We start from the raw sequence: 57,671 nt of genomic DNA on the forward strand, positions 1-57,671 counted from the left end.
GTGCTGCTGTTCCCGGAAGATCCCGCCGAGGCGTTCGAGTTCGCGGCCGCGGCTTTCGATCTCGCCGAGCGGCTCCAGACCACCATCTTCCTGATGCTCGACCTCGACATCGGCATGAACCACCGGCTCTGCCGTCCGCTGAAATGGGACGATGCCAGGCAATATGACCGCGGCAAGGTGATGACCGCGGCGATGCTGGATGAAGGCCGCGATTTCGGCCGCTATCTCGACGTCGACGGCGACGGCATCCCGTACCGAACCTATCCCGGCACGCATCCGACCAAGGGCTCCTTTTTTACCCGCGGCACGTCGCGTGACCGCTATGCGCGTTACTCCGAAGAAGGCTCGGTCTACGCCGACAACATGCAGCGGCTGATGCGCAAGTTCGAGACCGCGCAGGATCTGGTACCGCGACCGCTCCAGGCCAATGCGGAACGGCCGACCAAATACGGCGTAATCTATTTCGGCTCGACCACGCCGGCGATGGACGAGGCGATCGGATTGCTTGAGGCACGAGGCCATCAGCTCGATCGCCTGCGCATCCGCGCCTTCCCGTTCCACTCCAGCGTGGCGAGCTTCCTCGCCGAGCACGATTTCGTCTACGTGGTCGAGCAGAACCGCGACAGCCAGCTGCGCCAGCTCATCGTCAACGAGAACGGCATCGACCCGGTACGGCTGGTGCCGATCGTGCACTACGACGGCTCGCCGATCACCGCCCGCTTCATCGCAAAAGCCATTGGCGACCACCAGGATCACCTCAAGGTGACCCCGCTCCGCAAGGCCGTGTCATGACCTACGCTTTACTCTTTCCTTCGTCATGCCCGGGCATAGCCGTCCGAAGGACGGCGTCGCTTCCGCTCGCCTATGCCCGGGCATCCACGCCTTCCTTCCTTGCCGCCAAGACGTGGATGGCCGGGTCAAGCCCGGCCATGACGCGGCTGGGATTGCAGGTGCTCGCATGACCTACATTGCAAAGCCGAAATTCCACCATCCGGGCCTCAAGAAGAACGAGCTCGGCTACACCCATCGCGACTACGAGGGCAAGATCTCGACGCTGTGCGCCGGCTGCGGCCACGACTCGATCACGGCCTCGATCATCGAGGCCTGCTATGAGCTCTCGATCGAGCCGCACCGGGTCGCCAAGATCTCGGGCATCGGCTGCTCGTCGAAGACGCCGGACTATTTCCTCGGCAATTCGCACGGCTTCAACTCCGTGCACGGCCGCATGCCCAGCGTGCTGACCGGCGCCAATCTCGCCAATCGCGACCTGATCTATCTCGGTGTCTCCGGGGACGGCGATTCCGCCTCGATCGGCTTCGGCCAGTTCGCGCATTCGATCCGGCGCGGCGTCAACATGACCTATATCGTCGAGAACAACGGCGTCTACGGCCTGACCAAGGGCCAGTTCTCGGCCACCGCCGACCGCGGCTCGAAGTCCAAGAAGGGCGTCACCAACACCGACAACGCCATCGACCTCGTCGCCATCGCGCTGCAGCTAGGGGCGACTTTCGTCGCGCGCTCGTTCTCCGGCGACAAGACCCAGCTCGTGCCGCTGATCGCGGCCGCGATCCGCCACAAGGGCGCATCGTTCATCGACGTCATCAGCCCCTGCATCGCCTTCAACAACCACGCCGGCTCGACCAAGAGCTTCGACTATGTCCGCGAGCACAATGACGCGGTGAACCGGCTCGACGTGCTGGTCGGCCGCGATCCGATTGCGGTGGACTACGCACCGGGCACGGTGCAAATGGTCGAACAACATGACGGCAGCAGGATCGCGCTGCGCAAGATCGACGCCGACTACGATCCGCACGACCGGCTCGGCGCCCAGACCTTCCTGCAAAAGCACGCCGCAAAGGGACAGATCGTCACCGGCCTGCTCTACGTCGATCCCGACGCGGAAGATCTGCACGAGCATCTCAACACGGTCGATACGCCGCTCAACACGCTGGAAGCGGACACGCTCTGCCCGGGCTCGGCGCTGCTGGACAAGTTCAACGCCAGCCTGCGGTGATCGCCTACCGCGCCGCGGCCGGCTGCCGGACGCGTATGGTGATCTTCTCCGAGACGATGGGCGGCTCGAACGGATAGTGCTTGGCATCGCCCAGCACGAGTTGAAGCGTATGCGTCCCGGGCGGAAGCTCGAGCAGCGTTTCGGTCTGCCCTGCCCCGAAATGCAGATGCGACTTGTCCTGCAGGATCGGCTCCTTGGGATCGATCGGGTCGTTGACGTCGATCAGCAAATGATGATGGCCGGCGTTCTGATACTCGTCGCCTGCATGGGTCACTCCCATGTTGCGCAAGCCGAACCGGACCCAGAATCCGCCGCGGACCTTCTGGCCGTCATGCGGGGTGATGAAATAGAGCTTTGCGTCCTTGGGCGCTGCCTTGCCTTGCGAAAAGGCTGCCCCCGGGAGCAATGCGAGCGCCGCTGCCAGTGCGGCGCAACGAAGGATCTGCATCAAACCAACTCCACCACTTAAGGACTGAGCGCCACGCGGAATCCGTGCGTCGGATAACGAACATTTGTGTCGTAGCCGTCGCGGTTGGACGGCCGCACATATCTCGAATCGTTCTTCCAGGAGCCCGAGCGCAGGACATGAGCGCTGCAGTCCCCGCTGCTCCATGCCGAGCCGTCGGTGGGCGCGCCCTGATAGGTCTTGTGCCAGCAGTCCTCGACCCATTGATCGACACCGCCGCCCATGTCGTGGAGCCCGAACGGATTAGGCCTGAAGCTGCCGACCTTCGCGGGCTGCTCGGCCGCGAGATCACCGCAATCCTTGCAACCGGCCATGCCCGGCTGCAGCTTGTCGCCCCACCAATATTTGGTCTGCGTTCCGCCCCGCGCGGCATATTCCCATTCGGCTTCGCTCGGAAGCCGATAGGTCTTCTTCGTTGCCTGAGCGAGATAGGCCGCATATTGCTGCGCGTCGGTCCAGCTCACATTGCCGACCGGCGCATCGTCCTTGCCGATGGCCGTGAAGCCGCACGCCTTTGCAGCGGCGCACTCGTTCCATTCCTGCACGGTCACCGGATATTTGCCGATCGAGAACGGCTTGACCGTCACCTGATGGACGGGACGCTCGGTCGGGTCGTCGTTGCTGCCCATAGCAAAGCTGCCGCCTCGAATGGCGACCATCTCGGGTTCGCGGACGGGGATTGGCGATTGACTTGCCGATTGACTTGGCGCGGCAGCGGGCGACGGAGATGACGAAGCCGAGGAGGGAGAAGGCTGCGGCGTCTGCGGCGCCGCTTCGCGCGGCGGAGGCTGCGGGCTTGGCGATGCGGCAGGAGAAGCGTTAGGAGAAACGGTAGTGACGGCAGCCTGCTCGCCCACCCTGCCCGGTGTCTGAGCCAGCAGATACCACAGCACGCCGGCGGCCATCACCGACAGCGTGATACCCAGGAGAAAGATCAGAGCATTCTCGCGCCGCCCCCGCGTCCTGCCGACCGCGTCTGCATCCGGCAGCACTTTATAGACGCGCACGGGATCGGTGATGTTCTTGACTTTGCGATCACCGAGCGACTCGTAACCGCACACGACCTTGTGCTTGATCTGCTCGTAGATCGCGCCGGAGATAAAGACCTGGCCTGGCTCGGCGATGCCCTCGATCCGCGTCGCGATGTTGACACCATCGCCGTAGACGTCATCCGGCTCCACGATGACGTCACCGAGATTGACACCAATCCGGTACTCGATCCGGGTCTCCTTCGGAAGCGAGGCGTTGCGGCCGATGAGATTCTGCTGGATGACGATGCTGCATCGCACGGCCTCGACCGGGCTGTCGAAAATGGCGATGAAGCCATCACCCGTCGTCTTCACCAGACTTCCGTGGTGCTCGACGATGCTGGGCTGGATGAGATCCCGCTCGATCCGCTTGACGCGGACGTGCGTGCCCTCCTCGTCGGCCTGCATCAGGCGGCTGTAGGACGCGATGTCACCGACAATGATGGCCGCGAGACGACGAGGCATAGGGCCTTGTGAAGGCGGCTCGTCATTCCCGGATCTGAAGTTGCGAATTTCGCCCATTGCGGGGGACTCCACAAACTTACAAGGCAGGCCCCAGCCTACGACCGCCAGAGGCGATCGTCTGTGAAGGCTATCACATCGATGACGTCGGGTAATGTCGTAAGAACCGCAGGGCGTCAGGTTCCGAAAGGCGAAGGCGTCACGTCGAATGAACCTTCATGACCCCACCGATGACTAAAGCCCGGCGTGGAACTGATCACCTCGCTGCGCCGTGCGATGATCCTGTCAGATGTGCGGACGTTGAACGCATCGCACCCGGGCCGCGTCTACAGCGTACAGCTCAGCTGCTGCAGGCGAGGCCATCATGAAGCTTTTTCTCGTTGCTGCCGTCTTCCTTGCCGCGGTCGGGGGCACCGCTCATGCTGAGGAGGCCGACGATATCCGCGAGGCCAGCAAGGCCGAAGCCGAGACCTTCAACGCGCGCATGTATGCCGGCTCACCCAACAACAAGGCCTATGCCTGCTTCGTGCGGCGCTACGATGCCGAGCATCTGGCGCGCCATCCGAAGCAGAAGGTCGCTTCGATGAAGCTGCTGATCTCGGCGGAATTGGACGGGGAAGACAAGCAGCTCCACAACTCCTTTCGCCTGGGATTCAGATATCGTCACCGCTCCGGCGATTTCGACTCCAGCGGCTCCTGTCATCACGCCGTGATCACCAAGGACGGCACCGAAATCCGCCTCGGTTGCGGCGTCGACTGCGAGGGCGGCGGCATCGGCGTTGCGCTCTCGAAGGACGACAAATCGGCGATCGTGCGGCTGGCGCGAGTCAGGGTCTGGCAGAACAACAAGCCGGATGAGGATGCCGAACTGTCACTGGTCGCCGGGGCCGATGACGGGATTTTCCGCCTAGATCGAACGGACAACAAGGAATGCGCCTCGCTCGTGACCGACCGCAAGGAACTCGCCGCGCTCCGCCACAAATGATATGTGTCCGGCGCAATCGGGGGAGATCGTCATGAACCGCCGGAACATCTTGTGGAGCGCCATCTCAGGCATGGGCGCGGCGCTTGGCGCCTCCAGCGCCAACGCCGCGACCGAGGCCGCGACGGACGCCGGCACGGGCAACAAGCTGAAGGTGGTCTATCATCTGAGCGATGCCGAGAAGGTCAACTTCGTCCTCGGCAACATCCAGAACCATATCGAAGGCGTCGGCGGCCCCGAGCATGTGACGATTGCGCTGGTGATCCACGGACCGGCGCTGAAGGCGTTTCATTCGGCGCAGGCCAATCCTGACATCAGCAAGCGCGTCGGCGACTTCTCCAAGGATGGCGTGGAGCTTGCCGCCTGCGGCAACACGATGAAGGCGCAGAACGTCACGCTCGCGGATCTCCTGCCGGGCTTCGTCAGCGCGGAGAAGGGCGGCGTGGTCCGTTTGGCCGAGCTCCAGTCGCAGGGCTATCTCTATCTGCGGCCGTAGGTAGCAGCGAAAGTGGTGCGCTCCCTCCCCGGCTTGCGGGGGAGGGTCGGGGAGAGGGTGTCTCAGCAATCGAGAACCCCCAAGTGGAGAGAGCCCTCACCCGGCGCTGCGCGCCGACCTCTCCCCGCAAGCGGGAGAGGTAAGAGGAGTTTGCGGGATCACTTCCCACACCAATCCGCTTCCCACTTGACTTACCCATAACTCCACGGTTATGAATGCATCCATAACTTACAGGTTATGGATATATGCCCGCCACCGCCCACGACCTTTTGTTCAGGACGCTCGCCGACCCCACGCGTCGGGCGATCTTCGAGCGATTGTGCCGCGAGGGCGAACAGACGGTCGGGGCACTGACAGCACTGTCGGGCGTGTCCCAGCCGGCGGTCTCGAAACATCTCGGCGCGCTGAAGCAGGCTGGCCTCGTGCGGGACCGGCATCAAGGGCGGCAGACGCATTACAGCGCCCAGCCCGGCGCGCTCAATCCGTTGATCGACTGGACCAGCCAGATGGCCGGATTCTGGCAGAACCGGCTCGACGCGCTCGACGATCTCCTGAAGAGGATGGACCAATGAACGAATCCGCGGCCGAAACCCGATCTGTCGTCGTCGAACGCGAATTTGCCTTTCCCGCCGAGCGGATCTGGCGCGCGCTGACGCAGCCGCATTTGATCGAGGAATGGCTGATGAAGAACGACTTCAAGCCGAACGTGGGCCACCGCTTCAACCTTCGCGGCGAGTGGGGCGGCGTGCTGGACTGCGAGGTCCTCACCATCGAGCCGCAGAAGACGCTCGCCTACACCTGGAATTTCTCGCATGAGGACGCGGCGTTCGATCTCAAGAGCGTCGTGACCTTCACACTGACCCCGACGGGCGCAGGCACGCATCTGCGCGTCGAGCAAGCGGGCTTCAGCCCGACGCAGAAGCAGGCTTTTGGCGGCGCGCATGCCGGCTGGAAGCAGTTTCTCGCCAAGCTGGACGAGCTGCTGGCAAGGGCAGACTAGCCCGGCCGCCGGCCTTCATTCGATCATCTCAGGAGGAGGTTTCATTGACCGGAAATATGTGGATTCGGCAGATCCATCGTTGGCTGTCGATCGCTTTCACGCTTGCCGTCATCGCCAACATCGTCGCCCTGACGCTGCAAGTCCAGGCGACGTGGATCGGCTTGCTCGCCTTCGTCCCATTGATCCCGTTGCTTGCGACCGGGCTCTACATGTTCGCGCTGCCCTATCTCGGTCGCCGCCGCGGCGCCCGACAAGAGGCGTGAACATGAAGAAGGCCGCGACCGCGAAAAACAGCAGCGCGACGAAAACGGATGGCGCTTCGCCCTCCAGGATGATCGACGGCAGGATCAAGGAGCTCGGCGACTGGCGCGGCGAGATGCTCGGGCGAATCCGCCGCCTGATCAAGGAGGCCGATCCTGAAATCGTCGAGGAATGGAAATGGCGCGGCGTTCCCGTGTGGGAGCACGACGGCATCATCTGTACCGGCGAGACCTACAAGGCCGTGGTGAAGATGACCTTTGCCAAGGGCGCGGCGCTGGACGATCCCGCCGGCCTGTTCAACTCGAGCCTCGACGGCAACGTGCGCCGCGCGATCGATATTCGCGAAGGTGAGAAGATCAACGAGAAGGCATTGAAGGCGCTGATCCGCGCGGCGGTGGAGCTGAACGCGTCGAAAGCCAAGAAGAAGCGGGCTGGAAAGCGCTAGTGGAACACTCTCTCCGTTCCCTCCCCCCTTGTGGGGGAGGGTCAGGGAGGGGGGTGCCACACGGGGGTTCTCTCCATCGCGCAAAGCGCTCGCCGCCATCGACGACTGGCACCTTTTGCTGGGCTACCCCTCTCCCTAGCCCTCCCCCACAAGGGGGGAGGGAACGCACCTTCGTCGGGGCACCAGTAGAGGCTCATCGAGCGCCAGGGGTAGTCAGCAGCGTCAGGCCACCGCGGAGATCGGGCGCGGGCTCACGACGTATTCGCGCAGCACCTTGTCGTTGGCGTCGACCTCGATCAGTGCGACGTCGTAGGTCCAGAGATCGGCGAGATGCTGGAGCACGCGCTTGGCGTCGGTCTCGTTGAGCTGCGCGCCCTTGATGACATGGTGATGCAGGATCAGCCGCCGGTCGCCGGAGAGATCGACGTCGACCACCTCGATATTCGCGTCGATGTAGCCGACATCGTGCTGCCGTGCCAGCTCGCGCCGGACGCGGCGGAAGCCGCGTTCGTCGTGGATGGCGTCGACCCGGATGCCGGCGCGTTCCTCGGGATCGTCATGCAAGTGGAACATGCGGAGGTGCCGCATCAGCTTCGGGCTCAGGAACTGGGCGATGAAGCTTTCATCACGGTAGTTGGCCCAGACGTCGCGCAGCACGCCCATCACGTCATTCTTGCCGGCGATGTCCGGGAACCACTCGCGGTCCTCGTCTTCCGGCCGCGTCACGATGCGCTCGATGTCCTGCATCATGGCGAAGCCGAGCGCATAGGGGTTGAAGCCGGAGAAGCGCTGGTCGTCGAATTCGGGCTGGAACACGACGTTGGTGTGCGACTGCAGGAATTCGAGGAAATTGCCGTCGCTGATGCGGCCCTGCTGATGCAGCTTGGTCATGATGCGATAGTGGACGTAGGTCGCCGTCCCCTCGTTCATCACCTTGGTCTGGCTCTGCGGATAGAAATATTGCGCGATGTGGCGCACGATGCGCAACAGCTCGCGCTGCCATGGCGCCAGCCGCGGCGCGCTCTTCTCGAGGAAATACAGCAGGTTCTCCTGCGGCAGGCCGAGCAGCTTGCGGCGGCGTTCGATGCTGAGCGCGGACCGGGTCTTGCTCTTTCCCGCCGGCACGGTGCGCCAGAGGTCGTTGAAGACCTCCTCCTCGTGCTGGCGGCGGCGCCCTGCCCGCTTCTCTTCGGCGCGGAGATCGAGCTTCTTCTTGCCGGGATAGCGGTCGATCCCATGCGACATCAGCGCATGCGCGGCATCGAGGGTGCGCTCGACCTCGACGCGGCCGTAGCGATCCTCGCATTGCATGACGTAGTTCTTGGCGAAATCCAGATAGTCCAGGATGCCGTCGGCGTCGGTCCACTGCTTGAACAGATAATTGTTCTTGAAGAAGTGATTGTGGCCGAAAGCGGCGTGCGCGATCACCAGGGTCTGCATCGTCGCCGTGTTCTCCTCCATCAGGTAGGAGATGCAGGGCGAGGAGTTGATCACGATCTCATAGGCAAGACCCATGAGGCCCTTGCGGTATGAGGCCTCGTGATACGCAAAGTGCTTTCCGAACGACCAATGCTTGTAGAACAGCGGCATGCCGACCGACGAATAGGCGTCCAGCATCTGCTCGGCGGTGATGACTTCGATCTGGTTCGGGTAGACGTCGAGCCCGAGATCTTTCGTCGCTAACTCCTCGCAGGCATCCGTGATGCGCTGCAAGGTGTGAAAATCCCAATCGGCGCCTTCGAACAAGCGTTCCGTCATGGAGCGGCTTTCTCCTGGGCAGTGTCGCGGCGCTGGAACAGATCGTGGAACACCGGAAAAATCTCGCTGCGCTCGCTGACCTTGCGCATCGAGAGCGGCGCGCCGCTGTTGCGCAGGCGCTCGTAGAGGGTCCACAGCGAGGAGTCGGACAGATCGAAGGCGCTGCCGCCGGACTCGCCGACCTCGAGATAGGCGAAGAACTGGCAGACCGGCAGGATCTTGTCGGTCAGCAGCATGCCCGCGAGCTCGCCGTCGGAATAGGAATTGTCGCCGTCGGAGGCCTGCGCGGCGTAGATATTCCAGTCCGACGGGCTGAAGCGTTCGCGCACGATCTCGTGCATGGCCTGCAGCGCGCTGGAGACCAGCGTGCCGCCGGAAGCCGGGCCGTAGAAGAAGGTCTGCTCGTCCACCTCCTCGGCGCGATCGGTGTGGCGGATGAAGACGATGTCGACATGCTTGTAGCGGCGCTTCAGGAACACGTAGAGCAGCATGTAGAAGCGCTTGGCGAGATCCTTCATGTGCTCGGACATCGAGCCCGACACGTCCATCAGGCAGAACATCACGGCCTGGGCAACGGGCTTGGGCACCGTCTCGAAGCGGCGGTAGCGGATGTCGAGCGGATCGATGAAGGGAATGCGCTTGGACTTCGCCTTCAGTTTTTCGAGCTGGGCCATCAGCACCAGACGCTCGTCCTCGTCCGCGCAGGCGGCGATGGCGGCTTCGAGTTCTTCGATCTCCTCCTTGCTGGGACGCTTGAGCGCGATACGGCGCGCCATCGCGCGCCGAACCGTCCGGCTCACCGAGATGTTGGAGGGCGAGCCCGACGTGGTGTAGCCGGCGCGCTGGATGCCCTCGCTCTCGGTGTGCGCGATCTTGCGCTTGGCGAGATCGGGAAGTTCGAGATCATCGAGGAAGAGATCGACGAATTCGTCGCGGCTGAGCACGAAGCGGAAGGCGTCCTCGCTGTCGCCTTCGCCCGGACCGGAATCCTTGGCGCTGCCCTGGCCGGAGCGCTGGAGGTAGTCACCCTCGATGAACTTCTTGTTCCCGGGCAACACCATGTCGCGCGTTCCGCCGTCGCGGCGGAAACGCGGCTCGTGCATGCCGTCGAGCGGAATCGTGACCTCTCCACCCTCCAGGACGTCCTTGATGTCCCGTTCCTGCGAGGTCTTCTTGACGGCGCCCTGCACCAGGGATTTGGCCCGACGCAAGAACCGCTGCCGGTTCTCGAGACTCTTGCCGCCCGGATTCAGGCGCCTGTCAATAATGTGAATCGGCACTTTTCCATCCGCCTCAACCGGCCTGCTTCACGCGCATGTACCATTCGACGAGCCGGCGAACCTGACGCTCGGTGTAGCCGCGCTCCACCATGCGTGCGACGAACTCGCCGTGCTTCTTCTCCGTCTCGCCGTCCTTCTTCGACCCGAAGGAGATGACCGGAAGCAGGTCCTCGACCTGGGAGAATATCCGCTTTTCGATCACATCGCGAATCTTCTCGTAGGAGATCCAGGTCGGATTCTTGCCACCGTTCTGGGCGCGCGACCGTAACGAGAATTTGACCACCTCGTTGCGGAAATCCTTCGGGTTGGCGATGCCCGCCGGCTTCTCGATCTTGGTCAATTCCTGGTTCAAGAGTTCGCGATCCAGCAGCTGGCCGGTATCGGCATCCTTGAAATCCTGGTCCTCGATCCAGGCATCGGCGTAGTCCACGTAGCGGTCGAACAGGTTCTGGCCGTAATCCGAGTAGGATTCGAGATAAGCCTTCTGGATCTCGTTGCCGATGAACTCGGCATAACGCGGTGCAAGGTCGGCCTTGATGAATTCGAGGTAGCGCTTCTCGACTTCCTCGGGCAGCTGCTCGCGCTTGATCGATTGCTCCAGCGCGTACATCAGATGCACGGCGTCGGCGGCGACTTCCTGCGGATCGTGGTTGAAGGTCGCAGCCAGGATCTTGAAGGCAAAGCGGGTGGAAACACCGTCCATGCCCTCGTCGACGCCGGCGGCATCGCGATATTCCTGGACGCTGCGCGCCTTCGGATCGGTCTCCTTCAGGCTCTCGCCGTCGTAGACCCTCATCTTGGCGTAGGTCGTGGAATTTTCGTGCTTGCGCAGGCGCGACATCACCGAGAACCGCGCCAGCGTTTCCAGCGTCGCGGGCGCGCAAGGCGCTGCCGCGAGCTCGGAGCCCTGGATCAGTTTCTCGTAGATCTTCTGCTCTTCCGTGATCCGCAGGCAATAAGGCACCTTGATCACGCAGATGCGGTCGATGAAGGCCTCGTTGTTCTTGTTGGCCTTGAAGCTCGACCACTCGGCTTCGTTGGAGTGCGCGAGGATGACGCCGGTGAACGGGATCGCGCCTATGTTCTCGGTGCCGATGTAGTTGCCTTCCTGCGTCGCGGTGAGCAGCGGGTGCAGCATCTTGATCGGCGCCTTGAACATCTCGACGAACTCGAGCACGCCCTGGTTGGCGCGGTTGAGGCCGCCGGAATAGCTGTAGGCGTCGGGATCGTTCTGCGCGTAGGTTTCGAGCTTGCGGATGTCGACCTTGCCGACAAGCGAGGAGATGTCCTGGTTGTTCTCGTCACCCGGCTCGGTCTTGGCGATCGCGATCTGGCGCAGCCGTGACGGCTGGATTTTTGCGACCCGAAACTGGGAAATGTCGCCGCCGAAGGCTTCCAGCCGCTTGTAGCACCACGGGCTCATCAGGCCGGTGAGACGGCGGCGCGGAATGCCGTATTTCTCTTCCAGCATCGGGCCGAGCTGATCCGGATCGAACAGGCTGAGCGGGCTTTCGAACACGGGCGAGAGCTCGTCGCCGGCCTTGAGCACGTAGATCGGATGCACTTCCATCAGCGACTTGAGCCGCTCGGCGAGCGAGGATTTGCCACCGCCGACCGGACCGAGCAGATACAGGATCTGCTTGCGCTCTTCGAGGCCCTGCGCCGCGTGACGGAAGAAACCAACGATGCGCTCGATGGTTTCTTCCATGCCGTAGAAGCCGGCGAAGGCCGGATAGGTGCGGATCGTGCGGTTCAAAAAAATACGGCCAAGGCGTGGGTCCTTGGCCGTGTCAATCGTCTGGGGCTCACCGATCGCTGCTAGCAGTCGTTCGGCCGCGTTCGCGTATTTCATGGGATCGCTTCGACACGATTCCAGATATTCCGCCATCGACATGTCGTGTTGGCTTCTCGCCTCGAACGACTTAGCGAAAGCGTTGAATAGAGAATCGTTGTACATGATCCCTCTCCGCGTGAGTTCCGCTACACAATTGAACGAAAGCAGCGACCGGACCGTTCCTTAGCGCCACTCTCGAATCAGCGTGAGCACATGACGATCATTCGACACCCGGGCGCCTTCTCGGCGCAACGCACAACGTAGGCACAGGGTGAGTTACGAACAGGCACCTGCCTGATATTTGAGCGAATCTTTGTCTATATTGGCTCATTTCCAGAAAATGTCACTCGCTCGCAACATCCGGGCATTACCGGGGATGCGTTCATCCGGCGCCGCATCATAGCCGTCTGCGAACGGCGATCTTATGACGCTTGTACGGCGAAGCCTTGGGTGCCGCGTTCATCTTCCTGCTGCAATGCGGTGCGCGGACCGCCGGCGGCGTGACAGTCGCGGCAAGCGCGCAGCAGTGTATCAAAATCGGTCGCCAGGCCCTCCGACCGGATGACGATGCGATCGTCCGTCACACCGCGGGCCAAGCCGCGGATGCTGCAAAGCTGCCGCTGCAAGGCCGGCGTCGGCGTCAGCACGATCACCTTGCGCCCGCGGCGTTGTTCAGCCGAAATCTCTGCGATCGAGTCCCACAGCAGAAATTCATTGCCGATGCGGAGGTCGCGAATGCCGTAGGGGGTGACGATCACCACCGATCCCCGCTCGGCGGGGAGCATCCAGATCAGCCGACCGGTCATGACGGCGAATGCCACCACGCCGGCACAGCCGAGCGTCGTGTCGTAATCGCCAAAAGCGTTCCACCAGCCCAAGGCGAGCGTTGCGCTGAGCAGCGTCATTGCGAAGCCCGCTACGACCAGCAATCGCAGTTGGGTCGTACATGGACCGATTTCGAGATCGTGGGACGCATCGACGCATCCGGCCGACGTGACCGGCTGGGGCATGTCTGTGACAGCGAGCGCCAGACGGTCATGATGTGCTTGCATGCTTTCCCCCAGCATGGCCATTCGCGACCGAGCCACGATGCATCAGGCGGACCGGAATCCGCTGATGAGTACTCCGCGCAGCCGCTAGCGGCGAGGCGAGGCAGCTGGCGTTACACAACAAGGCTTGGCCGATTCCTCACGGCCAACGACCTTTTACGCAACTCGGCTCCCTCTACGCGGATCGCCACGATCGCGACGGAGTTACACTGGAGGATATGACGCCCATACCCTTGATTGGTTCCCTCAAGGAAGCATGTAAGCTAGAGGATAGCGCGTCAGGACCGGCGCGGAAACCCCTCGCCCGCAGGCTTGGAGATAAATTAGCATCATGAATCCCGTCAAAGAACTGGAAAAGCACGGACAAGCCGTCTGGCTGGACTTCCTGGCCCGTGGCTTCATCGCCAAGGGCGACCTCAAGCGGCTGATCGATACCGACGGCGTCAAGGGTGTCACCTCCAACCCCTCGATCTTCGAGAAAGCGATCGGCAGCTCGGACGAGTACGACGCGCCGATCGGCAAGGCGTTGAAGCGCGGCGACCGGTCGGTCGCCGACCTGTTCGAGGCCGTCGCGGTCGAGGACATCCAGAACGCCGCCGACGTGCTGCGCCCGGTCTACGACCGCCTCAAGGGGGGCGACGGCTATGTCAGCCTGGAAGTCTCGCCCTATCTGGCGATGGACACGGGTGAAACGGTCACAGAGGCGCGGCGGCTCTGGAAGGACGTCAACCGCAAGAACCTGATGGTGAAGGTGCCGGCAACGCCTGAGGGCCTGCCGGCGATCGAAACCCTGATCGGCGACGGCATCAGCATTAACATCACGCTGCTGTTCTCCAGGGACGTCTATCTGCAGGTTGCCGAGGCCTATCTCGCCGGTCTGGAGACATACGTCGCAGGTGGCGGCGACCCCTCGCACGTGGCGAGCGTGGCGAGCTTTTTCGTCAGCCGCATCGACTCGGTGGTCGACAAGCAGCTCGACGAGAAGATCGCCCGCGCCAACGACCCGAGCGAGAAGGAACGGCTCGCCGCGCTGAAGGGCAAGGTCGCGATCGCCAATGCGAAGGTCGCCTATCAAGATTACAAGCGCCTGTTCTCGGGTCCCCGCTGGGACAAGCTCGCAGCCAAGGGCGCCAAACCGCAGCGCATGCTGTGGGCCTCGACCGGCACCAAGAACAAGGATTACAGCGACGTCCTCTATGTCGAGGAATTGATCGGCCCCGACACCATCAACACAGTGCCGCCGGCGACGCTGGATGCGTTCCGCGACCACGGCAAGCCGCGCGACAGCCTGGAAGAGAATGTCGACGACGCCAGGCGCGTGCTGGAGGAGCTGGAGCGCTCCGGCGTGTCGCTCGATGCCATCACAGAGGAACTCGTCAAGGACGGCGTCAAGCAGTTTGCCGACGCCGCCGACAAGCTCTATGGCGCGGTCGCCCACAAGCGCGCCACGGTGCTCGGGCCCGCGATCGACCGCCAGCTGCTCTCGCTCGGCGACGGGCTCGGCAAGGCCGTGGCTGAGAGCACCGAGGAATGGCGCGCGTCAGCCAAGATCCGTAGGCTGTGGCAGCGCGACAAATCGGTCTGGACCGGCACCGACGAGGACAAATGGCTCGGCTGGCTCGACAGCGCCGCCAAGGCCGACGCCGCCGATTACGAGGATTATGCCAGCCGCGTGAAAGGCCAGAAATTCTCCGACGCCGTCGTGCTCGGCATGGGCGGCTCAAGCCTCGGGCCGGAGGTGCTGGCCGAGACCTTCGGCAAGAAGCCCGGGTTCCCGAAGCTGCACGTGCTGGATTCCACCGATCCGGCGCAGGTGCGGGCAATGGAGGCCAGGATCGACATCGCAAACACCGTGTTCATCGTTTCCAGCAAATCCGGCGGCACCACCGAACCGAATGCGATGAAGGATTATTTCCACGAGCGCGTTGCGCAGGCGGTCGGGCCGAAGGTCAAGACCGGCCATCGCTTCATCGCGGTCACCGATCCCGGATCGTCGCTGGAGAAGGCGGCGAAGACGCTGAGCTATGCGCGCATCTTCCACGGCGAGCCCTCCATCGGCGGGCGCTATTCGGTGCTCTCGCCGTTCGGCCTGGTGCCGGCGGCAACCGCGGGCATCGATATCAAGACCTTCATCAAGCACGCGCTTGCGATGGCCCGCTCCTGCGGACCGGACGTGCCACCAAGTGAGAACCCCGGCGTGCAGCTTGGCCTTGCCATGGGCCATGCAGCGCTCGAAGGCCGCGACAAGGTGACGATCCTGTCGTCGAGGAAGATCGCCGATTTCGGCGCCTGGGCCGAGCAGCTCATCGCGGAATCGACCGGCAAGGACGGCAAGGGCCTGATCCCGATCGACGGCGAGCCGCTGGGCGAGCCAGCGGTCTACGGCAATGACCGGCTCTTCATCGACATCCGTATCGAGGGCGAAGCGGACGCCGCCCATGACTCGCAGCTTGCGGCGATCGAGGCGGCCGGCCATCCTGTCGTGCGCATCGTGATGAAGTCGATCGACCATCTCGGCCAGGAGTTCTTCCGCTTCGAGATGGCAACGGCGGTGGCGGGCAGCATCCTCGGCATCAACCCGTTCGACCAGCCGGACGTGGAAGCCGCCAAGATCAAGACCCGGGAGCTCACCGCCTCGTTCGAAAAGACCGGCGCGCTGCCCGCGGAGCAGCCGGTCGTCAGCACGGATGAGGCCGATCTCTACACCGACGAGGCCAACGCTACGGCCCTGCGCGCGGCCGGCGCCAACGGCGACCTCACCTCATGGCTGAAGGCGCATCTGTCGCGCTCCAACCATGGCGATTATGTCGCCCTGCTCGGCTACATCGCCCGCGACAAGGCGACGATCGACGCACTCCAGGCCATGCGGCTCGAAGTGCGCGAGAAGCGACATGTCGCAACCTGCGCCGAGTTCGGCCCGCGTTTCCTGCACTCCACAGGGCAAGCCTACAAGGGCGGCCCCGACAGCGGCGTGTTCCTCCAGATCACCGCCGACGATGCGAGGGACCTGCCGGTGCCGGGCCAGAAGGCGAGCTTTGGCGTCATCAAGGCCGCGCAGGCGCGCGGCGATTTCGACGTGCTCACCGAGCGCGGCCGGCGCGCGCTGCGGGTCCACCTGAAGGGCGGGCTCAAGAAGGGTCTCGCGGCGCTCAATGCGGCGCTCAACGACGCACTGAACTAAGGGAATTTCTCAAATGCAACTCGGCATGATCGGCCTCGGCCGGATGGGCGGCAACATCGTTCGCCGGCTGATGCGCCACGGCCACTCGACCGTGGTCTACGACAAGGACGCCAGGGCCGTCGCGGGCCTTGCCGCAGACGGCGCCGTCGGCTCGGCGACGCTCGAAGAGTTCATTGCGAAACTGGAGCGGCCGCGCACGGCCTGGGTGATGCTGCCGGCCGGCCACATCACCGAGACCACGATCGACACGATCGCGGGCGCGATGCAGGAAGGCGACGTCATCATCGACGGCGGCAACACGTTCTGGCAGGACGACGTCCGCCGCGGCAAGGCGCTGAAGGAGCGCGGCATCCACTATGTCGACGTCGGCACCTCCGGCGGCGTCTGGGGCCTCGACCGTGGCTATTGCATGATGATCGGCGGCGAGAAACAGGTGGTCGATCGGCTCGATCCGATCTTCGCCGCGCTCGCGCCCGGCGCCGGCGACATTCCACGCACGGAGGGACGTGAGGGGCGCGATCCCCGCATCGAGCAGGGCTACATCCATGCCGGCCCGGTCGGCGCCGGGCATTTCGTCAAGATGATCCACAATGGCATCGAATACGGCTTGATGCAGGCCTATGCCGAAGGTTTTGACATCCTCAAGAACGCCAACATCGAGGCCTTGCCGGCGGATCATCGTTACGATTTCGATCTCGCCGACATCGCAGAAGTCTGGCGGCGCGGCAGCGTGATCCCGTCCTGGCTGCTCGACCTCACCTCGACGGCACTGGCCGACAGCCCGGCGTTGGCGGAATATTCCGGCTTCGTCGAGGATTCCGGCGAAGGACGCTGGACCGTCAATGCCGCGATCGACGAGGCGGTGCCGGCTGAAGTCCTGACCGCGGCGCTCTACGCGCGTTTCCGGTCCCGCAAGGAACACACCTTCGCCGAAAAAATTCTCTCCGCGATGCGTGCGGGATTCGGCGGCCACAAGGAGCCGAAACAGCCGGGCGCGTCGAAGCCGAAATAAGAAGCTGAAGTAAAAAGCCGAAGTAACAGGTAACAGAGCCAAGGCCGATCATTCGTGACAAAAGACCCGCAAGCCAAGCGCAAGCCGGAAAATTGCGCCTTCGTCATCTTTGGTGTCACCGGCGACCTCACCCATCGGCTGGTGATGCCGTCGCTCTACAATCTGGCGGCCGAGCATCTGTTACCGGAAAAGTTCTGCGTGGTCGGCGTCGCCCGCAGGAGCCAGTCGGACGACGAGCTGCGCGACGGCCTGATGAAGGGCCTGCGCCAGTTCGCAACCCGGCCCGTGGACGACGACGTCGCTAAAAGGCTGCTGGAATGCGTGACCTTCGTCGAGGCCGACGCAAAGGATCCGCCCTCGTTTGATCGCCTGCGCGAGCATCTGGATTCGCTGGAATGCGCACAGGACACCGGCGGCAACCGCTTGTTCTATCTGGCGACGCCGCCCGCCGCATTCGCACCGACCGCGCGCGAGCTCGGCCGCACCGGCATGATGAAGGAGAACGGCGCCTGGCGACGGCTGGTGATCGAGAAGCCGTTCGGCACCGACCTTGCCTCGGCCAAGGCGCTGAATGCAGAGCTGCTGAAGATGATGGAGGAGCACCAGATCTACCGGATCGACCACTATCTCGGCAAGGAGACGGTGCAGAACATTCTGGTGCTGCGCTTTGCCAACGGTATGTTCGAGCCGATCTGGAATCGCAACCATATCGACCACGTCCAGATCACCGTGGCGGAGAAGCTCGGCGTCGGCCATCGCGGTGGCTTCTACGATGCCACCGGCGCGTTGCGGGACATGGTGCCGAACCATCTGTTCCAGTTGATGTCGCTGGTGGCGATGGAGCCGCCCGCCCGCTTCGACGCGCATTCCGTGCGTTCCGAAAAGGCCGAAGTGCTCAGCTCGATCCAGCAGCCGGGCCACGAGGACGCGCTGAGGAATTCGGTCCGCGCGCAATATCTCGCGGGGCGCATCGGCGACGACGAGATCATCGACTATCGCAAGACCGAGGATGTCAGGCCCGGCAGCACCACGGAGACCTTTGTCGCGCTGAAGCTGATGATCGACAATTGGCGCTGGGCCGGCGTGCCGTTCTATCTGCGGACCGGCAAGGCGCTCGGCCACAAGCGCACGGAAGTGGCCATCAAGTTCAAGCAGGCGCCGCTGTCGATGTTCTCAGGCACAGCCGTCGATCGCCTGTCGCAGAACTTTCTCACCATCGGCATCGCGCCGACCGAGACCATCGAGCTTCAGTTCAACGCCAAGATTCCGGGGCCGAGCATCACCATCGACGGCGTGGAGATGAAGTTCCGCTACGGCGACTATTTTCGGGCCGATCCCTCGACCGGCTACGAGACGCTGATCTACGACTGCATGATCGGCGACAACATCCTGTTCCAACGCGCCGACGGCATCGAAGCCGGATGGCAGGCCGTGCAGCCGTTCCTGGACGCCTGGAAGAGTGAAGGCACCAACGGCATCGAGACCTATGAGGCCGGCAGCGACGGCCCGGCCTGCGCCGACGAGTTGCTGCGGCGCGACGGCCGAAGCTGGCGGAAGTTTACGTGACGGCGACGGCCGGACAGCCGAAGCTGATCGTCGAGCCCGACGTCGATTCACTCGCGCGGGCCGCGGCCGAGCGGGTGATGGCGCGAATCGCGGCTAATCCCGGGCGCATTGCGATCTGCCTGACCGGCGGCTCCAGCCCAAAGAGGCTCTACCAGCTACTGGGCAGCGAGGCCTGGCGCGAAAAGATCCCGTGGGAGCGCGTGCACTGGTTCATCGGTGACGAGCGCTTCGTGCCCGAAAGCGATCCCCTCAACAACATGGCGGTCGCGCGCGCGACCTTTCTCGATCGCAACGCGCCCTCCGGCCATGTTCACCCGATCCCGACGACGGCTGACACCCCCGATCAGAGCGCCGAGGCCTATGCGCGCGAGCTGCAGGCTTTCTACGGCGCTGCAAGCCTGGATCCCGCACGGCCGCTGTTCGACATGGTTTTGATGGGCGCAGGTCCCGACGGCCACACCGCTTCGCTCTTCCCGGGCTACCCCGCGATCGAGGAGACCGGGCGCTGGGTGGTCGGCGTCCCCAAGGCCAATGTTGCCCCCTTCGTGCCGCGGGTCACGCTCACCCTGCCCGCGCTGGCGTCCTGCCGCGAAATGCTGTTCGAGATAGCGGGGCATGACAAGCAGCCGATCTTGACGCGCCTGCTCAATGGCGAGACTCTGCCGGCTGTACGCGCGCGCTCTAATGGCGAGACCGTCTGGCTGGTCGACCAGGCCGCGCTTCCGGAGGGAATTCGTGGCGGGCGTTGAAGCACCTTGTGCATTGATCGTGATGGGCGTGTCGGGCTCGGGCAAGAGTACGGTTGCAAAAGCGCTCGGCGAGCGCCTCGGCTGGCGATTCGAGGACGGAGACAGCTTTCATCCCGCCAGCAATGTCGAGAAGATGCGGGCTGGCCATCCCCTCACCGACGAGGACCGCTGGCCCTGGCTCAACGCCATTGCCGACGAGATCGCGCGGGTCTGCGACAACGGCGGGCAAATCATCATTGCCTGCTCGGCGCTGAAGCACACTTATCGTGACGTGCTCCTGCGCGGACGCGACGACGTCCGCTTCATATTCCTGAGGGGTACGAAGGAGTTGATCGCCGCCCGCCTCGCGCAACGCAAGGGGCACTTCATGCCGCCCGGCCTGCTGACGAGCCAGTTCGACACGCTGGAGCCGCCGGAGGCCGGCGAGCACGTGATCACCGTCTCGATCGACGAATCCGTCGAGGCAATCGTGGACGGCGTCTTGCGACAATTGAAGCTGGGCGGCGCAATACCCAAGGTTCTGCCATGACAAAAATCTCGCTCGTCGTCTCCGACGTCGACGGCACGCTGCTGACCAAGGACAAGACGCTGACCGACCGCGCGAGGTCCGCGGTGCAGCGTTTGCACCAGGCCGGCATCGGCTTCACGATTACGTCGAGCCGCCCCGCGATCGGCATGCGGTTCCTGATCGAGCCGCTGGCGCTCTGGCTGCCGGTCGGCCCGTTCAACGGCTCCTCGATCGTCGACCCCGAGATGAATCCGGTCGAGCAGCATCTCATCCCGGCCAGCGCGGCCGAGCGAAGCTTGCAAATTCTCCGGGACTTCGGCGCCGATATCTGGCTGTTCACCACCGACAAATGGCTGATCGACAGGCCTGATGGCCAATACGTCGCTCACGAGCAGCACACCATCCGCTCCGATCCCACCATCGTCGCGGACTTTTCACCGTATCTCGCGAGTGCCTGCAAGATCGTCGGCGCCAGCGCCGATGCGGCGGGCCTCGAAGCCTGCGAGAAGGCGATGCAGAAGGCGCTCGGCAGCGAGGCGATGGCGGTGCGCTCGCAGACCTACTACCTCGACATCACCCCGCCCGGCTTCGACAAGGGCACCTTCGTGCAAGCCATGGCCAAGCGTCTCGGCATTTCAACGGACGCAGTGGCCACCATCGGCGACATGCAGAACGACCTCGCGATGTTCCGCGTCAGCGGCGTCTCGATCGCGATGGGCAATGCGGCCGACAACGTCAAGGACCAGGCCACCCACGTTACCGCGACAAACGAGCAGGACGGTTTTGCCGAGGCGATGGAGATGATCTTGAAGCGGAACGGGAGTGGTTGAGGCCCGACGGGACGAGACTCAACTGGCGCCGCAATGGAAGTGCGTTCCCTCCCCCCTTGTGGGGGAGGGTTAGGGAGAGGGGTAGCCCAGGAAAAGGTGCCGTTGTTGGTGATGCACCAGGGGCGGGGGCGCTACCGATAGAATCCCCGTGTGACCCCCCCCCCTCCCTGCCCCTCCCCCACAAGGGGGGAGGGAACGGAGAGAGCGCCGCCAACCTCACTTCGACCGCTGCATCGCCGGCTTCTGGCTGCCCTGCCTTGCCGCCGACAGATTATGCGCGGTGTTGACCAGCGCGATATGGGTCAGCGCCTGCGGGAAATTGCCGGTCTGACGCCTGGCGCCTGAATCATATTCCTCGGCCAGCAGCCCGACGTCATTCGCGATACCGACCACGCGATCGAACAAGATCTGCGCCTTGTCGAGATCGCCTGACAGCACATGGGCATCGGCCAGCCACAGGCTGCAGGCGAGGAAGGCGCCTTCGAGCGGCGGCTGCCCCGCAGGCACCTCGCGGGGATCGTGCCGCAGCACGAAGCCGTCGCGCAGCATGTGGTTTTCGACCGCCGCGATGGTGCCGCGAATGCGCGGATCCGACGCTTCCAGGAAGCCGACGGCCGGCAGCAGCAGCACGCTGGCATCGAGCAGCTTCGAGCCGTAGGACTCCACGAAGGCATTCTCCTCCGCGTCGAAGCCCCGGTTGCAGACGTCGCGATGAATGGCGTCGCGCAAGGTGCGCCAGTGCAGCAGCGGCGCCTTGAAACCGAAGGTCTCGGCGCTCTTGATGCCGCGGTCGAAGGCGACCCAGGTCATCACCTTGGAGAAGACATAGTGCTTCGGCTGTCCGCGCCGCTCCCAGATGCCATGATCGGGCTGGTCCCAGACTTCGGCGAGATGCTTGAGCACGGCGCATTCCAGCGCCCAAGTCGTCTTGTCGTCGAGCTTGAGCTTGGCCATACGCGACTGGTGGAAGGCGTCGATCAGCTCGCCGTAGACGTCGAGCTGGAGCTGCGCATGTGCGGCGTTGCCGACGCGCACCGGCTGCGCGCCCTCGTAGCCGTCGAGCCAGGTCGCCTCCCATTCCAGCAGCCGCCGCTGGCCCCAGATGCCGTACATGATCTGCATGTTCGCCGGCGAGCCTGCAGCCGCACGCAACAGCCAATTGTGCCAAGCCGAGGCTTCCTCGGTGTAACCCGAGTTCATCAGCGCCAGCAGCGTGAAGGTGGCATCGCGCAGCCAGCAGAAGCGGTAGTCCCAATTCCTGGCGCCGCCGAGCTTCTCCGGCAACGAGGTGGTCGGCGCCGCGACGATGCCGCCGGTCGGACCGAACGTCAGCGCCTTGAGTGTGATCAGCGAGCGCACGATCAGGTCGCGATAGTCGCCATCGCGATTGCAGTGGCTGCACCAGCCCTGCCAGAATTTTTCCGTCTCCTGAAGCGCGAGCTCCGGGTCGATCGGCGGGGGCGGCTCGAGATGCGAGGGGCCGTAGGTCAACACGAACGGCACGGTCTCGCCGGCCTTGACCTCGAAATCGGAAACCGTGGTCAGATCCTCGCCGCGGGTCTTCGCCGGCGTCCGCAGCACGGTCATGTCCTGCCCCGCGACCGCCAGCAGGGAATGGTCGATCCGCCGCACCCACGGGATGTCGACGCCGAAGCCGAAGCGGATGACGAGCTCCATCCGCATCTTCACCGTGCCGCTGACACCGCGGACCAGCCGCACGATATCGGAGGCCTTGCCGCGCGGCGGCATGAAGTCGATCAGCGCAACGGTGCCGCTGTCAGTCTCAAAGCGCGTTTCGAGGATGAGGGTGTCGCCGAGATAGCGGCGCGACGTCGCGGTGACGTCCTCGCTCGGCGCGATCAGCCAGCGGCCGTTCTTGTGCGTGCCGAGGAGGGCTGCAAAGCAGGCATCGGAATCGAAGGCCGGCCAGCACAGCCAGTCGATCGAGCCGTTGCGGCCGACCAGCGCCGCGGTCTCGCAGTCGCCGATCAGCGCATAGTCCTCAATCCTCTGAGACAATGTCGTACGAGCCTTGAAAACGGCACCCTCGAAGCCCCGGCGATCAACGCCCGCCGGGTAACGAGCGTTCCCGTGTCGCGGCCTTCAAAGCCGCGAGATCGACTTTCGAGGCAATCTTGTCGAGCGTCACAGGCAGGCGCTGGCGCCAGTTCGGATGCTCGTCGATCGTACCGGGAATGTTGGGCTGGTCGATCACGCCGAGCAGATCCTCCAGCGACACCGCAAGCAGCCGCGACGGCGTGCGCGACAGGAAGGCGAGCACCGAATAGACATCATTGGCATGGATGCCGTCGGCACGCAGGATCTCGTCGAGCAGGCCCAGCGCATCCCAGCGGGCCTGATCGTTCTCGCCGGGATCGAGCCCGAGCGAGCGCTTCATCTTGAGATCGCTGAAGGAGCGCCAGCCGGCATAGGTCGACAAATCATGGGTGTTCAGCGTCACCAGCGCGTTGGGCCGGTAGTGATCGACGGGCCGGAAGTGACCGGCATCGTCGCGCTCGAACATCATGACGAGGTAGGACCAGATGCCGAAATCCTGCATGGTCTCGCGAAAACCTTCCGGCACCGTGCCGAGGTCCTCGCCGATCACGATGCACTTATGGGCGGCGCTCTCGCGCGCCACCGTCGCCAGCAGCGCCTCGAACGGCATCTGCACATAGGCGCCGTTGTCGGGCTTGAAGCCGCGCGGCACCAGATACAGCCGCTTCAGGCCCAACACGTGGTCGAGACGGATTGCCCCGGAATGGCGCATCGAAGCCGCAAGCATATCGGCAAACGGCACGAAGGATTGCGCCTCCAGGCCGCCGGCGTTGAAACCCGCAAGCCCCCAATCCTGGCCGATGGTGTTGAGCACGTCCGGCGGCGCGCCGACGGCGAGATGGCGGGAAATCGCCCCCTGCTCGTTCCAGGCGTCGAAGCCGTTCGACTGCACGCCGACAGCCACGTCGAGATAGAGCCCGACCCGCATGCCGAGCTGGCCGGCCAGCTCCTTGGCGGCATGCAACTGGCTATCGGCGGTCCATTGCACGAATTCGACGAACTCGACCTCGTGCTTGTCCGGGCCATTGCGCAGCTCGGCGCATTTCGCCTCGTCCGGCTGCTGCCATTCCATCGGCCATTCCCACCACGGCGCCGCGAAGCGATGACGGAGCACCTCGAAGCAGGCAAAACGGGACAACAGCGGCGCGCGAGCCGCGCGGAAGGCGTCGAACTGGTTGCGGCGGACGCCGCTCGCGGTTTTCACGAAGCTGTCGAAGGCGGCGCGCAGGCCGAGCCATTTCAAGGCCGCCATGTCCGGATAGGGCACGCGATCGCCGTCGCGGAGCCGCGCGGCGGTTGCGGCCACGTCGGGGACGAGGTCTGCGGAAAATTCCGGGATCGCCTCGACGTCGATATAGAGCGGATTGAGAAACAGCCGGCTGTTCGGCGAATAAGGGCTGCAATCGGCCGGATGGTCGTCGAACAACACATGCAGGGGATTGAGCCCGACGCCGTCGGCCCCCAACTGCTTGGCGAGCCGGACGAGACCGGCGAGGTCGGTGAAATCGCCGATGCCCCAATTGCGGTCCGACCGGACGCTGTAGAGCTGCACGGCAAGCAGCCAGCCGCGGTCGAAATCGCCGCCGAAGGCCCGCTCCGGCGCCACGATCATCGGCACCTCTTCCGTCACGCCTTCGGCATCGGTCAGCGTCAGGCGGTGATAGCCGAGCGGCAGGCCCGCGGGCCAGGCAATCACGGGCTCGCGCGTCTCACCTTGCGCGATCAAATTGCCGTTGCCGGTCATCTTCCATTTGAGCGGCGGCGCACCGATCGTCACCAATTCGGTGCGCGGCTGTCCCAAGGCGCGGACCACCACGGGCCCGCTGACAAAGCGGTAAACCCGCTTCTCCGGCAGGGCGTCGAGGATAGATTTGAGGGCCACGGGATCGGTGACCCGCAGCTTTCCGAGGGCATCGACGAATTCAGATTGAACGCCCTTGATCCGGGCTTGAGCTAAAAGATCCATTCGGCACGCAGCTTGCAGGCCATTTTTTGGCCGGGGGCATCGATTTTAACGAGGTCGCGGAAGAGGTTAGTCAGGGTCAACTCGCAAGCCGCGCCTGCCGTTCCCCAGGGAACCAATGACACACAAGCGGCTTTCTATAGTGGTATCAAGCGTAGGTTCCCGGCAAGGGAAACGGGCTCCTGCTTTCTTGTCAATGGCATCACCGTGAACAAGACAATTCAAACTGTCGAGAGTGCCGCAGCCGGCAGCACTTTCCTCATCGAGGACGTCTATCCCCTGATCGACGGCGGGCGCTTCCCCGTGAAGCGGATCGCGCGCGAACCGGTCGAGGTCTGGGCCGACATCTACCGGGACGGCGACGCCGTGATCGGCGCAACGCTGATCTGGCGACAGGAGCAGGACCGCGAATGGCAGAGCGAGCCGATGATCCCTCACGGCAATGACCGCTGGTCCGGCGCGTTCACACCCGTCGAGCCCGGCAAATATGTCTATGCGATCGAAGCCTGGACCGACGAGTTCGCGACGTGGTCGCACGCGGTCGCGCGCAAGCAGCGCTCCGGTGCCGATGTCACTCTCGATGCGATCGAGGGCGCGGGCCTCCTGACCAAGGCGCATGGCGCGCAGCAGGACGCCGCCGCTGTCATCGTGAGACAATGCGAGGACTATCTTCAGACCGGCGATGTTGCCCCGCTGCTGGCAACCGAGCTCGGCGCAGCCATGGCCGAGAGCCAGTCGCGGCCTGATCTCACGCGCTCGGCGCTATTTCCGCTGTTCGTCGACCGCGACAAGGCGCGCTTCGGCGCCTGGTATCAGATGATGCCGCGCAGCCAGAGCGTGGTGCCAGGACAGCACGGCACGCTCCGCGACTGCATCGCGCGCGTGCCGGACATCGCCGCGATGGGCTTTGACGTGCTCTACTTCACGCCGATCCATCCCATTGGCCGCACCCGACGCAAGGGCCGCAACAACGCGCCGGTGGCGGGCGACGGCGATCCCGGCTCGCCTTATGCGATCGGCGCCATCGAGGGCGGGCACGATGCGCTGCACCCCGAACTCGGCACGATCGAGGATTTTCGCGCGCTGGTCGCGACCTGCCTGGAATACGGCCTCGAGCTCGCGCTCGACTTCGCCGTGCAATGCTCGCCGGACCACCCGTGGCTGACGCAGCATCCGGAATGGTTCAAATGGCGCCCGGATCGCTCGGTGCGGACGGCTGACGGGCCCTATTCCGATATCGTCATCCCCGATTTCACGTCCGTCGACCGGGCTGGACTGTGGAACGCGTTTCGCGACGCCATGCTGTTCTGGATCGACCACGGCGTCACCATCTTTGCAATCGACAATCACGACACCGCGCCGCTCGCCTTCTGGGAGTGGCTGATCCGTGACATCCGCCGCCGGCATCCCGAGGTGATCCTGTTCTCCAAGACGTTCGCGCGCCCGAAGCTGATGAAAGGCCTCGCCAAGCTCGGCTTTGCACAATCGTTCAGCTATTTCCCCTGGCGCACGGCGAAGTGGGAGCTGGAGCAATATCTCGGCGAGCTGACGCGCTATCCCGAACGTGACTTCTATCGGCCGAACCTCTTCGTGAATACGCCCGATCTTTTGCCCTATCATCTCCAGGGCGGCGAAACCTGGGCGTTCAAATCGCGCGGCGCGCTGGCGGCGACGCTGTCCGGTAATTACGGCATCTACAGCGGGTTCGAGTTGCTGGAGCACGACGCGATCCCCGGCCGCGAGGAGTATCTCGACTCCGAGAAATACCAGATCAAGCAGCGCGACTGGAACAAGCCCGGCAACATCAAGACCTACATCACGGAGCTCAATCGCATCCGCAACGAGAATGCTGCGCTTCAGCAGACGGCGAACCTGCGCTTCCTCGGCATCGAAGACGGCGAGACGATCGCTTTCGTCAAGGAGGCGATCGACCCGACCAACATCGTCGTGGCCGTGGTTGCGCTCTCGCGCCACGTGCGCGAATTCTGGTTGCCGCTCGGCGACGTCACGGTTGACGCCGGCGGGCAGCGACACCATGTGTCGGCACTCGAAAACCTCCTCACCGGCGAACAGGCCCGCATCGAATGGGGCGGGATCAGATTGCGTATCGATCCCGAGCGCGATCCGGCGCTGCTGTTCCGCTGCCTGGCGTAAAGGCGCACGCCATGAACGTATTGTCTTCCGTCGACACCAAGAAAGCCGAGGCTGCCGAGATCGTGGATGAACTCTGGTACAAGGACGCCATCATCTATCAGCTCCACGTCAAGGCGTTTGCCGATAGCAATCAGGACGGCATCGGCGATTTCGCAGGGCTGACAGAGAAGCTGCCTTATCTCCAGGAGCTCGGCGTCACCGCGCTGTGGCTGCTGCCGTTCTATCCTTCGCCCGGCCGTGACGACGGCTACGACATCGCCGATTACGGCGCGGTCAATCCCGATTTCGGGACCATGAAGGATTTCAAGCGCTTCATCCAGGAAGCGCAGAAGCGGGGCTTGCGCGTCATCACCGAGCTCGTCGTCAACCACACCTCGGACCAGCACAATTGGTTCAAGCGCGCGCGCCGCAGCCCTCCAGGCTCGAGCGCCCGCAACTGGTATGTCTGGAGCGACACCGACCAGAAATATCAGGGCACCCGCATCATCTTCACCGACACCGAGAAGTCGAACTGGACCTGGGATCACGAGGCCGGCGCGTTTTACTGGCACCGCTTCTTCTCGCACCAGCCGGATCTCAATTTCGACAATCCGCGGGTCGTCAGCGCCCTGATCCAGGTGATGAAGCGCTGGCTGGACGCCGGCGTCGACGGCTTCCGCCTGGATGCCATTCCCTATCTCTGCGAACGCGAAGGCACCTCGAACGAGAACCTCCCGGAGACGCATGCCATCATCAAGCGGCTGCGCCACGAGCTGGATTCCTACTCCAAGGGCAAGCTGCTGCTGGCCGAGGCCAATCAATGGCCGGAGGACGTGCAGGAATATTTCGGCCGCGGCGACGAGTGCCACATGGCCTACCACTTCCCGCTGATGCCGCGCATCTACATGGCGATCGCGCAGGAGGACCGTTTCCCGATCACCGACATCCTGCGCCAGACGCCGGACATTCCTGCGAGCTGCCAATGGGCGCTGTTCCTGCGCAACCATGACGAACTGACGCTGGAGATGGTGACCGACGTCGAGCGCGACTATCTGTGGACCACCTACGCCAACGACCCGCGCGCCCGCATCAATGTCGGCATCCGCCGGCGCCTCGCGCCGCTGATGGACAATGACCGGCGCAAGATCGAGTTGATGAACTCGCTGCTGCTGTCCTTCCCGGGAACGCCGATCATCTATTACGGCGACGAGATCGGGATGGGCGACAACATCTATCTCGGCGACCGCAACGGCGTGCGCACGCCGATGCAGTGGAGCCCGGACCGCAACGGCGGCTTCTCGCGCTGCGACCCGGCCCGCCTCTATGCGCCGCTGATCATGGATCCCGTCTACGGCTACGAATCGGTGAACGTGGAGGCGCAGTCGCGCAGCCTGTCGTCGCTGCTCAGCGCAACCAAGCGCCTGATCTCGGTGCGCAAATCGACGCTCGCCTTCGGCCGCGGCACCATGACCTTCATCCGCCCGGCCAACCGCGCCGTGCTGGCCTATGTCCGGCAGTACCGCGACGAGGTGATCCTCTGCGTCGCCAATCTGTCGCGCGCGGCCCAGGCGACCGAGCTCGATCTGTCGCCCTGGAAGGACCGCATCCCGCAGGAGATGCTCGGCCGCACGCGTTTTCCGGCGATCGGCGAACTGCCCTACATGGTCACGCTGGGGCCCTATGGCTTCTACTGGTTCCAGCTCACCGAGCGCGACAAGTCCGAGCCGGTGACGCCGCGCGCGGTGCCGGAATTCGAGACGCTGGTGGTGCCGGTGAACTCGACCTGGGTGTCGCTGGCGCGCGAGCGCGGCGTGTTCGAGCACGAGGTGCTGCCGGGATTCCTGTCGCGCACGCGCTGGTATCCGGAGCACAATCCCAAGCAGATCAAGCCGACGCTGACCTCGGCGGTGCCGTTCTGCGACATCGGCGACAACAGGCCCTGGATCGCGTTCTTCGAGGCGGCGCAGGGCGACGTCACCACGCGCTACGTGCTGCCGATGCAGATCGAATGGGTGCGCTTCGACCGCGAACGCTTCAATCCCAGGGCGCTCGCCGCCGTGCGCCAGGGTGCCCGCGAAGGCACGCTGCTGGATGTGGCAACCGAGCAGATCTTCATTGGCCTGTTCCTGCGCAACCTGTCGCAGAACCTGGTGGTGGAAGAAAACAATCTGCGGCTGGAGTTCAAGGCGACCAGCCGGTTTGCCGAGTACACCATCAAGGAGCCCGAACGCATCCGCGCGATCGAGCAGTCGAACAGCACGGCGCTGGTCGACAACCAGTATGTCGCCAAGATCTATCGCCAGCTCGAAACCGGCATCAATCCCGAGATCGAGATCGGCTCCTACCTCACCGAAATCGCCCGCTTTGCCAATACGCCGGCACTGCTCGGCAGCGTCGAGCTGGTCGAAGACGACCGCCGCAGCGCAGTCGGCGTGCTGCACGCCTATGTCGAGAACCAGGGCGACGGCTGGGGCGTCACCGCGGGCTATCTCGACCGCTATATCGACGAGCAGCGGGTGCTGCCACCGGGCGAGATGCCCCGCGAGACCCAGGAGCAAGCGCCTTATCTGCACTTCATCGCGCAGATCGGCCGGCGGCTCGCCGAGCTGCATGTGGCTCTGGCCGCCGCAAAGCCAGGCGATCTCGCGCCGGAGCCGATTGGCTCCGCACAAATCAAGCGCTGGTCATCCGAGCTCAAGGCACGGGCCGAGCGGGTTTTCGAGCGGCTGGCCGCCAGCACCGACGGCCTGCGGGAGGTGGACCGACCGCTGATCAATCAGCTCGTCGCGGAGCGCGCGTCCCTGTCGGGCCGGCTCAACGCGCTATTACCTTCCGAGCCCGGCGGGTTGAACATCCGTCATCATGGCGACTTCCGCCTCGGGCAAACTCTGATCGTGAAGGACGATATCTTCATCATCGACTTCGACGGAGATCCGCATTTACCGCTGGCCGACAAGCGGCGCAAGCTGCCTGCGGCGCGCGACGTTGCTGGCCTGATCCGCTCGATTGATCTTTCGGTTAACGCGGCGCTCCACCGCGCGCTCACGGGTGCCTCCGACGAACAGGGCCGTCTCACGGCTGCGCTCGACGAATGGCGCGAGCGCACCACCGCCACGTTCCTCACCGCCTACCGCGAAGCCATGACCGATCGGCGGCTGTGGCCGGAAGATCCGCAATCCGCGGCAGGCCTGTTAAGGTTTTTCCTGCTTGATCAAGCGTTCGAGGAAGTAGAGTACGAGCTGTCCCACCGGCCTGAGGGGCTCCATGCGCCGCTGTCCGGACTGCTTCGCATTCTGTCCAGTATCGAGAGCGAAGCCCATGCCTAAACTCCCTGCCGAGGCCTATGCGATCATCGAGGGTCGCCACTCCGATCCCTTCCACTATCTCGGGCTGCATCCCGAGGGCGACAAGAGCGTGGTGCGCGCGTTTCTTCCCGATGCCTCGAACGTCGAAGCGGTGGGCGAGCACGGCGAGGTGGCGAAGCTCGATCGTGTCCATGATGCCGGCCTGTTCATCGGCGCTCTACCGAACGGCGCGAAGCACTACCAGCTCCGCGCGAAATTCGGCGACAACGTCATCGAATTCGAGGACACCTATCGCTTTCCGCCGATCCTGACCGATTTCGACCTCTATCTGCTCGGCGAAGGCACCCACCAGCGCCTTTACGACAAGCTCGGCGCGCATCCGATGCGACTCGAAGGCATCGATGGCATCGGCTTCGTGGTGCTGGCGCCCAACGCCCGGCGTGTCTCCGTGGTCGGCGACTTCAACTTCTGGGACGGGCGCCGCCATCCGATGCGGGTGCGCGGCGCGGGCTATTGGGAATTGTTCATCCCGCACGCAAAGGCCGGCGACCACTACAAGTTCGAAATCATCGGACCGCATGGCCATCTGCTTCCGCTGAAGTCCGATCCGATGGCCTTTGCAAGCGAGGTGCGGCCGAAGACCGCTTCCATCGTGTTCGACGAAGCGCATCTGCCCCGGCCGCGACCGGCGCCCGACGGCATCAACGCGTTGTCCGCGCCGATGTCGATCTACGAGGTCCATCTCGGCTCATGGCGGCGCAAGAACGGCAATGAATGGCTGACCTATCGCGAGCTGGCCGAGCAGCTGCCGGCCTACGCCCGCGACATGGGCTTCACCCATCTCGAATTCCTCCCGGTGAGCGAGCATCCTTTCGACGGTTCGTGGGGCTATCAGCCGACCGGGCTGTATGCGCCGACCAGCCGCTTCGGCACGCCGGAGGATTTTGCCGCGCTGGTCGACGCCTGCCACCGCGAGGGCGTGGGCGTGCTGCTCGACTGGGTGCCCGGCCACTTCCCGGACGATCCGCACGGGCTCGGCAGCTTCGACGGCACGGCGCTGTACGAGCACGCCAATCCGCTCCAGGGCCGCCATCTCGATTGGGGCACGCTGATCTACAATTACGGCCGCACCGAAGTGACGAACTTCCTGGTCTCGAACGCGCTGTTCTGGCTCGAGCGCTACGCGATCGACGGACTGCGCGTCGACGCCGTCGCGTCCATGCTCTACCTCGACTACAGCCGTCCGCCCGGCGCCTGGATTCCGAACCAGCATGGCGGCCGGGAGAACATCGAGGCGATCGCGTTCCTGCGCCGCTTCAACACCGAGCTGTTCGCGCGTTTCCCGCAAGCGACCACGGCCGCCGAAGAGTCCACCGCCTGGCCGCAGGTCTCGCGTCCGGTCGAATTCGGCGGGCTCGGCTTCGGCTACAAATGGAACATGGGCTGGATGCACGACACGCTGAACTACATCAGCAAGGACCCGATCCACCGCAAGCATCATCACGGCGACATCCTGTTCGGCCTGCACTACGCCTTCTCGGAGAACTTCGTCCTGCCGCTGTCGCATGACGAGGTCGTGCACGGCAAGCGCTCGATCCTCGGGCGCATGCCCGGCGACGAATGGCAGCGCTTCGCGAATTTGCGCGCCTATTACAGCTTCATGTTCGGCCATCCGGGCAAGAAGCTGCTGTTCATGGGCGCCGAGATCGCGCAAAGCCGCGAATGGAATCACGACCAGTCACTCGACTGGCACTTGCTCGAATACAAGCCCCATTCAGGCATCCAGGCGCTGATCCGTGATCTCAACCGGCTCTATCGCGCGGTACCCGCGCTGCACCAGATGGACTGCGAGCAGGCCGGGTTCGAATGGCTGATCACCGACGACGCCAACCGCAACGTGTTCGCATGGCTGCGCAAGGGATTTGACGAGCACGCGCGGTGCATGGTGATCGTCAACTTCTCACCCAACGTCTATCGCAACTACCGCGTTCGCGCGCCCCTCAGTGGCAAGTGGAAGGAAGTCTTCAACTCCGACTCCGCCCATTACGGCGGCAGCAATGTCGGCAACATCGGCGAAGTCCACGCCATCAATGGCGAGCTCCGCCTCACCATTCCGCCGCTCGCTGCGATCTTCCTCGTTCCGGAAAGCTGAACGATGCGCCTGACTGCTGGATCGCCCGCACGCCTCGGCGCAAGCTGGGACGGACGCGGCACCAATTTCGCGCTGTTCTCCGCCAACGCGCAGAAGGTCGAGCTGTGCCTGTTCGACATGCAGGGCCGCCGCGAACTCGAGCGCGTCGAGCTGCCGGAGCGCACCGAGGATGTCTGGCACGGCTATCTCAACGACGTCTCGCCCGGCCAGCTCTACGGCTACCGCGTGCATGGCCCCTACGAGCCGGAGCACGGCCACCGCTTCAACGCCAACAAGCTGCTGCTCGACCCCTATGCCAAGCGGCTTTCCGGGCGGCTGGTCTGGAGTGACGCGCATTTCGCCTATCGCACCGGAAGTCCACGCGAGGACCTGTCGTTCGACCGGCGCGACAACGCGCGCGGCATGCCGAAGGCCGTCGTCGTCGACGAGACCTTCAACTGGGGCCGTCGCGAGATCCGGCCCAACATTCCCTGGGAAGACACCATCATCTACGAGGCCCACGTCAAGGGACTGACACAGAAGCGCGACGACGTGCCGCCGAATTTGCGCGGCACCTATGGCGGCCTGTCCTCGCCGGCGATGATCGAACACCTGAAGAAGCTCGGCGTCACCACCGTGGAGCTTCTGCCGGTGCATAGCTTTGTCGATGACCGCATCCTGGTGGAAAAGAAGCTCGCCAATTACTGGGGCTACAACACCTTGTCCTTCTTCGCGCCCGAGCAGCGCTACGCCCAGGACAACGCCCTCGATTCCTTCCGCACCACGGTCGCACGCCTGCACGATGCCGGCATCGAGGTGATGCTCGACGTCGTCTACAACCACACCGCCGAGGGCAATCACCTCGGCCCGACGCTGTGCTACCGCGGCATCGACAACGCCTCCTATTACTGGCTCAACCGCGAGAACCCGCGCTATTACGACGACTTCACCGGCTGCGGCTCGTCGGTGAACCTCACCCATCCGCGCGTGCTGCAGATGGTGATGGATTCCCTGCGCTACTGGGTCGAGGTCTGCCACGTCGACGGCTTCCGTTTCGACCTCGCCACCACGCTGGCGCGCGGGCCGAACGGTTATGATCGCGGCAGTTCGTTCCTGACCGCGATCCGCCAGGACCCGGTGCTGGCGAGCGTCAAGCTCGTCGCCGAACCCTGGGACCTCGGCCTCGGCGGCTATCAGGTCGGCGCATTTCCCTCGCAATGGTCGGAGTGGAACGACCGGTACCGCAGCGCCATGCGCCGCTACTGGAGCGGCGAAGGCAGCCTGATCGGCGACATCTCCAGCCGCATGACGGCGTCCTCCGACCTGTTCAACCACGATGGACGGCGGCCGCGCGCCAGCGTCAACCACATCACCGTCCATGACGGTTTCACCCTGGCCGATCTCTTCAGCTACAACGAGAAGCACAACGAGGCCAATGGCGAAGACAATCGCGACGGCTCCAACGACAACCACAGCAACAATTGCGGTGTCGAGGGTCCGACCGACGATCCCCAAATCGTCAGCTTGCGCCGGCAGCTTCGCAAGAACGTGCTGGCCTGCCTCATGCTGGCGCAGGGCATTCCGCTGATCCTCGCCGGCGACGAGGTCGGGAATTCGCAATCAGGCAACAACAACGCCTATTGCCAGGACAACGAGGTTGGCTGGGTCGGCTGGGACAATCTCGGCAAGGACGGCGACGACATGGTCGATTTCGTCGCCGAGCTCGCCGAAATCCGCCGCCGGTTCTCGCAGCTTCGCAGCCATCGCTGGCTCGACGGCCGCCCCAAGGACGGCATCTCCTACGGCGCGCTGTGGCTGACGCCGGCCGGCGACGAAATGACGGAAAGCGACTGGAAATTCCCGGAAGGGCGGTTCCTCTCCTATGTGATGGGGCCGATGGAACCGGGCAGCGCCGCGATCTTTATCGTACTCAACGCAGCCCCCGAAGAGATCGCATTCAAATTGCCAAAGATGACCGAATACAAGAGTTGGCAGCAAATCCTCAACACGACCGACGCCAAGCTGAACACGGTCGACTTCCTGCCCGGAAGCGACAGCAAGGCGCCGCCGCGCTCCGTGCTCGCTTTCGCGGGGGCGCTATGAGGCCATCCTTCGGGGCGAGGCCGACGAAGGACGGCGTGTCGTTCCGGCTGTGGGCGCCTGCCGCGCGCCGCGTCGATCTCCTGCTCGACAGACGACACGCGATGCAGCGCCGGCAGGATGGCTGGTATGTCGCCGAGATTGCCAATCTGCCCGTCGGCAGCAACTACAAATTCAGGATCGACGACGAGATCGACGTGCCCGATCCGGCGTCTGCATTCCAGCCCGACGACGTGTTCGGCCCGAGCGAGGTGATCGATCACGACGCCTTTGCCTGGCGCGCATCCGATTGGCGCGGCCGTCCCTGGGAAGAGACGGTGCTGATCGAGACGCATGTCGGCACCTTCACCGCGGAAGGCACCTATCGCGCCATGATCGACAAGCTCGATCATCTCGTCGCCACCGGCATCACCGCGATCGAGCTGATGCCGCTGGCCGACTTCGCCGGTCGTCGCGGCTGGGGTTATGATGGTGTATTGTGGTACGCGCCCGACAGCACCTATGGTCATCCCGATGAATTGAAGACGCTGATCGACGAAGCCCATCTGCGCGGGCTGATGGTGTTCCTCGACGTCGTCTATAATCATTTCGGGCCCGAGGGAAATTACCTCGGCCGCTACGCGCCGACCTTCTTCACCGACGCGCACACGCCGTGGGGCAGTGCGATCGATTATCGCGTGCCGCAGGTTCGCGCTTTTGCCGTCGAGAACGCGCTGTCGTGGCTCAGCGACTATCGCTTCGACGGCCTGAGGCTTGATGCCGCCAATCACATCATGGCGATCCCCGGCGAGCAATCGATGCTGCAGGACCTCAGCGTCGCCGCGGGCGAGCTTGCCAAGGCCACAGGGCGGCATATCCATCTCGTGCTGGAGAACGGCGACAATCGCGCGAGCCTGCTCGACGCCGCGCAGGAGCCCCCGAACGGCAAATATCGCGCGCAGTGGAACGACGACTACCACCACGTCTGGCACGTGATGCTGACCGGCGAGCTCGCTGGCTATTACGCGGACTATCAAACACCGCGGCTCGATCTCGCACGCGCGCTCGCCTCCGGCTTCGTCTATCAGGGCGAGATCTCGGAATTCTGGGGCAAGAAGCCGCGAGGCGAGAAAAGCGACGAGCTGCCGCCGGCAACCTTCGTCAACTTCCTGCAAAACCACGACCAGATCGGCAACCGGCCGCTCGGCGACCGGCTCGAAAGCCTCGCATCGCCCAAGCAGATCGAAGCAGCACTCGCGGTGACCCTGCTCGCGCCGATGGTGCCGATGCTGTTTCAGGGCGAGGAGTGGGGCTCCACCGTGCCCTTCCCGTTCTTCTGCGACTTCCAGGGCGGCCTGGCTGACGCCGTCCGCAAGGGGCGCAGGCAGGAATACGCCTGGGCCTACGAGAAGTACGGCGACGAGGTGCCCGACCCGCTCGATCCGGCAACGCTGCAATCGGCTGTGCTCGACTGGACCGGCCACACGCCGGAGCAGGATGCACGTCTCGCGCTGGTGCGGGAGCTGCTCGCTCTCCGCCACAAGGAGATCGCGCCACGACTGAAAGCTGCGCGCTTCGGTGATGCCGCCGTGGCCGATAGCGGCCTGCTCACCGCACATTGGCACATGGGAGATGGCGCGACGTTGCGCCTCGTCGCCAATCTCTCCGACAAGGACGCCGCATATTCCGGCGGTGTGGGCACCCTGATCTGGGACGGCGCGACCGGCGACCGGTTTGCGCCCTGGTCGGTGGTCTGGCGCCTCGGAGTTTGACATGGCTTCAGCCGTTCCTCTCGCAACCTACCGGCTTCAGCTCACCGCGGATTTCGACTTCGACAAGGCCGCCGCGGTCGTGCCCTACCTGAAGGCGCTGGGAATCACGCATCTCTACACCTCGCCGGTGATGAAGGCCCGCAAGGGCTCGACGCACGGCTATGACACCGTCGATCACAGCCAGTTCAATCCGGAGCTCGGCGGCGAGCCCGGCTTCGCCCGGCTGAGCGAGGCGCTGACGCGACACGACCTCGGCCTCATCATCGATTTCGTACCGAACCATGTCGGCGTGCACTTCGCCGACAATCCCTGGTGGCTGGACGTGCTGGAATGGGGCCAAGCCTCGCCGCACGCCGTCTCCTTCGATATCGACTGGGATCAACTGGCTTTCCGCGCCCGTGGCGGCGTGCTGCTGCCGATCCTCGGCGCGTCCTATGGCGAAGCGCTCGAGAGCGGCGACATCGAGCTACGCTACGATCCCGACGAAGGTAGTTTTTCCGCCTGGTATTTCGAGCACCGCCTGCCGATCGCGCCGGAGCGCTATGGCGAGATGCTGCGGATGATCGTGAAGGAAGCCGACGCCGCCGAGACCGAGGCCGGCAAGCGCCTGCTGTCGCTCGCGACCCGCTACACGGGACTGCGCCGCCCCAACCGCAAGGAAGCGCCCGGCTTCAAGGCGGAGCTTAGGGAGATCGCAGGCAGCGCCGATATCATCGCGCGCGGCCTCGGCGCCTATCGCGCCGCCAAGGACCGCCCCGCGCAGACGCTGGCGCTGCATCATTTGCTGGAGCGCCAGCACTACAAGCTCGGGCACTGGCGGCTTGCCTCCAGCGACATCAACTATCGCCGCTTCTTCGACGTCAACGGGCTCGCCGGCATGCGCGTCGAGGATCCCGGCACGTTCGCCGCCACGCACCGGCTGGTGAAGCAACTCATTGCCGACGGTAAACTGCAAGGCATCCGGCTCGATCATATCGACGGCCTGCGTGATCCCGCGCAATATTGCCAGCGGCTGCGCCGGCTGGTGCGCGACGCGCAGGGCACCACAAAGCCGTTCTATACGGTGATCGAGAAAATCCTGTGCGAGCACGAGCGCCTGCCGCATTTCGCCGGCGTCCAGGGCACCACCGGCTATGAGTGGATGAACGCCATCACTCACGTTCTGGTCGACGCCAAGGGGCTGGAGGCGCTGGACGAGACCTGGCGGCAGATCAGCAACCGGCCGCCGCGGCTCGCGCCTTATGTCAAGGACGCCAAACGGCGCGTGCTGGAGACGCTGCTGACCAGCGAATTCACGGTTCTGACCCGCCTGCTTGCGCGCATCGCCAACGGGCACTACTCGACCCGCGACTTTTCCGCCGACAGCCTGCGGCAGGCGCTCGAGCTCTACGTGCTGCATTTCCCGGTGTACCGTACCTACCTGACGACAAGCGCGCCAACCGCAAACGATCGTAAGCTGATCGACGACACCATCGAGCACGCTCGCCGGGAATGGTTCGCCGCGGACGAAGGCATTTTCGACTTCCTGCGCGACGCCCTCACCATGGACTTGCTCAAGCCCGGCCGTCCCCCGCACAGCGCCCCGCGCGTGCGTCGGTTTGCGCTGAAGGTGCAGCAATTCACCGGACCGATGATGGCGAAGTCGCTGGAGGACACCGCTTTCTATCAATTCCACCGGCTGCTCGCCCTGAACGAAGTCGGTGGCGATCCCGCGAGCAAGGGCCTCACCATTCCCGCTTTTCACGAGATCATGCAGACCCGCGCCAGGGAATGGCCGCAAGGGATGACGGCGACCGCCACGCACGACACCAAGCGCGGCGAGGACGCCCGGGCACGGATCGCGGCCTTAAGTGAAATTCCCGGCGAATGGACCAGCGCCGTGGCGCGCTGGAAGGTCCTGAACGCGCCGCACATCGCGCTCGACGGCAATCTGCGCGCTCCGTCGGCCACGTTCGAATACATGCTCTACCAGACGCTGCTCGGCGCCTGGCCGATTGGAGAGACGGCCGATGCCGGCTTCGTCGCGCGTATCCAGGCCTATGCGCTCAAGGCCGCGCGCGAAGGCAAGGAGGAGACCAGCTGGCTCAACCCGCACGAGGCCTATGAGAACGGCGTCAAGAGCTTCATCGCGAAGATCCTCGATCCCGCGCAATCAGGCGAATTCCTGGAGGCACTGAAAACCCTGGCTCGCCGCGTTGCGCTGCTCGGCGCGCTGAACGGGCTGAGCCAGGTCACGCTGAAGGCGACACTGCCGGGCGTGCCCGACTTTTACCAAGGCACCGAATTCTGGGACCTCTCGCTGGTCGATCCCGACAACCGGCGCCCGGTGGATTTTTCCGCGCGACACGCGGCGCTGGGCACGCTGGACAATCCGGATTGGAATCATCTGATCAAGAGCTGGCCGGACGGCCAGCTCAAGCTGGCCTGGACGCGGCACCTGCTCAAGCTACGCAATGAGCTGCCCGACGTTTTCGCGCGAGGCGACTACCAGCCGCTTCAGGTGCGGGGCGCACATGCCGACCATGTCGTGGCCTTTGCCCGCCGCCACGGCCGCACTGCTGCGATCGTCGCTATCGGGCGCCACTTCGCACCTTTCACGCAAGCAGGACGCGAATGGCCGGCGTTCGAGGGGCTCGACGCCACCATCGACGTCACAGGCTATAGCGTGCCGGGATTTGTAGGCAACGATCTGCCGCTCGCGCAGGCGCTTCGCGGTTTTCCAGCTTCGGTCATCCCGGCGCGCCCCGCGGATGCGGCGAAGCCGGTGCGACAGCGCACCCGCGCTTGATTGCTAGCTTTTCGCGTCTTTGCCCAACAGCAGCTGGCCGCGCTTGCGGATCGTGGCCTGAGCCATCTCCGCAAAGCGCTGCAATAGCCAGGGCAGCACCACCTGCACCTTGACATGGTCGTCGGCGACATCGACCTGCCCCGTCGCGATTTGCCCGAGCGCGCGGATGCGGAAATTCATGCTGTCGCCGTTCCAGCGCTCCTCCTCGACCTGCATCACGGGAACGCTGGCGGCAGCACGGCCGAGCCCGGTCTTGAGACGACGCACCGCCTCCTCGCGGCCGAGGCGGTGGGGAATAGAGACGACAAGCGGTGCTGACATGGCTCTGCCCGGTTAGTGATTAAATCTCACATAGTCATGCCCCCCGACACCGCAAAGGTTCCATGCAAGTGGAGCGTGCAACCGGTGTTTCATTGGGGGAACTTTAAAACCTGCGGCAAGTTGCCCTCGCACCACGGGACAGGTTGCAAGAGACCCTTCCAACGAAGGGCTGGAGGAGATTTGGCATGTCTATCGGTACGATCATTCTGATCATTTTGGTCATCGCGCTGCTCGGCGGCTTCAGCGGCATCGGCGGCGGCCCGTTCTACGGCACCGGCTATTACGGCGGCGGCGGCCTCGGGCTCGTCATCGTGATCCTGCTGATCCTGCTGCTGCTGGGACGGATCTAGCCGGGTTCGGTAGGTGGGTTAGCCGCAAGGCGTAACCCTCCTCTTTTCTTTCCGCGTCAACAGAAGTGGTGGGTTACGCTTCGCTAACCCCCCCTACTTCTTTTTCGCCGCGAGCTTCTTGATCGCCGCCTTGATCGACACGGCCGCATCGTCATAACCATCCCACGCCTTCGATCGCGCCAGCAAGCCTGGCACCGTTCGCACCGTGTACCGCTTCGGATCGAGGTCGCTCTTCACCTGCGCCCACGTGACCGGCATCGACACAGTCGCACCATCGCGCGCGCGGGGGGACAGCGGGGCCACCGCCGTCGACATGCGGTCGTTGCGCAGATAGTCCAGGAAGATCTTTCCCGTTCGCAGCTTTTTCGACATGTTGAGCAGATAGCGCTCGGGATCGTCGTCCGCCATCCACTGGCAAACGCCCTGCGCGAAGGCCTTCGCCTCTTTCCAGCTCACCTGATCGCGGGCGCCATGACGCAAGGGCACCACGACGTGCAGGCCCTTGCCGCCGGTGGTCTTGCAGAAGCTTTCCATGCCGATGTCGGTCAGCCGCTGCCGCATCTCCTTGGCGGCCTCGACGACCTCGGCGAAGACGACGTCGGGCGCCGGATCGAGATCGAACACCAGCCGGCCCGGGGTATCGTAGGCGTAGGGCGCGCAATTCCAGGGATGCAGCTCGACGCCGCCGATCTGCGCTACCGCCGCGAGCCCTTCGATGCGGTCGATCTGCAAATAGGGCTTGCGGTCGCCGGAGACCCGCGCGAGCTCCAGAAGGTTCGAGGTGCCCTGCATGGCGTGGCGCTGGAAGAAGCATTCGCCCTTGATGCCGTCAGGGGCGCGGATCAGCGAGCACGGACGGCCCTTCAGGTGGACGATCATCCATTCGCCGACAGCTTCGAGATAGCGCGCGAGATCCAGCTTGGTGACGGGATCGCCATTGCCGTCGTCCGGCCAGAGCTCCTTGTCCGGCTTGGAGATGACGACTCCCATCACTTCGGCACTGCCGGCTTGCGCTGTTCGTTCGCCGGTCTTCGCTTTCGCGCGCGGCTTGGCCTGCCGCCTCGTCGAGGGCTCGGCAAGCTCGGTATCGACCGGTGTCTCGGCCTCGACCTCCTCCGCCGGCTTGTCCTGCCGTAGACCCTTGAAGGCGGCCTGGCGGATATTGCCGTCGGCGGTGAAGCCGGCGAACTCGATCTCCGCCACGAGCTCCGGCTTCAGCCAGTGTACCTCGCGCGCTTTTTTCGGTGCGTTCTTGCCGCCAAAGGGGCTTTGCTTGGCCTCCATCGCCTTCAAGGACGGCATGATGCGCTTGACCTTGTCGGCGCCGAAGCCCGTGCCGACCATGCCGACGAAGGCGAGATGATCGCCGCGGTGCACGCCGGCCATCAGCGAACGGAATTTGCCATTGGTGGTCTTGTAGCCGCCGATGACGACCTCATGGCCGGCACGGCATTTAGCCTTGGTCCAGCTTTCTGTCCGCCCCGAACGATAGGGCGCGTCGAGCTTCTTCGACACCACGCCCTCAAGCTCGAGCTTGCAGGCCGACTGCAGCACGGCGTCGCCGCCGCTTTCGAAATGCTCGACATAGCGAATCTGGCTCGATTTGCGCTTGCGCGCCTCCAGCAGCTCCTTCAACCGCGCCTTGCGCTCGCCGAGCGGCAGCCGGCGGTAATCGAGACCTTCCGCAAACAACAGGTCGAACGCGAAGAAGATGAGCTCGTCGGTCTTGCCGTCCGACAGCGCGGCCTGGAGCGACGAAAAATTCGGTGCTCCGTTATGGTCGAGCGCGACGATCTCGCCGTCGATCATCATGTCCGGCTGCGCGCCCGCTTCCTTCGCGATGCTTGCGAATTTTCCGGTCCAGTCGAGGCCTTTGCGCGTCTTCAACGTCGCCTTGCCGCCTTCGACCCGCAGTTGCACGCGGTAGCCGTCGAACTTGATTTCGTGGCACCAGCCATCGCCGCCCGGCGGGCGCTCGACCGAGGTGCAGAGCTGCGGCGCGACGAAATCAGGCATCTCCGCCTTCTTCGCGGTCGTCGCGGTTGTGGCCTTCTTCTTTGCCGTCTTGCCGGTCTTCAACGCCGCGCGGGGTGCCGGCTTGACCGTGCGCTCTTTCGCCTCGTCCGCCCGGTTGGACTGCCAGACCGCGTCGGCCTTGGCCTTGGTGCCCTTCGCCAGCATGAACGGTTTTGGTGCTCGCCCCTTGCCTTCGGCGATCTGATCCATCGCGCGGCCGGAGGCGACCGATTTGTCCTGCTCGAGAATGTCGTTGTCTGCGCCCTCGCGAACATATTCGTCGCGATGCTTGATCAGGAGCCAATTGGTCCGTTTGCCGCCGGTGCGGTCGTTGCGCATGCGCACCAGGACCCAGCTGCCGTGCAGCTTCTCGCCATGCAGGGTGAACTTCAGATCGCCCTTCTTGAAACCGCGTTCGGGATCTTCGGATTCCCAGGTGCCGCGATCCCACAGCATGACCGTGCCGCCGCCGTACTGGCCTTCCGGAATCGTGCCCTCGAAGTCGCCATAGTCGAGCGGATGGTCCTCGACCTCGACGGCCAGCCGCTTGTCATGCGGATCGAGCGAGGGCCCTTTCGTCACCGCCCAGGACTTGAAGACGCCGTCGAACTCGAGCCGCAGATCGTAGTGCAGCCGCGTGGCGTCATGCTTCTGGATCACGAAACGCCGCTGCTTCGATGGCGCCACCGCGGCCTTGCCCGACGGCTCCGGCGTCTTCTCGAAATCACGTTTCTGTCGATACTTGGATAGTTTTTGCAGCACGATTGGTCCCGGATTCTCTTTCGGCGTGGAAGCCTATCACGGCCCGCATCCCACCCGGAACCAAAACCCCGCGGGACGGTTGGGGTTCCAAAATGACTCGTAGACGCTGGAGAACGGAATGGCACCGCGCGCCTATTGGAAGGGAACGTTGAAGCTCTCGCTGGTCAGTTGCCCCGTTGTGCTTTATCCGGCGACCACCGCGGCCGAGAAGACGCGATTTCACATGATCAACCGCGAGACCGGCAACCGATTGAAGCAGCAGATGATCGACGCCGAGACCGGCGACGTCGTCGAAAGCGACCAGAAGGGACGCGGCTACGAGCTGCGCAAGGGCAAGTATGTCGAGATCGAGCCGGAGGAGCTCGAAGCCGTCCAGATCGAGAGCAACCACACCATCGACATCGAGAGCTTTGTGCCGAGCGACGAGATCGACCAGCGCTACCTCAACCATCCCTACTACATCGCGCCCGACGGCAAGGCCGCGGTCGATGCTTTTGCCGTGATCCGCGACGCCATGAAGGACCAGGATCGCGTCGCGCTCGCCAAGATCGTGCTCACCAACCGCGAGCACATCATCGCGATCGAGCCGCTCGGCAAGGGCCTGCTCGGCACCACGCTGCGCTTCCCCTACGAACTGCGCGACGAGGACCAATTCTTCGACGATATCAAGAGCCCGAAGATCACCAAGGACATGGTCGAACTCGCCGGCCATATCCTCCAGACCAAGGCCTCCCATTTCGATCCCAGCAAGTTCAAGGACGATTACGAGAACGCGCTGAAGGCCCTGGTGAAGCGCAAGGCCAGCGGCAAGACAATCGAACTGCCGGAGCCTGAGGAGAAGCCGAGCAACGTCGTCAGCCTGATGGATGCGCTGAAGCAGAGCTTGAAGGGACGCAGCGGGAAGAAGACGGCGGCGAAGTCCCATGCGCGCCGGGCGTCGGGGCGAACGAGGGCCGCGAAGAAGACGCACCGGTCGACGGCGCGGCAGAGGAAAGCGGGTTAGCTCTCCGCCGCGCACTTCACTCTCTTCCCTCATGGTGAGGAGGCGCGAATTGCCGTCTCGAACCATGCAGGCCCCCGCTGCGGGAGTCGGGCCTTCATCCTTCGAGACGCGCGTTCCGCGCTCCTCAGGATGAGGATCGAAAGCTAGTCCCCCGCCTTCAGCCGGTACCCGATCCCCGTCTCGGTCAGCACGTATTGCGGCCGCTCCGGATCGGCTTCGATCTTCTGCCGGAGCTGGCGGACATAGACGCGCAGATATTGCGCATCCGTCAGTTCGTCCCAGAGCTCCCTCAGCAGGAAGCGGTGAGTGAGCACCTTGCCGGCGTGCTGCACCAGCACACGCAGGAGATCATATTCCTTCGGCGACAGTTTGACGTCGCGCTCGCCGACCTTGACGATCCGGCGCACCAGATCGACCGAGAGATCGCCGGCACGAAACACTGGGCGCTCGCCCTGGATCTGAAGCTGGTGCCGCAGCGCGGCGCGCAGGCGCGCCAGCAGCTCGTCCATGCCGAACGGCTTTGTCAGGTAATCGTCGGCCCCGAGGTCGAGCGCCTGCACCTTGCCGGCCTCGTCGCCGCGGCTCGACAGCACCACGATCGGCACAGCTTCATTGCGGGCGCGGATGGTACGCAACAACTCGTGACCCTGGATGTCCGGCAGGCCGAGATCGAGGATGATCAGCGCGGGATCCTCGCTGAGCTTCTCCAGCGCGGTCTTGCCGTTGGACGCCTCCAGGATCTCATAGCCTTGGGTCGAGAGCCCCATCCGCAGCAATTTGCGGATCGGCGGCTCGTCGTCGATGACCAGCACTTTGATCGCGGCGGCGCTCATGCGGCGGTATCCAATGCGTGGGTCCGGGCCGGAATGGGCAGACGGATGGTCAGTACCGCGCCGCTCCGGTCGCTGCGATTCGCGGCCGAGATCGTGCCATGCATCGCCTCGACGAAGCCGCGGGAGATGGCGAGCCCGAGCCCGGTGCCGGGGCGGACATGGTCGCCCTTCTGCACGCGATAAAACTTGTCGAACACGCTCTCGAGCTCCTCGGACGGAATGCCGTCGCCCTCGTCCGCAATCTGGAGCACCACATGATCGCTGTCGCGCCGGCTGCGAATCGAGACCGTCGCGTGGGGCGGCGAATATTTGGCGGCGTTGTCGAGCAGGTTGAACAGCACCTGCTCGAACAGCACCGCATCGAGCTGGAGCATAGGAAGGTCTGCGGCCAACTCCAGCTCCACCTTGTGGGCGGTGAGGATCTTGGCTGCACGGCGGAGCGCGCTGCCGACGATCTCTCCAAGATCGTGCAACGCAGCGTTGGGCACGATGGCGCCGGATTCGAGCTTGGTCATGTCGAGCAGATTGGCGATGAAGCGGTTGAGCCGTTCGGATTCGTCGATCACGGTGGCGAGCAGGTCGCGCTTCTCGGTGTCGGAGAGCGCGCTGGCGAGATCGCGCATGGTCGAGGCCGCACCCAGCACGGATGCGAGCGGCGTCTTCAGGTCGTGTGAAATCGAGGTCAGCAATGCGGAACGCAGCCGCTCGGATTCCACGGTGCGCTTGACGCGATCGACGTCCTCGACCAGCAGCACGCGCTCGATCGCCAGCGCGCCCTGGTCGACCAGCGCGTCGAGCAGGCGACGCTGGTCCGGCGTCAGCAAGGGACCTGTGCGGTCGTCGTCGATGCCGATGACGCCGATCGGGCCGCGCCCGGTGCGCATCGGCAGGAACAGCCGTTTTGCTCCCGGCAGCGTGTCCGAGCCGCGACCTGCAGGGCGGTCATTGCTCCAGGCCCAGTTGGCGGCGGCAAGGTCCGCCTGATCGAGATCGTCCTCGGGGGGATAGCCCGACTTCACCGTGAGCAGGCCGTCGTCCGGCAGCAAGAGCACGACGCGGACCTTGAGCATGAGCGCGGTCTGGTAAGCGGTCGCCCACAGCACGTCGTCGAGCGTGCCGGTGCCGGCGAGCTTGCGGCTGAACGCATACAGCTGCTCGGTGGTCCTGATGCGCCCGATCGCGGTGTCGGCCTGGGTGCGCACCCGCGCTGCGACATTCGAGACGATCATCGCAACCACCGTAAACAGGACGAAGGCGGCGACGTTGGTCGGATCGGTGATCGTGAAGGTGTAGATCGGCGGGATGAAGAAGAAATTGTAGGAGAGCGAGGCCGCGACGGTCGCGAGCAGCGACGGCCACAGTCCATACCGCACAGCGACCGCCACCACAGCCGTCAGCAGCACGAGGTCCACGTTCTCGATGCCGAATCTCGGCTGAATCAGCTCGGCGGCGCCGAGGCCGACCAGAACGATGCCGAGCGCCTTCAGATAGGGCAGCGGATTGAACGGTTCCGAGCGTGCAGCGGTCTGCACCGACGTCTTCGGCGCGGGCTCGCCGGACAACTCGTCGCCCGGAATGACGTGAATGCTGATATTGCCGGCGCGGCCCACCAGATCATGCACGACGGAGCCGCGCGTCATCTCGAACCAGCGCGAGCGCGTCGACTTGCCGATCACGATCTGGGTGACATTGTTGCCTTGCGCGAAGTTGATGACGTCGTCGGCGATGCGGCGGCCGACAGCCGGAATGGTCAGCGCCTCGCCGCCGAGCGCTTCGGCAAGCCGCAGCGTGTCGGCGAGCTGGTCTCGCGCCTCGTCTGAGAGTTGGAGCGAGCGCCGCGTCTCGATCGAGATCGCAGTGAACGGCGCATGCAGCCGGTCGGCCAGGCGCTTGGTATAGCGCACGAGCCCGGCCGCTCGCGGATCTTCGCTGACGCAGACGAGGATGCGCTCGCCCGCTGCCCAGGGACCGGCGATCGCGTTCGCCTGCATGTGGGTGAGCAGCTGCTCGTCGACCCGTTCGGCGGTGCGCCGCAGGGCGAGTTCGCGCAGCGCGGTCAGGTTGCCCGGCGAGAAATAATGCTCCAGCGCCCGCTCGGCCTGCCTGGGGACATAGACCTTGCCCTCTTTCAGCCGCTGGATCAGATCGTCGGGCGTGAGGTCGATCAGTTCGATGGCGTCTGCGCGGTCGAACACCGAATCCGGCACGGTCTCCCGCACCCGCACATGGGTGATCTGCGCGACGACGTCGTTCAGGCTCTCGATGTGCTGAATATTGACGGCGGTGTAGACGTCGATGCCGTGGGACAGCAGCTCCTCGACGTCGAGATAGCGTTTTGGATGGCGGCTGCCGGCGGCATTGGTGTGGGCGAGTTCGTCCACCAGCGCGATTTTCGGCCGGCGCGCGATCACGGCATCGAGGTCCATTTCCTCGACAATCTGGCCGCGGTAGTCGAGCTTCTTGCGCGGGATCACTTCCAGCCCCCGCACCAGCGCCTCGGTCTCGGCGCGGCCATGGGTCTCGACGAAGCCGACCACGACGTCAAGGCCTGACTTGCGCCTGGCGTGGGCGCTTTGCAGCATCTCGTAGGTCTTGCCGACGCCGGGAGCGGCGCCGACGAAGATCTTCAGCTTGCCGCTCACGCCCTCCTCCCGGCGCGCGGCTTCCAGCAGCGCCTCGGGCGAAGGACGTTGTTCGGGATCGCGGCGCTCTCGGACCATCAGGCCAATATAATCATCGGCGCGGACCTAGCCTAGACTACTTTGTGGCACGATCGAGCGCGAGGTTCAGAGCCAACACGTTGACCCGGGGCTCGCCGATCAGGCCGAGCAGGCGGCCCTGGATGTTGGAAGCCACCAGTTGCTTGACCTGATCCTCCGGCACGTTTCGCGCCTTCGCCACGCGCGGCACCTGGAATTGCGCCGCTTCCGGCGAAATGTCGGGATCGAGGCCGCTGGCCGAGGTCGTCACGAGGTCGACCGGCACGGCGGCATTCGGGTTCTCGCTTTTGAGCTTGTCCACATCTTCCTTCAGCCGGTCGGCCAGCGCCTTGCTGGTCGGGCCGAGATTGGAGCCACCAGAATTGGCGGCGTTGTAGGGCGCCGGCACGGTCTTGGTCGAATCGCTCGGATCCGGCGCCACCGTCGCCGAGAGGCGGCCGTGGAAATATTTGTCGTCCTTGAACTCCTGCCCGATCAGGGCGGAGCCGACCACGTGACCGTCCTTCTCGATCAGGCTGCCCTGAGCCTGCGCGGGAAAGATCGCGCCGGCAATAGCGGTCATCGCCAGCGGATAGGCAAGTCCGGTGATGGCAGTGAGCACCAGCAGCAGGACGATGGCGGGGCGGATTTCTCTGAGCATGTGTTTCTCCTATTTCTTTCGTCATTGCGAGGAGCGAAGCGACGAAGCAATCCAGTCTCTCAGTCGTGGCAAGAATTCTGGACTGCATCGCTTCGCTCGCAATGACGGGGTTAAGCCAGGTGCAAGGCAACGACGACGAGGTCGATCGCCTTGATGCCGATGAAGGGTATGACGATGCCGCCGAGGCCGTAGATCAGCAGATTGCGCCGGAGCAGTGCGCCGGCCCCGACCGCGCGATAGGCGACGCCCTTCAGCGCCAGCGGGATCAGCGCGATGATAACAAGCGCGTTGAAGATGATCGCCGACAGGATAGCACTCTGCGGGCTCGACAGGTTCATGACGTTGAGCACGTTGAGCTGGGGGTAGAACGCCAGGAACATTGCCGGGATGATCGCGAAATACTTCGCAACGTCGTTGGCGATCGAGAACGTGGTGAGTGCGCCGCGCGTCATCAGCAGCTGCTTGCCGATCTCGACCACCTCGATCAGCTTGGTGGGGTTGGAGTCGAGGTCGACCATGTTGCCGGCCTCGCGAGCAGCCTGCGTGCCGGTGTTCATGGCGACACCGACGTCTGCCTGCGCGAGCGCCGGCGCGTCGTTGGTGCCGTCGCCGCACATCGCCACCAGCTTGCCCTTGGCCTGCTCGTCGCGGATCAGCTTGAGCTTGTCCTCGGGAGTTGCCTGCGCCAGGAAGTCGTCGACGCCGGCTTCCGCTGCGATCGCGGCGGCCGTCATGGGATTGTCGCCGGTAATCATGACGGTGCGGATGCCCATGCGTCGCAGCTCGGCAAAGCGCTCACGGATACCGCCCTTGACGATGTCCTTGAGCTGAATGACGCCTAGCAGCTTGCCGTCCCTGGCGACCGCCAGCGGCGTGCCGCCGGCCTTCGATATGTCGTCGGCAATGGTTTGGATCTCGCGACCGATGTCCGAGAGCCCGGCGGGCTGGATGGAACGAGCCGTGTTGCCCGAGGCGACCACCAGCGGCGCACCGCCGCCGACATAATTGAGGATCGCATCGACCGCGCCCTTGCGCACCGACGAGCCGCCGGCATCGACGCCGCTCATGCGGGTCTGCGCGGTGAATGGGATGAAGGTGGCTCCCAACTCGGCCATGTCGCGGCCACGGATGCCGTATTTCTCCTTGGCCAGCACCACGATCGAACGGCCCTCCGGGGTCTCGTCGGCGAGCGAGGCGAGCTGGGCCGCGTCCGCGAGCTCCTGCTCGGTGACGCCGCGCACCGGGCGGAAGGAGGTCGCCTGGCGGTTGCCAAGTGTAATCGTTCCGGTCTTGTCGAGCAGCAGCGTGTCGACGTCGCCGGCGGCCTCGACGGCGCGACCGGACATCGCCAACACGTTGAAGCGGACCAGGCGGTCCATGCCGGCAATGCCGATTGCCGACAGCAGCGCGCCGATGGTGGTCGGGATCAGCGTCACGAACAGCGCAACCAGCACAACCACCGAGATCGAGCCGCCGGCATAGGCCGCGTAGCTCGGGATGGTGACGGTTGCGAACACGAAGATGATGGTGAGGCCGGCCAGCAGAATGTTGAGCGCGATCTCGTTCGGGGTCTTCGCCCGCTCGGCGCCCTCGACGAGCTTGATCATGCGGTCGATGAAGGTCGAACCTTGCGCTGCCGTGATCCGCACGCGGATCCAGTCGGACAGCACCTGGGTGCCGCCGGTCACCGCCGAACGATCGCCGCCGGATTCGCGGATCACGGGTGCGGACTCGCCGGTGATGGCGGCCTCGTTGACGGACGCGACGCCCTCGATCACCTCGCCATCGGAGGGAATGGTATCGCCGGCCTCGACCAGCACGATGTCGCCGACCTTGAGGCTGGTGCCCGGCACCAACTTGAAAGTGCGGTCAGAGCCGGTCAGCAGCTTGGCCTGGCTCTCGGTGCGGGTCTTGCGCAGCGATTCCGCTTGTGCCTTGCCGCGGCCTTCGGCCACGGCTTCGGCAAGATTGGCAAACAGCACCGTGAACCAGAGCCAGACGATGATCTGGAAGGTAAAGCCGAGATTCCCGCCGCCCGTGACGAGGTCGCGCAGGAAGATCACCGTGGTGAGCGCGGCCACGATCTCGACCACGAACATCACGGGGTTCTTGATCATCAAGCGCGGATCGAGCTTGATGAAGGACGCGCGGATCGCAGGCACGACGATCTTGGGATCGAACATCGCCGAGACGGACGCACGCTTTTGCAGTTTCATGGTATCCATGGAGGTCACTCCAAACAATCAGAAGGCTATCGATCAGAACACTTGCTGTTCAGAACACTTGCTGGTCAGAAGATTTGGCCGGCGTTCATCGCGAGATGCTCGACGATCGGACCGAGGGCGAGCGCCGGGAAGAAGGTCAGTCCCCCGATGATCAGGATCACGCCGACGACCAGGCCGACGAACAGCCCGCCGGTGGTCGGGAGGGTGCCCGCGGACGGCGGGATCGATTTCTTGGCGGCCAGCGAACCCGCAATCGCCATCGCGGGAATGATCATGAAGAAGCGGCCGACGAACATCGCGCTTGCCAGCGTGAGATTGTAGAAGAAGGTGTTGCCGGTGAGGCCTGCGAAGGCCGAGCCGTTGTTGCCGGTCGCCGAGGTGAAGGCATAGAGCACCTCGGTGAAGCCATGCGGTCCGGCATTTGCCATCGAGGCGACGGCCGCCGGATAGACCACGCCGACCGCGGTCCAGCCAAGGATCATCAGTGGCAGCACCAGGATCGCGAGCATTGCCATCTTGACCTCGCGCGCCTCGATCTTCTTGCCGACATATTCCGGCGTGCGACCGACCATGAGGCCCGCCACGAAGATCGCGAGGATGACGAACAGCAGCATGCCGTACATACCGGCCCCGACGCCGCCGACAATGATTTCGCCGAGCTCGATGTTGATCAGCGGAATCATGCCGCCGAGCGCGGTGAAGCTGTCATGCATGGCGTTGACGGCGCCGCAGGAGGCGGCCGTCGTGATCACGGCGAACAGGGAGGACGCGACGATGCCGAAGCGAACCTCCTTGCCTTCCATGTTGCCGCCGGTCAGGCCGAGCGCATGCAGGGTCGAAGTACCGTTGGCCTCCGCCCAATAGGTGACGGCGACACCGGCGAGGAACAGCACGCCCATCACCGCGAGGATCGCCCAACCCTGGCGCTGGTTGCCAACCATGCGGCCGAACACGTTGGTGAGCGCCGCGCCGAGTGCGAAGATCGACAGCATCTGAATGAAGTTCGACAGCGCAGTCGGATTCTCGAACGGATGCGCCGCGTTGGCGTTGAAGAAGCCGCCGCCGTTGGTGCCGAGCATCTTGATCGCGACCTGCGAGGCGACCGGACCGACCGCGATGGTCTGCTTGGCACCTTCGAGCGTGGTGGCCTCGACATAGTCACCCAGCGTCTGCGGCATGCCCTGCGAGACCAGGAACAGCGTGTAGACGATGCAGATCGGCAGCAGGACGTACAATGTGCAGCGGGTGACATCGACCCAGAAATTCCCGACGGTGCGTGCCGACGCACGCGAGAAGCCGCGGATCAGGGCCACCGCGAGCGCGATGCCGGTCGCCGCCGACAGGAAGTTCTGGTGCGTCAGGCCGAGCATCTGCACGAGATAGGAGATCGTGCTCTCACCACCGTAGTTCTGCCAGTTGGTGTTGGTGATGAAGGAGATCGCGGTGTTAAAGGACAAATCCGCGGCGACCGCCGACTGCCCGGCCGGATTGAACGGCAGTACATCCTGCAGCCGCATCACGCCGTAGATGATGAGGAAGCCACCGACATGGAACAGCAGCATGGCGACCGTATAAGTGAGCCAATGCTGCTCGCGCTTCTCGTCGACGCCGGAGAACCAGTAGATGCCGGTCTCGATCGGACGCAGCACCGGCGACAGGAAGGTTCGCTCGCCGTTGAACACGCGCGTCATGTACCAGCCGAGCGGCTTTGTCAGCGCAACGATGATGACGCAGTATAGGATGATCTGGAGCCAACCGATCATGGTCATGGATTTAACCCTTTAGGACTTGTGTCCTGCGCAGGAGCGGCAGGAGCAGTGCAAGCAGGCAGGCGACGAGCGCGGCGTCCGCCAGCAGCAGTTTGAGAAGCAGGAGCACGGTCAGAATCGTTCGGGCCGCAGCAGCGCGTAAGTGAGGTAGAACAGGAGGCCGAGCGAGACGGCACCGGCGAGCGAATAATCGAAGATCATGGTCCGCTCCCTCAGAGCCGTTCGCAGGCGTAGGTGTAACCGATCGCAACGGCGAAGAAGCCGAAGCCCAGCGCCAGCATCAGAATGTCCATCATGGGATTGCTCCTCGTTGCGCCCTTGATTTCGGCGCAACCGTTTCTCGGGAGACCCGGTCGGCGCGTGAAAGGAAATGCCGGTGCATTTCCACGGCGCCTACCGGGACTTTTGACCGGGCTGAAGTGCCACCGCGGGCATAGGTTTTCGAGACGAGGGCCATCGCGAAGTTATAGGAATCTCATAAAAGGCCGGGACGACGGCGGAGGATGGCGCGCCACCGCCCCATCCCACACTTATGAAATCCTTATATCTACCGCCCCTTCCCCATCTCGTTTTCAAATGCCGCTTTGGCCATCTTGGAGACGCCGGCCGACTGACCGACGCCACCTCCAGGAGGCCTGACATGACCACCGCCGCTCTCCGACACTACGATCCACCGTCACTTGGTAACCGCTTGCGCAATGCGCAGGTGATGACGCAACCGTTGATGCTCGAGATCATCGACAAGGCCTGCCGGCGCTTCCCTTCACTCGGCCGAAGCGAGCGCACGGCACGTGTCATGCGCCTGATCGATGCCGAGGCCTGGGCCGATGCGACGCTGGCATTGATGGAGCTCGAGCTGCCGATGTGGCAGGTCCGCCGCCTCGCCTATGACGAGGGCGAATGGCACTGCGCGCTCTCGCGGGAGCGCGAATTACCGGACTGGCTGGACGCCGCGATCGAAGGATGCCATGGCGACCTCGCGATCGCCCTGCTGTCGGCGTTCGTCGAGGTCCAGGCACTCGCCGCGGAAGCGTCGCGGCCGAGCGTTCCCTCCGTTCGTCCTGTACTGGATCCGCTTTACGAACCGCTCGCCTGCGACAATTTCGGCTAGCGGCCTGACGGATTCACGCCGTGTCGCAAGCCCCCGACATTTCGCACACGCTGAGCCCGGCGCGCGTGATCGCACGCTTCGCCGCTCGCGTTGTGCTGCTCGTTGTCTTTGCCGCATTCGGCAGCGTCGGTTTTGGCCGAAGCCTCGCCGTCCTGCTCTGGATGTCGATCATCCTGTGCGCGCTCGCCGGCCTCGTCAGGCGCGAACCGCTGTTCAGCCCTGCCCTCAATCATTGGGACGAAGCTGTCGCCTTCGGCGCATTGTTCGCGCTGGTCCACATCGCCAATGATGTGGCCTGAGCGACCCGCTTTATGACCTTCCTATGAGATCGCCGCGCAGGCGCCCTCGAAATCATATTCGCAAGACAGGATATTGAGCGCGCAGGCAGGGACATGCCTCCCCCGCCGGCGTTGTTCAGAAGGAATACATCCGTGAAACTCATCGAACCTCCCTCGTGCAGCTTCCTCTCGACCATTGTTTTCATCGGCCGCAACCATAGAGGACAATGGGTCGCGCAGGAGCAGAACGGCCTCTATGGCGGCCTGTTCGTCAGCCGCGCCCAGGCCGTCAAATATGCGCTGTTCGAGAACGGACAGCATCCGGAAACCGTCGTCGAGCTGCCGCGCGAGATCGAGCTCGACATGGGCAAGAACCCTAACACCATCGTCTCGCAGCGCGCCGCCTGAGCCGGCGCTCTTCCGCGGGAAGCCATGTTCATTCCTCCCTCTGCCTGGTTCACCGGCTTCATTCCGGATCTGCCGACGCCGTTCGACGCGGCTGAAGCCATCGATCTCAAGGCGTTCGCAGCGCTCTGCGAGCGCCAAGTCGCGGCGGGCGTCTCCGCCATCGTGGTCTGCGAGACCGCCGGCGAGGCACCAACGCTCTCGCCGGCCGAGCAGGAGCTCGTGATTCGCACCGCGGTCGATGTCGCTCGCGGCCGCGTGCGGATCATCGCCGGCGCGCTGTCGAATTCGACCGGCCATGCCATCGAACTTGCCCGCCGCGCCGAGGCCACCGGCGCCGATGCCGTGATGGCGGTGGTGCCGGCCTACAACAAGCCGATGCAGGACGGGATGCTCGCGCACTTCCGCGCCATTGCCGGTGCGACCGGTTTGTCCTTGATCCTGCACGACATTCCCTCCCGTACGCTGCGCCCACTCGCCGACGAGACGCTTCTGCGCCTCGTCGAATCCCGTCAGTTCGTGGGCCTGCGCGACGCAAGCGGTGACATCACCCGCCCGATGCGCCTCGCCCGGCTGCTGCCATCAGGCTTTCGCCTGCTCTCCGGCGACGACGTCACCGCCTTAGGCTATATCGCAAGCGGCGGCGACGGCGCGATCTCGGAGGTCGCCAACATCGCGCCGGGTCTGTGCCGAACGATCTTTTCCCAGGTCAGGCAAGGCCGCCTGCAATCCGCCCGCTACCTGCACAAGCGCCTGATCCCGCTCATCGCCTGCCTCGCCAAGGACAGCCCGGCGGCGCTCAAGAGCGCACTGAGCGTGCTGGGTCTGATGTCGCCGGCCACAAGGCTGCCGATCGTGCCGCTGGACGCGGCCGCGCAGCGGGAGGTGGTACGCGCCTTCGCGGCGCTCGCCGACGAGGAGCTGACCGACAGCGTCGGGGCCTGACGCCTCGCGTAGCGTTGCCGATATCGCATGCAGCCAAGGTGCGACCGCCGGCGTCTTTATGACATTCCTATGCGGCGGCCCCGGCGGTCATCTCGCAATCTTACGCGGCGATGGCCATCATGAGAGGCAGATTGGAGCGGCCGTCTCGCCGCACCACAGACAAGGACTTCCAAGATGTCGATGCTGACACATAGCCTTGACCAGCCCTTCGATGAAGCCGATCGCCCGTCGTGGATCTCGACGGCGAGCAAGGCCCAGCTCAAGCGCGTCGCCCTGCAGGGGTTCGCCTTGCTCTCGATGGGCAGCGTGCTCACTGCGCTGATCGCACTGAGGACCGCAATCTATGTCTGGCACATGCACGTCTGACCGGCACGGAGACCATCATGACCTTGCAGATGTGTGAAGAGGCCGCCATGGCCGCAATTAGCCTTCAGACTTCCCGTCGCGGAGCTCACATCAAACAGGCGGCAACGCTCAGGCCGCTCGATCCGGATGTCGTCAGCGCCGCCATTCCCGCCTTCTTCATTGGGCGCAACGGCGCCGGCCTCTGGGTCGCGCGCGAAGCGAATGAACGTGTCGGCGGTCTATTCCTGTTCAAGAGCTCGGCGGTGGATTTTGCCAACCGTCAGAGCGCACCGGCGCACTGCGCCCTGGTGTTCCCCACCGACACCTTCGAACTCGACGTCGAGAACCGCGGCAATTTCCTGATCGTGCTGGCGCAGCGAGCCAGGCAGATTCTTGCGCGCGTGGCGGCAAGGCTGTGGCCGTGATCGAGCTCAAGATCGCCATCCTGGTCGCATTGCTGGGTGCGTTGCTGCTCGGCACGCGCATCGGCGCTGCGCCTGCCCCGGACAGGTAACGTGCACCTCCTCAAGGGAAATTTCGAGCACGCGGTCACCACGACGATCCTGACCATGACGTTGAGTCTGGTCTGGGGCGCGATCCTAACGATCGTGATCACGCTCGTCGCGCGCGGGCTCGGGGTCTAGGATTTCCGCGCGGCGATCGACCGCCAATTGACCATGGCTGCCTACGAGGCAAGCAGCCGGGCGCACAGCGCGGTCGCGATGCCCGCCTGAGGCCACGTATCCCGCGGAAAATACCCGGCCGATCTGGCGAAATTTCATGGAACCGTGTAGATCGGTTTCATGAGCATCAGCAACGTCAACGTCGTCGCCCATCCCCTGGTCCAGCACAAGCTCTCCCTGATGCGGGAGAAGGACCGCTCGACCAAGAGCTTTCGCGAGATCCTGAACGAGATCGGGATGCTGCTCGGCTACGAGGTAACGCGCGACCTGCCGCTGGAGCTGGTCGAGATCGAGACGCCGATTGCGCCGATGCGGGCGCCCAAGATCGCCGGCAAGAAGCTCACGCTGGCGCCGATCCTGCGCGCCGGCGTCGGCTTCCTCGATGGCATGCTGGCGCTGATGCCCTCGGCGCGCATCGCTCATATCGGGCTCTACCGCGATCCTGATACGTTGCAGGCGGTGGAGTATTACTTCAAGGCGCCGCAGGACCTGTCGGACCGCACCGTGATCCTGATGGACCCTATGCTGGCGACCGGCAACTCGGCCTGCGCCGGCGCCTCGCTGCTGAAGGCGCGCGGCGCCCGCGACATCCGCTTCGTCTGCCTTCTGGCGGCGCCTGAAGGCGTCGCGCAGTTCCAGAGCGAGCATCCCGACGTGCCGGTCTGGACCGCCGCGATCGACGAGCGGCTCAACGACCACGGCTATATCGTGCCGGGGCTGGGCGACGCCGGCGACCGGATGTTCGGCACCAAGTAGACAGGTTCGCGCGGTCGGGTTAGTCCGGTTGCCATGAGCGCCAATGAATTTTCGCTGCAATCGCTGATCCGGACCGAGGCGGCCTATCCGGCCTTCGTGTTCGATGGCACGCCGGTCTCGCGCGCGGAGTTCTCGGAAAAGATCGAGCAGACCGCCGCCTGGCTTGCCGCGCACGGTATCGGCAAGGGCGACGTCGTCGCGGTCTGGCTGGTCAACCGGATCGAATGGATCGCGCTGCTGTTCGCCGCCGCCCGGCGTGGGGCAATCGTCGCCGCCGTCAATACGCGCTACCGCAGCGCGGAGGTCGCGCATCTCCTGAAGCTGTCCGGCGCCAGGCTAATGGTGGTCGAAGCCGCGTTCCGCTCGATCGACTTTGCCGCTATTCTCGCCGACGTTGCGAAGGACGAGGTGCCTGCGCTGCGAGAGCTCGCGGTGGTCGGCGGGGATGCGATTCCCACACGTTGGCCCTGTGTGCGCTTCGATGCCTTCGAGAAGCGCTATCCGCCCGCCCCGCCGGCTCAGGATGATTTCGATCTGCCGGTTCTGCTCTACACGACGTCAGGCACGACCAAAGGACCGAAGCTTGTCGCGCATTCGCAGCGAACGTTGGCCACGCACGCCGCCTGCGTTGCCAAGGCGCTAAAGCTCTCACCGCAGCGCCATGCATTGCTGGCCATGCTGCCGTTCTGCGGCACCTTCGGCATGACGAGCCTGCTCGGCTTCGTCGCAGCGGGTGCGACCGTCCATGCGCTCGACGCCTTCGAGGCGGCACCGGCGCTGAAGCTTCTCCGCGAGTGCGGGATCACGCATGCCTTTGGCTCGGACGAGATGTTCCGCCGCATCCTCGCCCTCACCGACGCGGCGCGTCCGTTTCCGCCTCTCGAAGTCTGCGGCTTTGCCGCGTTCCAGCCCGGCTGGCGCGAGCTTGCCGCGGAGGCCGAGGCGCGCGGCATGCCGTTGCACGGCCTCTACGGTTCGAGTGAGGTGCAGGCGCTGTTCTCGATCGCACACTCGAGTGATGGCTTCACCGATCGCATCGAGGGCGGCGGCTGGCCGATGTCGCCGGAGGCCAGGGTCCGTGTGCGCGATACCGAGACCGGCGAACTCGCGGCTCCCGGGGTCTCCGGCGAGATCGAGATCCGGGCGCCGTCACGCTTCCTCGGCTACTACAACAATCCCGACGCGACGCGCGACGCCATCACCGCAGACGGCTTCTTCCGCACCGGCGACATCGGCCGGCTGCGCGGCGACGGCTCCTTCGTCTACGAGACCCGCGCGGGCGACGCCATGCGGCTCGGCGGCTTCCTGGTTGCGCCGGGCGAGATCGAGGACGAGCTCAAAGCGTGCGCTGGTGTGGCC

General features: G+C 64.3%; 47 protein-coding genes (2 of these 47 only partly in view). 31 read left to right on the top strand and 16 right to left on the bottom strand.

Annotated features, from left to right (window positions below; all coding sequences use genetic code 11):
• On the top strand, positions 1-792 hold the 3' portion of the coding sequence (locus AC0L3S_RS12950; protein WP_473279332.1) for a 2-oxoacid:acceptor oxidoreductase subunit alpha. It extends 1,056 nt beyond the left edge of the window; only the last 792 of its 1,848 coding nucleotides appear in the window; the start codon falls outside the window, past its left edge; the stop codon is at positions 790-792.
• Between the two features lie 166 nt (positions 793-958).
• Complete coding sequence (locus tag AC0L3S_RS12955; RefSeq protein ID WP_473279333.1) at positions 959-2,014, top strand: 2-oxoacid:ferredoxin oxidoreductase subunit beta; 1,056 nt, start codon at positions 959-961, stop codon at positions 2,012-2,014.
• A 4-nt stretch (positions 2,015-2,018) separates the two neighbouring features.
• Here AC0L3S_RS12955 and AC0L3S_RS12960 read toward each other — a convergent pair whose 3' ends face one another.
• A complete protein-coding gene (locus tag AC0L3S_RS12960; protein WP_473279334.1) occupies positions 2,019-2,462 on the bottom strand; it encodes a DUF4399 domain-containing protein in 444 nt (147 codons plus the stop codon).
• A 17-nt stretch (positions 2,463-2,479) separates the two neighbouring features.
• Positions 2,480-4,030, bottom strand: a complete 1,551-nt coding sequence (locus tag AC0L3S_RS12965; protein ID WP_473279335.1) for an SUMF1/EgtB/PvdO family nonheme iron enzyme — start codon at positions 4,028-4,030, stop codon at positions 2,480-2,482.
• Between the two features lie 304 nt (positions 4,031-4,334).
• Between AC0L3S_RS12965 and AC0L3S_RS12970 the strand changes: the two genes are divergently transcribed.
• The 6 genes from AC0L3S_RS12970 to AC0L3S_RS12995 all read left to right on the top strand — a co-directional run bounded on the left by AC0L3S_RS12970 (position 4,335) and on the right by AC0L3S_RS12995 (position 7,154).
• The gene (locus AC0L3S_RS12970) at positions 4,335-4,955 is read left to right on the top strand and encodes a hypothetical protein (protein WP_473279336.1); all 621 of its coding nucleotides are present in this window, start codon (positions 4,335-4,337) and stop codon (positions 4,953-4,955) included.
• Positions 4,956-4,986: 31 nt separating this feature from the next.
• Positions 4,987-5,448: a DsrE family protein gene (locus AC0L3S_RS12975; RefSeq protein WP_473279337.1), complete on the top strand. Its 462-nt coding sequence runs from the start codon at positions 4,987-4,989 to the stop codon at positions 5,446-5,448.
• 245 nt (positions 5,449-5,693) lie between these two features.
• Positions 5,694-6,020 (top strand): ArsR/SmtB family transcription factor, encoded by a 327-nt coding sequence (locus AC0L3S_RS12980; RefSeq protein WP_473279338.1) that lies wholly within the window; start codon positions 5,694-5,696, stop codon positions 6,018-6,020.
• On the top strand, positions 6,017-6,448 hold the full coding sequence (locus AC0L3S_RS12985) for an SRPBCC family protein (RefSeq protein WP_473279339.1): 432 nt from the start codon (positions 6,017-6,019) through the stop codon (positions 6,446-6,448). Before AC0L3S_RS12980 ends, AC0L3S_RS12985 begins: the two co-directional genes overlap by 4 nt.
• A 44-nt stretch (positions 6,449-6,492) precedes the next feature.
• Positions 6,493-6,711: a hypothetical protein gene (locus AC0L3S_RS12990; protein ID WP_027570573.1), complete on the top strand. Its 219-nt coding sequence runs from the start codon at positions 6,493-6,495 to the stop codon at positions 6,709-6,711.
• A gap of 2 nt (positions 6,712-6,713) precedes the next feature.
• Positions 6,714-7,154: a DUF1801 domain-containing protein gene (locus tag AC0L3S_RS12995; protein WP_473279340.1), complete on the top strand. Its 441-nt coding sequence runs from the start codon at positions 6,714-6,716 to the stop codon at positions 7,152-7,154.
• A 222-nt stretch (positions 7,155-7,376) separates the two neighbouring features.
• On the opposite strand, the gene AC0L3S_RS13000 is transcribed toward AC0L3S_RS12995, so the two are convergent.
• The 4 genes from AC0L3S_RS13000 to AC0L3S_RS13015 form a co-directional block, all read right to left on the bottom strand.
• Positions 7,377-8,912: a SpoVR family protein gene (locus tag AC0L3S_RS13000; protein ID WP_473279341.1), complete on the bottom strand. Its 1,536-nt coding sequence runs from the start codon at positions 8,910-8,912 to the stop codon at positions 7,377-7,379.
• On the bottom strand, positions 8,909-10,186 hold the full coding sequence (locus AC0L3S_RS13005) for a YeaH/YhbH family protein (protein WP_473279374.1): 1,278 nt from the start codon (positions 10,184-10,186) through the stop codon (positions 8,909-8,911). Before AC0L3S_RS13005 ends, AC0L3S_RS13000 begins: the two co-directional genes overlap by 4 nt.
• A 19-nt stretch (positions 10,187-10,205) precedes the next feature.
• A complete protein-coding gene (locus tag AC0L3S_RS13010; protein WP_473263569.1) occupies positions 10,206-12,149 on the bottom strand; it encodes a PrkA family serine protein kinase in 1,944 nt (647 codons plus the stop codon).
• A 299-nt stretch (positions 12,150-12,448) separates the two neighbouring features.
• The gene (locus tag AC0L3S_RS13015) at positions 12,449-13,099 is read right to left on the bottom strand and encodes a hypothetical protein (protein WP_473279342.1); all 651 of its coding nucleotides are present in this window, start codon (positions 13,097-13,099) and stop codon (positions 12,449-12,451) included.
• A gap of 307 nt (positions 13,100-13,406) precedes the next feature.
• Here AC0L3S_RS13015 and AC0L3S_RS13020 point away from each other — a divergent pair, with 307 nt between their 5' ends.
• From AC0L3S_RS13020 to AC0L3S_RS13045, 6 genes are read left to right on the top strand one after another with little or no spacing between them, the layout of a single operon-like run.
• Positions 13,407-16,256 (top strand): bifunctional transaldolase/phosoglucose isomerase, encoded by a 2,850-nt coding sequence (locus AC0L3S_RS13020; protein ID WP_473279343.1) that lies wholly within the window; start codon positions 13,407-13,409, stop codon positions 16,254-16,256.
• Between the two features lie 13 nt (positions 16,257-16,269).
• Positions 16,270-17,268, top strand: a complete 999-nt coding sequence (gene gnd / locus AC0L3S_RS13025) for a phosphogluconate dehydrogenase (NAD(+)-dependent, decarboxylating) (protein ID WP_473263572.1) — start codon at positions 16,270-16,272, stop codon at positions 17,266-17,268.
• A 54-nt stretch (positions 17,269-17,322) separates the two neighbouring features.
• Positions 17,323-18,834: a glucose-6-phosphate dehydrogenase gene (zwf, locus tag AC0L3S_RS13030; RefSeq protein WP_473279344.1), complete on the top strand. Its 1,512-nt coding sequence runs from the start codon at positions 17,323-17,325 to the stop codon at positions 18,832-18,834.
• Entirely contained in the window at positions 18,831-19,583 is a 753-nt protein-coding gene (gene pgl, locus AC0L3S_RS13035; protein WP_473263574.1) for a 6-phosphogluconolactonase, read from the top strand. Before zwf ends, pgl begins: the two co-directional genes overlap by 4 nt.
• Entirely contained in the window at positions 19,570-20,112 is a 543-nt protein-coding gene (locus AC0L3S_RS13040) for a gluconokinase (RefSeq protein ID WP_473263575.1), read from the top strand. The genes pgl and AC0L3S_RS13040 overlap by 14 nt, the downstream gene beginning before the upstream one ends.
• Positions 20,109-20,921, top strand: coding sequence for an HAD family hydrolase (locus AC0L3S_RS13045; protein ID WP_473279345.1), 813 nt, complete (start codon positions 20,109-20,111; stop codon positions 20,919-20,921). The genes AC0L3S_RS13040 and AC0L3S_RS13045 overlap by 4 nt, the downstream gene beginning before the upstream one ends.
• Positions 20,922-21,137: 216 nt before the next feature.
• Here AC0L3S_RS13045 and AC0L3S_RS13050 read toward each other — a convergent pair whose 3' ends face one another.
• Both AC0L3S_RS13050 and malQ read right to left on the bottom strand, forming a co-directional pair.
• Complete coding sequence (locus AC0L3S_RS13050) at positions 21,138-22,940, bottom strand: glycoside hydrolase family 15 protein (protein ID WP_473279346.1); 1,803 nt, start codon at positions 22,938-22,940, stop codon at positions 21,138-21,140.
• 43 nt (positions 22,941-22,983) lie between these two features.
• Positions 22,984-24,945 carry a 4-alpha-glucanotransferase gene (malQ, locus tag AC0L3S_RS13055; RefSeq protein WP_473279347.1) on the bottom strand — a complete coding sequence of 654 codons (1,962 nt, stop codon included), beginning with the start codon at positions 24,943-24,945 and terminating at the stop codon, positions 22,984-22,986.
• Positions 24,946-25,149: 204 nt separating this feature from the next.
• On the opposite strand from malQ, the gene AC0L3S_RS13060 reads away from it, so the two are divergent.
• Genes AC0L3S_RS13060 through treY form a run of 6 tightly spaced genes read left to right on the top strand, consistent with a single transcriptional unit; the run spans position 25,150 to position 39,150 of the window.
• Positions 25,150-27,096: a maltotransferase domain-containing protein gene (locus AC0L3S_RS13060; protein WP_473263579.1), complete on the top strand. Its 1,947-nt coding sequence runs from the start codon at positions 25,150-25,152 to the stop codon at positions 27,094-27,096.
• Between the two features lie 11 nt (positions 27,097-27,107).
• Positions 27,108-30,401 (top strand): maltose alpha-D-glucosyltransferase, encoded by a 3,294-nt coding sequence (treS, locus tag AC0L3S_RS13065; RefSeq protein ID WP_473279348.1) that lies wholly within the window; start codon positions 27,108-27,110, stop codon positions 30,399-30,401.
• Entirely contained in the window at positions 30,394-32,532 is a 2,139-nt protein-coding gene (gene glgB / locus AC0L3S_RS13070; protein WP_473279349.1) for a 1,4-alpha-glucan branching protein GlgB, read from the top strand. Before treS ends, glgB begins: the two co-directional genes overlap by 8 nt.
• A 3-nt stretch (positions 32,533-32,535) precedes the next feature.
• A complete protein-coding gene (glgX, locus tag AC0L3S_RS13075; protein ID WP_473279350.1) occupies positions 32,536-34,614 on the top strand; it encodes a glycogen debranching protein GlgX in 2,079 nt (692 codons plus the stop codon).
• The gene (gene treZ / locus AC0L3S_RS13080; RefSeq protein WP_473279351.1) at positions 34,611-36,362 is read left to right on the top strand and encodes a malto-oligosyltrehalose trehalohydrolase; all 1,752 of its coding nucleotides are present in this window, start codon (positions 34,611-34,613) and stop codon (positions 36,360-36,362) included. The genes glgX and treZ overlap by 4 nt, the downstream gene beginning before the upstream one ends.
• Before the next feature lies 1 nt (position 36,363).
• Positions 36,364-39,150, top strand: a complete 2,787-nt coding sequence (gene treY / locus AC0L3S_RS13085) for a malto-oligosyltrehalose synthase (protein WP_473279352.1) — start codon at positions 36,364-36,366, stop codon at positions 39,148-39,150.
• A 3-nt stretch (positions 39,151-39,153) separates the two neighbouring features.
• Here the strand turns inward: treY and AC0L3S_RS13090 are convergent, their stop codons facing one another.
• On the bottom strand, positions 39,154-39,471 hold the full coding sequence (locus tag AC0L3S_RS13090; protein WP_473263585.1) for a polyhydroxyalkanoic acid system family protein: 318 nt from the start codon (positions 39,469-39,471) through the stop codon (positions 39,154-39,156).
• Between the two features lie 185 nt (positions 39,472-39,656).
• Here AC0L3S_RS13090 and AC0L3S_RS13095 point away from each other — a divergent pair, with 185 nt between their 5' ends.
• The gene (locus AC0L3S_RS13095; RefSeq protein ID WP_007595743.1) at positions 39,657-39,821 is read left to right on the top strand and encodes a DUF3309 family protein; all 165 of its coding nucleotides are present in this window, start codon (positions 39,657-39,659) and stop codon (positions 39,819-39,821) included.
• Positions 39,822-39,914: 93 nt separating this feature from the next.
• Here AC0L3S_RS13095 and ligD read toward each other — a convergent pair whose 3' ends face one another.
• Entirely contained in the window at positions 39,915-42,599 is a 2,685-nt protein-coding gene (gene ligD / locus AC0L3S_RS13100; protein ID WP_473279353.1) for a DNA ligase D, read from the bottom strand.
• Between the two features lie 118 nt (positions 42,600-42,717).
• On the opposite strand from ligD, the gene ku reads away from it, so the two are divergent.
• Entirely contained in the window at positions 42,718-43,602 is an 885-nt protein-coding gene (gene ku, locus AC0L3S_RS13105) for a non-homologous end joining protein Ku (protein ID WP_473279354.1), read from the top strand.
• Between the two features lie 143 nt (positions 43,603-43,745).
• Here the strand turns inward: ku and AC0L3S_RS13110 are convergent, their stop codons facing one another.
• The 6 genes from AC0L3S_RS13110 to AC0L3S_RS13135 all read right to left on the bottom strand — a co-directional run bounded on the left by AC0L3S_RS13110 (position 43,746) and on the right by AC0L3S_RS13135 (position 51,990).
• Positions 43,746-44,435: a response regulator gene (locus AC0L3S_RS13110; RefSeq protein ID WP_473263588.1), complete on the bottom strand. Its 690-nt coding sequence runs from the start codon at positions 44,433-44,435 to the stop codon at positions 43,746-43,748.
• Positions 44,432-47,155 carry a DUF4118 domain-containing protein gene (locus AC0L3S_RS13115; protein WP_473263589.1) on the bottom strand — a complete coding sequence of 908 codons (2,724 nt, stop codon included), beginning with the start codon at positions 47,153-47,155 and terminating at the stop codon, positions 44,432-44,434. Before AC0L3S_RS13115 ends, AC0L3S_RS13110 begins: the two co-directional genes overlap by 4 nt.
• 37 nt (positions 47,156-47,192) lie before the next feature.
• Positions 47,193-47,795, bottom strand: coding sequence for a K(+)-transporting ATPase subunit C (locus AC0L3S_RS13120; protein ID WP_473263590.1), 603 nt, complete (start codon positions 47,793-47,795; stop codon positions 47,193-47,195).
• 110 nt (positions 47,796-47,905) lie between these two features.
• Entirely contained in the window at positions 47,906-50,020 is a 2,115-nt protein-coding gene (gene kdpB / locus AC0L3S_RS13125; protein WP_473279355.1) for a potassium-transporting ATPase subunit KdpB, read from the bottom strand.
• A gap of 65 nt (positions 50,021-50,085) precedes the next feature.
• Positions 50,086-51,789: a potassium-transporting ATPase subunit KdpA gene (kdpA, locus tag AC0L3S_RS13130; RefSeq protein WP_473279356.1), complete on the bottom strand. Its 1,704-nt coding sequence runs from the start codon at positions 51,787-51,789 to the stop codon at positions 50,086-50,088.
• A gap of 111 nt (positions 51,790-51,900) precedes the next feature.
• Positions 51,901-51,990 carry a K(+)-transporting ATPase subunit F gene (locus AC0L3S_RS13135; RefSeq protein ID WP_018454042.1) on the bottom strand — a complete coding sequence of 30 codons (90 nt, stop codon included), beginning with the start codon at positions 51,988-51,990 and terminating at the stop codon, positions 51,901-51,903.
• A 439-nt stretch (positions 51,991-52,429) separates the two neighbouring features.
• Between AC0L3S_RS13135 and AC0L3S_RS13140 the strand changes: the two genes are divergently transcribed.
• The 9 genes from AC0L3S_RS13140 to AC0L3S_RS13180 form a co-directional block, all read left to right on the top strand.
• Positions 52,430-52,900, top strand: a complete 471-nt coding sequence (locus AC0L3S_RS13140; RefSeq protein WP_473263594.1) for a hypothetical protein — start codon at positions 52,430-52,432, stop codon at positions 52,898-52,900.
• Positions 52,901-52,920: 20 nt separating this feature from the next.
• Entirely contained in the window at positions 52,921-53,199 is a 279-nt protein-coding gene (locus AC0L3S_RS13145) for a hypothetical protein (RefSeq protein WP_473279357.1), read from the top strand.
• A 132-nt stretch (positions 53,200-53,331) separates the two neighbouring features.
• The gene (locus tag AC0L3S_RS13150; RefSeq protein WP_473279358.1) at positions 53,332-53,586 is read left to right on the top strand and encodes a hypothetical protein; all 255 of its coding nucleotides are present in this window, start codon (positions 53,332-53,334) and stop codon (positions 53,584-53,586) included.
• A gap of 24 nt (positions 53,587-53,610) precedes the next feature.
• The gene (gene dapA, locus AC0L3S_RS13155; RefSeq protein ID WP_473279359.1) at positions 53,611-54,528 is read left to right on the top strand and encodes a 4-hydroxy-tetrahydrodipicolinate synthase; all 918 of its coding nucleotides are present in this window, start codon (positions 53,611-53,613) and stop codon (positions 54,526-54,528) included.
• Positions 54,529-54,702: 174 nt separating this feature from the next.
• Entirely contained in the window at positions 54,703-54,894 is a 192-nt protein-coding gene (locus AC0L3S_RS13160; protein ID WP_473279360.1) for a hypothetical protein, read from the top strand.
• Positions 54,895-54,911: 17 nt separating this feature from the next.
• A complete protein-coding gene (locus AC0L3S_RS13165) occupies positions 54,912-55,298 on the top strand; it encodes a hypothetical protein (RefSeq protein WP_473279361.1) in 387 nt (128 codons plus the stop codon).
• A 90-nt stretch (positions 55,299-55,388) separates the two neighbouring features.
• A complete protein-coding gene (locus AC0L3S_RS13170; protein ID WP_473279362.1) occupies positions 55,389-55,517 on the top strand; it encodes a hypothetical protein in 129 nt (42 codons plus the stop codon).
• Positions 55,518-55,676: 159 nt separating this feature from the next.
• Positions 55,677-56,312 carry a uracil phosphoribosyltransferase gene (gene upp / locus AC0L3S_RS13175; protein ID WP_007613841.1) on the top strand — a complete coding sequence of 212 codons (636 nt, stop codon included), beginning with the start codon at positions 55,677-55,679 and terminating at the stop codon, positions 56,310-56,312.
• A gap of 33 nt (positions 56,313-56,345) precedes the next feature.
• A protein-coding gene (locus AC0L3S_RS13180) for an AMP-binding protein (protein WP_473279363.1) crosses the window boundary here: on the top strand, positions 56,346-57,671 show its 5' portion. The gene runs 258 nt beyond the window's last position; only the first 1,326 of its 1,584 coding nucleotides appear in the window; it begins with the start codon at positions 56,346-56,348; its stop codon lies beyond the right edge, outside the window.

The organism is Bradyrhizobium sp. Ken01 (assembly GCF_055807355.1).

What these genes read in the sequence shown, in the direction of transcription:
- dapA (WP_473279359.1), top strand. Translation starts at nt 53,611, where the DNA reads ATGTTCATTCCTCCCTCTGCCTGGTTCACCGGCTTCATTCCGGATCTG.
- AC0L3S_RS13020 (WP_473279343.1), top strand. Translation starts at nt 13,407, where the DNA reads ATGAATCCCGTCAAAGAACTGGAAAAGCACGGACAAGCCGTCTGGCTG.
- AC0L3S_RS12965 (WP_473279335.1), bottom strand. Translation starts at nt 4,030, where the DNA reads ATGGGCGAAATTCGCAACTTCAGATCCGGGAATGACGAGCCGCCTTCA.
- AC0L3S_RS13160 (WP_473279360.1), top strand. Translation starts at nt 54,703, where the DNA reads ATGTCGATGCTGACACATAGCCTTGACCAGCCCTTCGATGAAGCCGAT.
- AC0L3S_RS13015 (WP_473279342.1), bottom strand. Translation starts at nt 13,099, where the DNA reads ATGGCCATGCTGGGGGAAAGCATGCAAGCACATCATGACCGTCTGGCG.
- upp (WP_007613841.1), top strand. Translation starts at nt 55,677, where the DNA reads ATGAGCATCAGCAACGTCAACGTCGTCGCCCATCCCCTGGTCCAGCAC.
- AC0L3S_RS13165 (WP_473279361.1), top strand. Translation starts at nt 54,912, where the DNA reads ATGACCTTGCAGATGTGTGAAGAGGCCGCCATGGCCGCAATTAGCCTT.
- glgB (WP_473279349.1), top strand. Translation starts at nt 30,394, where the DNA reads ATGCCTAAACTCCCTGCCGAGGCCTATGCGATCATCGAGGGTCGCCAC.
- AC0L3S_RS12985 (WP_473279339.1), top strand. Translation starts at nt 6,017, where the DNA reads ATGAACGAATCCGCGGCCGAAACCCGATCTGTCGTCGTCGAACGCGAA.
- AC0L3S_RS13090 (WP_473263585.1), bottom strand. Translation starts at nt 39,471, where the DNA reads ATGTCAGCACCGCTTGTCGTCTCTATTCCCCACCGCCTCGGCCGCGAG.
- AC0L3S_RS13045 (WP_473279345.1), top strand. Translation starts at nt 20,109, where the DNA reads ATGACAAAAATCTCGCTCGTCGTCTCCGACGTCGACGGCACGCTGCTG.
- treS (WP_473279348.1), top strand. Translation starts at nt 27,108, where the DNA reads ATGAACGTATTGTCTTCCGTCGACACCAAGAAAGCCGAGGCTGCCGAG.
- AC0L3S_RS12960 (WP_473279334.1), bottom strand. Translation starts at nt 2,462, where the DNA reads ATGCAGATCCTTCGTTGCGCCGCACTGGCAGCGGCGCTCGCATTGCTC.
- kdpB (WP_473279355.1), bottom strand. Translation starts at nt 50,020, where the DNA reads ATGGATACCATGAAACTGCAAAAGCGTGCGTCCGTCTCGGCGATGTTC.
- malQ (WP_473279347.1), bottom strand. Translation starts at nt 24,945, where the DNA reads ATGGATCTTTTAGCTCAAGCCCGGATCAAGGGCGTTCAATCTGAATTC.
- AC0L3S_RS12980 (WP_473279338.1), top strand. Translation starts at nt 5,694, where the DNA reads ATGCCCGCCACCGCCCACGACCTTTTGTTCAGGACGCTCGCCGACCCC.
- glgX (WP_473279350.1), top strand. Translation starts at nt 32,536, where the DNA reads ATGCGCCTGACTGCTGGATCGCCCGCACGCCTCGGCGCAAGCTGGGAC.
- AC0L3S_RS13140 (WP_473263594.1), top strand. Translation starts at nt 52,430, where the DNA reads ATGACCACCGCCGCTCTCCGACACTACGATCCACCGTCACTTGGTAAC.
- AC0L3S_RS13000 (WP_473279341.1), bottom strand. Translation starts at nt 8,912, where the DNA reads ATGACGGAACGCTTGTTCGAAGGCGCCGATTGGGATTTTCACACCTTG.
- AC0L3S_RS13115 (WP_473263589.1), bottom strand. Translation starts at nt 47,155, where the DNA reads ATGGTCCGAGAGCGCCGCGATCCCGAACAACGTCCTTCGCCCGAGGCG.
- AC0L3S_RS13010 (WP_473263569.1), bottom strand. Translation starts at nt 12,149, where the DNA reads ATGTACAACGATTCTCTATTCAACGCTTTCGCTAAGTCGTTCGAGGCG.
- AC0L3S_RS12995 (WP_473279340.1), top strand. Translation starts at nt 6,714, where the DNA reads ATGAAGAAGGCCGCGACCGCGAAAAACAGCAGCGCGACGAAAACGGAT.
- kdpA (WP_473279356.1), bottom strand. Translation starts at nt 51,789, where the DNA reads ATGACCATGATCGGTTGGCTCCAGATCATCCTATACTGCGTCATCATC.
- AC0L3S_RS12970 (WP_473279336.1), top strand. Translation starts at nt 4,335, where the DNA reads ATGAAGCTTTTTCTCGTTGCTGCCGTCTTCCTTGCCGCGGTCGGGGGC.
- treZ (WP_473279351.1), top strand. Translation starts at nt 34,611, where the DNA reads ATGAGGCCATCCTTCGGGGCGAGGCCGACGAAGGACGGCGTGTCGTTC.
- AC0L3S_RS13135 (WP_018454042.1), bottom strand. Translation starts at nt 51,990, where the DNA reads ATGATCTTCGATTATTCGCTCGCCGGTGCCGTCTCGCTCGGCCTCCTG.
- treY (WP_473279352.1), top strand. Translation starts at nt 36,364, where the DNA reads ATGGCTTCAGCCGTTCCTCTCGCAACCTACCGGCTTCAGCTCACCGCG.
- AC0L3S_RS13120 (WP_473263590.1), bottom strand. Translation starts at nt 47,795, where the DNA reads ATGCTCAGAGAAATCCGCCCCGCCATCGTCCTGCTGCTGGTGCTCACT.
- AC0L3S_RS12955 (WP_473279333.1), top strand. Translation starts at nt 959, where the DNA reads ATGACCTACATTGCAAAGCCGAAATTCCACCATCCGGGCCTCAAGAAG.
- AC0L3S_RS12975 (WP_473279337.1), top strand. Translation starts at nt 4,987, where the DNA reads ATGAACCGCCGGAACATCTTGTGGAGCGCCATCTCAGGCATGGGCGCG.
- AC0L3S_RS13110 (WP_473263588.1), bottom strand. Translation starts at nt 44,435, where the DNA reads ATGAGCGCCGCCGCGATCAAAGTGCTGGTCATCGACGACGAGCCGCCG.
- AC0L3S_RS13095 (WP_007595743.1), top strand. Translation starts at nt 39,657, where the DNA reads ATGTCTATCGGTACGATCATTCTGATCATTTTGGTCATCGCGCTGCTC.
- gnd (WP_473263572.1), top strand. Translation starts at nt 16,270, where the DNA reads ATGCAACTCGGCATGATCGGCCTCGGCCGGATGGGCGGCAACATCGTT.
- ku (WP_473279354.1), top strand. Translation starts at nt 42,718, where the DNA reads ATGGCACCGCGCGCCTATTGGAAGGGAACGTTGAAGCTCTCGCTGGTC.